This is a genomic window from Streptomyces sp. CB02056, assembly GCF_001905545.1.
GTDB lineage: Bacteria > Actinomycetota > Actinomycetes > Streptomycetales > Streptomycetaceae > Kitasatospora.
The window spans coordinates 114542-172212 of sequence record NZ_LIPD01000001.1 but is presented as its reverse complement, the minus strand read 5'-3'; the positions used below and the strand labels follow the sequence as shown (position 1 = coordinate 172212).

Here is a 57671-nt window from a genome sequence, read left to right as displayed (position 1 = left end):
AGTTCCGCTCACGGCCCGCGGGGCCCCGGCGGTTCGATCCTCCCGGCGCCGGGGTGGTGCCGGGAGGCCGTCCGGGTGGCAGCATCGAAAGCGACGGCGAATGGAGGAGCAAGCGATGTCGAGCTCGGGCCAGCACACCCGTTTCGCGCCGGACCGCGGCCTGACCGGCCGCATGGTCGCGACGATGTTCGTGATCGGGCTGCTGTACGTCGGTTTCACCGGCCTGCTGATCGCGCTGCTGCGCGGCGCCTGGCCACTGATCGTCCTGATCTCCGGCGGGCTGTTCGTGGCCCAGTTCTGGTTCAGCGACAAGATCACCGAACGGGCGATGGGCGCCCGCCAGGTGTCCCCGGAGCAGTTCCCCCAGCTGCACGGCACCATCGACCGGCTCTGCGCCCTGGCCGACATGCCCAAGCCGCGCGTGGCGGTCGCCGACAACGACATGCCGAACGCCTTCGCCACCGGCCGCAACCCGCAGAACGCGGTGGTCTGCGTGACCACCGGGCTGCTGCGCCGACTGGAGCCCGAGGAACTGGAGGGCGTCCTCGCCCACGAGCTGTCGCACGTCGCCCACCGGGACGTCGCGGTGATGACGATCGCCGGCTTCCTCGGCGTCCTCGCCGGGGCGATGACCCGGATCGCGATGTACGGCGGGTTCATGGGCGGCGGGCGCAACAACAACGACCAGAACGCGGCCGTCCTGGCGCTGATCATCCCGCTGGTGTCGGTCGTCGTCTACGCGATCAGCTTCCTGCTCACCCGGCTGCTGTCCCGCTACCGCGAACTCGCCGCCGACCGGGCCGCCGCCCAGCTCACCGGGCACCCCAGCGCCCTCGCCTCGGCGCTCACCAAGGTGACCGGGCAGATCGCGGCCATCCCCAGCAAGGACCTGCGCCAGGCCCAGCCGTACAACGCCTTCTACTTCGCCCCCGCGCTGAGCGCCCGGGAGGCCGCCTCGCAGCTGTTCTCCACCCACCCGAGCCTGGAGAAGCGGCTGGAGCAGCTGGCGAAGATCTCCGAGCAGCTCGGCCGCTGAGCCTCAGTTTTCGACCCGAGAGGACCGCCGTGGGAATCCTGGACGCCCTGTTCGGCCGCACCAAGCCCGTCAAGCCCGACCTCGACCAGCTGTTCGGCGTGCCGTCCGCCGCGCTCACCCTGGAGGCCGGGGCCGGGTTCACCCCCACCGGGCTCGGCTCGGTCTGCTTCGCGGCCGTCGAGGGCGCGGCCTTCGTCCAGGTCCAGCAGCAGGTCCGGGCGCTGCTGGACGCCGACACCGAGCGCGGCGGCGTCCCCGTGGAGGCCTCCAAGGACGGCTACGGCTACTCCTGGCTGCTCGCCCGGCACCGCCCCGAGGAACTGCCCGAACTGGTCAACGACCTGCACGCGGTCAACAGCGAACTGGAGGCGAACGGCTTCGGACCGCAGCTGCTCTGCTCGCTCGTCGGGTTCCGCGACCCGGACGGGCGGTCGCTGGCCCTCGTCTACCTCTACAAGCGGGGGACGTTCTACCCCTTCGCCCCGATGCCCGGCGGCGGGGAGCGGCGCGACAGCCCGCTGGAACTGCAGGTCAACGCGATGCTGGGGAACGACCTGCGGCTGGAGAAGGACCTGAGCCGCTGGTTCCCGGTCTGGGGCGCGCCGGGCCTCTGACGCGCCGTCCGCCCTCCCTATGATCACCCGTATGCGCAGCCGCCAGTACGGACCCGACCTGACCCCGCCGTGGAAGAAGCAGCAGCCCGCCCCGGAGGTGCCCGCCGAGCGGGACCTGGTGGTCGAGGAGGCGGCGACCGGCTACTGCGGGGCCGTGGTGCGCTGCGAGAAGACCGCCGAAGGCTTCACCGTCACCCTGGAGGACCGGTTCGGCAAGCACCGGGTGTTCCCCCTGGTGCCGCGCGGCTTCCTGCTGGAGGGCCGGGTCGTCACCCTGGTCCGCCCGGCCGGCCCGGCCCCCGCCCGCACCCCGGGCCGCACCGCCTCCGGCTCCGTCGCCGTCCCCGGCGCCCGCGCCCGGGTCGCCCGCGAGTCCCGCATCTACGTCGAGGGCCGGCACGACGCGGAGCTGGTCGAACGGGTCTGGGGCGACGACCTGCGGATCGAGGGCGTGGTCGTCGAGTACCTGCGCGGCATCGACGACCTGCCCGCGATCGTCGCCGACTTCGCCCCCGGCCCCGGCCGCCGCCTCGGCGTCCTGGTCGACCACCTGCTCCCGGGCACGAAGGAGCACCGCATCGCCGCCCGGGTCACCGGCGACTCGGTGCTGGTCGTCGGCCACCCCTACATCGACATCTGGCAGGCCGTGAAGCCCTCCTCCGTCGGCATCCCCGCCTGGCCCGCCGTCCCTCGGGGCGAGGACTGGAAGGAGGGCACCTGCCGCCGCCTCGGCTGGCCGGTGGACACCCCCGCGGCCTGGAAGCACATCCTCTCGAAGGTCGACTCCTACAAGGACCTGGAGCCCGAACTCCTGGGCCGGGTCGAGGAACTGATCGACTTCACGGCCCTGCCGGAGTGATCCCGCAAACGCGGATATCCTCTTCAGGAGTTCACCCCACCCCGGAGGTCGCCATGTCCCGGCCGCCGTACGAGCACTGCGACACGGCGATGCGGAACCGCCGCACCGCTGCTCTGGCCCGCATGCGCACGATGGTCACCGAAGGCAGGATCGACTTTGCCGCTATCGGTTACCCGGAGCCGGCCGAGCAGCCGGCTCCGGGAGGTCAGGCCGACCGTCAGGAGTAGGTCTGGAACTCCGTGGTGTCCAGTGTGATGCCGAGCAGGTCCACCGGGATGGGCTCGCCGAACTTGGCGGTTCGCTCGACCCTGTAGTCCGGCAGTCCCGAGGCACTCGCCCGGGTCGGCTCGGCCAGGAGCACGCAGACCGCCTTGATCGGGTCGACGACCAGGTACACGGGAATCCCGCCCTCGGCGTACAGCTCCCGCTTGGTCCGGTAGTCACGGAGAACACTGGTCTTGGAGACGACCTCGACCACCAACGTGAGGACGGGCGCGGGGACCAGGCGGCCGGGGCCCTCGAAGGCGTCCCGCTCGAAGACGACGAGATCCGGTTGGGGCTCGCTCGTCAGCCCGGGAAGATCGATGTCCTGCGTGGTCAAGCGGTACCACCGAGCCCGCGGGATCTGGTCCCGGATGGATTCGACAATGATGTTGTGGACCAGGTCCGGCCCGGCCATCATCACGATTTCCCCCCTGATGAGCTCGGCTTTGAAGCCTTCCGGGACCTCCAGGTTCTCGAAGATCCCCGTCATCCGGTCATCGATGGCGGTCACTGCGCGCTCCCTCCGACGGCTGACACCCACGTTAACGACACTCAGTCCACCAGGTCACGTACGACGGCGTCGGCCAGGAGGCGGCCCTGGAGGGTGAGGGTGGCGCGGCCCCGGGCGTAGGGGCCGGGGGCGAGGAGGCCGTCGGCGAGGTGGCGGTCGGCGGCCTCGCGGCCGGTGTCGGTGAGGAGGTCGAGGGGGATGCCGTCGACCAGGCGGAGCTCCAGCAGGATGCGTTCGACGCGGCGGTCCTCGTCGGCCAGCACCTCGCGGGCCAGGGCCGGGGTGCGGTGCTCGGCGAGGGCTTGGGCGTAGGCGGCGGGGTGCTTGGCGTTCCACCAGCGGACGCCGCCGACGTGGCTGTGGGCGCCGGGGCCGGCGCCCCACCAGTCGCCGCCGGTCCAGTAGAGCTCGTTGTGGCGGCAGCGGCCCTCGGGGGTGGTGGCCCAGTTGGAGACCTCGTACCAGGAGTAGCCGGCGGCGGCGAGCGCCTCCTCGGCGATCAGGTAGCGGTCGGCGTGCACGTCGTCGTCGATCATCGGCAGTTCGCCGCGCTTGACGCGGGCGGCGAGCCGGGTGCCCTCCTCGACGATCAGCGAGTACGCGGAGACGTGGTCGGGCCCGGCGCCGATGGCGGCGTCCAGGGAGGCCCGCCAGTCGTCGTCGGACTCGCCCGGGGTGCCGTAGATGAGGTCGAGGTTGACGTGTTCGAAGCCGGCCGCGCGGGCCTCGGCCACGCAGGCCTCGGGGCGGCCCGGGGTGTGGTGGCGGTCGAGCAGCTTCAGGACGTGCGGGCGGGCGCTCTGCATGCCGAAGGAGAGCCGGTTGTAGCCGCCCTCGCGCAGTTCGGCCAGGTACGCCGGGTCGACGGACTCCGGGTTGGCCTCGGTGGTGATCTCGGCGCCGTCGGCGAGCCCGAACTCCTCGCGGATCGCGGCGAGCATCTTGACCAGGTCGCGGGCGGGCAGCAGGGTCGGGGTGCCGCCGCCCAGGAAGACGGTGTGCACCGGCAGGTCGGCGGAGCCCAGCACCTTCCGGGCGTGGCGGATCTCGGCGACCACGTTGTCCGCGTAGGTCTCCTGGGAGGCGACGGCTCCGGAGGAGCGCAGCTCGGTGGCGGTGTAGGTGTTGAAGTCGCAGTAGCCGCAGCGGCTGGCGCAGTACGGCACGTGCAGGTAGAAGCCGAACGGCCGGTCGCCCAGCCCGTCGAGGGCGTGTGCGGGCAGGGAACCGTCGGACGGCACCGGATCGCCGTCGGGGAGTGCGGAGGGCATGAGCCCATTGTCCCGTACGGCCCGACCGAACCCGGCGGGCCGTACGGGGGCGGGGCCGGTCAGGCCTCGTTGGCGCCCGCGTACATGGCGGTGACCGCGTCGGCGTAGGTCCGCTCGACCACCGGGCGCTTGATCTTCAGGCTCGGGGTGAGCTCGCCGTGCTCGATGTCGAGGTCGCGCGGCAGCAGGTGGAACTTCTTGATCGTCTGCCAGCGCTGGAGGTCGCCGTTGACCCGCTTGACGAAGCCCTCGATCAGCTCGTGGACGGCCGGCTCGACGGCCAGCTCGGCGTAGGACTTCCCGGCCAGGCCGTGCTCGGCGGCCCACGGCAGCAGGACGGCCTCGTCCAGGCCGATCAGCGCGGTGCAGTAGTTGCGGCCGTTGCCGATCACCAGGATGTTGCTGACGAACGGGCAGACCGCCTTGAACTTGCCCTCGACCTCGCTGGGCGCCACGTACTTGCCGCCGGAGGTCTTGAACAGGTCCTTCTTGCGGTCGGTGATCCGCAGGAAGCCGTCCGGGCTGAGCTCGCCGATGTCCTCGGTGTGGAACCAGCCGTCCGGCTCCAGCACCTCGGCGGTCTTCTCCGGCAGGTTGTGGTAGCCGCGCATGACGCCGGGGCCGCGCAGCAGGATCTCGCCGTCCTCGGCGATCCGCACCTCGGTGCCGGGCAGCGGGCGGCCCACGGTGCCGATCCGCACGTCCTCGGCCCGGTTGACGCAGGAGCCGGCGCTGGTCTCGCTCAGGCCGTAGCCCTCCAGGATCGGCACCCCGGCGCCGATGAAGAAGTAGCCGATCTCCGGGGCGAGCGCGGCGCTGCCGGAGACCGCGCCGCGCAGCCGGCCGCCGAAGGCCGCCCGGATCTTCGCGTACACCAGTTTGTCGGCCAGCGCGTGCTGCACCCGCAGGCCGAGCGGGGCGCTCTCGGTGCCGGTGGCGATGCGGCTCTGCTGGACCGCCCGGGCGTGCTCGCGGGCGACCTTGGCCGCCCACAGGAAGATCTTGTACTTGGCGCCGCCCTCGGCCCGGGCCCGGCCCGCGATGCCGTTGTAGACCTTCTCGAAGATGCGCGGCGCGGAGGCCATGATGGTCGGCCGGATCGCCGGCAGGTTGTGGATGATCCGGTCCACCCGGCCGTCCACCGCCATCACGTGCCCGGTGGCGATCTGCCCGGAGATCAGCGTCTTGCCGAACACGTGGGACAGCGGCAGCCACATGAACTGCACGTCGTCGGGGCCCAGCAGGCCGCTGGCCTCCTGCGCCCGGCCCTCGTACGCCCAGCAGTCGTGCACCAGGCGCACGCCCTTGGGGCGGCCGGTGGTGCCGGAGGTGTAGATGAGGGTGGCCAGCTGCTCCTTGCCGAGCCCGTCGACGGCCTTCTCCACCGCGTCCGGGTGCTCCGCCAGGTACCGGGTGCCGCGCTCCTCCAGCTCGGCGAGGGTGAGCAGGTCCAGGCCGCCGGTCTCGGGGGCCTCGGCGGGCGCGTCGAAGAGGATCACGGTGCGCAGTTCGGGCAGCTGGTCGAGCTGCCCGACGGCCTTGGCCAGTTGGGCCTCGTTCTCGGCGAACAGCGCCCGGGAGCCGGAGTCGGAGAGGATGAACGCGGTCTCGTCCGCGTTGGTGCTGGGGTAGACGGTGGTGATCGCGGCGCCCGCGCACATGGCGCCGAGGTCGGCGACGATCCACTCCAGGCGGGTCGAGGAGGCCAGGGCCACCCGGTCCTCGGGCCGGATGCCGAGTGCCATCAGGCCTGCGGCCACCGCCTTGACCCGGACCGCGGTCTGCGCCCAGGTGAGCGAGCGCCACTGCTCGGCGCCGGGCGCGCCGTCGGCGGCCTGCTCGTCCACCGGCGAGGGGTAGCGGTAGGCCTCGGCGTTCGGGGTCAGGGCGACCCGCTCCAGGAACAGGTGGGCGACGGAGGCGGGGCGCCCGGCGACGAGGTCGGGCCTGCCGGAGTCGATCAGGGACTGCGCGGAACTCAACGAGGACCTCCGGTGGCGGGTGGCCGTCTGAGGGATTGTCGCGGCGTCCGTGGGGGCGGTCGCCGGGCCCCCGGTTCACCTGAGCGGTACCGGTCAGTAACAAAGGGGCAATCAGCAGCCTAGGGGGAAACCGGTCATTCCGTAAGGGGGCGGCGCCCGACGGCACGGCCCCGCGCGACCGGTGCCGCACCCCGCCGTTCGGCAAAGGCCCGGCAAACCTCCGGCTCCCGGACGCCGAATGACCTGTACGACGCTACAGAACACCGAGAATTGGGGTGCGAACCCGACCGGCGACGACAAGAGTGTGCTAGTGCTGATCAGACTGCTGAGGGCGTACCTGCGCCCGTACTCCCGACCGATCACCCTGCTGGTGCTGCTCCAGCTGGTGTCCACCCTCGCGGCGCTCTACCTGCCGACGCTCAACGCCGACATCATCGACGACGGCGTGGTCAAGGGCGACACCGGCTACATCCTGCGCGTCGGCGGGGTGATGATCGCGGTCACCGTCCTCCAGGCCCTCTGCTCCATCGGCGCGGTCTACTACGGCGCCCGCACCGCGATGGCCTTCGGCCGGGACGTCCGCGCCGCCGTCTTCGACCGGGTGCAGAGCTTCTCCGCCCGCGAGGTCGGCCAGTTCGGCGCCCCCTCGCTGATCACCCGCACCACCAACGACGTCCAGCAGGTCCAGATGCTCGCCCTGATGAGCTTCACGCTCATGGTCGCCGCGCCGATCATGTGCGTCGGCGGCATCATCATGGCGCTCAACCAGGACGTCCCGCTGTCCGGCCTGCTGCTCGCCGTCATCCCCGTGCTCGGCGTCGTCGTGGTCCTGCTGGTCCGCGCGCTGCGCCCCAGGTTCCGCAGCATGCAGGTACGGATCGACACCGTGAACCGGGTCCTGCGCGAGCAGATCACCGGCATCCGGGTCATCCGCGCCTTCGTCAAGGACGACCAGGAGCAGGCCCGCTTCGCCGACGCCAACGAGGACCTCACCCAGGTCTCCCGCCAGGTCGGCCGGCTGATGTCCATCATGTTCCCCGCCGTCATGCTGGTGGTGAACGTCTCCAGCGTCGCCGTGCTCTGGTTCGGCGCCCACCGCATCGACAGCGGCGCCATGCAGATCGGCGCGCTCACCGCGTTCCTCTCCTACCTGATGCAGATCCTGATGAGCGTCATGATGGCCACCTTCATGTTCATGATGGTGCCGCGCGCCGAGGTCTGCGCCGAGCGCATCCAGGAGGTCCTCGGCACCGACAGCAGCGTCGTCCCGCCCGCCGCCCCCGTCACCGAGGTCCCGCACCGCGGCACCCTGGAACTGCGCGGCGTCGACTTCCGCTACCCCGGCGCCGAGGCCTCGGTGCTGCGCGGCATCGACCTCACCGCCGGCCCCGGCCAGACCACCGCCATCATCGGCTCCACCGGCAGCGGCAAGTCCACCCTGCTCGGCCTCGTCCCCCGGCTCTTCGACGTCACCTCCGGCCGGGTCCTGCTCGACGGCGTCGACGTCCGCGAACTCGCCCCCGCCGCGATCGCCGAGAGCGTCGGCATCGTCCCGCAGAAGCCCTACCTCTTCTCCGGGACCGTCGCCAGCAACCTCCGCTACGGCCGGCCCGACGCCACCGACGAGGAGCTCTGGCACGCCCTGGAGATCGCCCAGGCCAAGGAGTTCGTCGAGAAGCTGCCCGAAGGCCTGGACGCCCCCATCGCCCAGGGCGGCGGCAACGTCTCCGGCGGCCAGCGCCAACGCCTGGCCATCGCCCGGACCCTGGTCCGCCGGCCCTCCGTCTACCTCTTCGACGACTCCTTCTCCGCGCTCGACTACGCCACCGACGCCCGGCTCCGCAAGGCCCTCGCCCGCGAGACCTCCGACGCCACCGTCCTGATCGTCGCCCAGCGGGTGTCCACCATCCGCGACGCCGACCGGATCATCGTCCTCGACGAGGGCGCCGTCGTCGGCAGTGGGACCCACCACGAGCTGATGGCCGACAACCCGACGTACCGGGAGATCGTGCTCTCCCAGCTCACCGAGCAGGAGGCGGCGTGACCACGCCCGGCAACAAGCCCGACCTGACCAAGGGGCCCGCCCCGAGAGGCGCCGCTCCCGAGGACGCCCCGGTGGACGGCGCCCCGGCGAACGGCGCCCCGACGGACGCCGCCAAGGACGCCGAACTGCCCAGCGACTCCCAGGCCGCCGCCGCCCGCCGCGGCCCGGCCGGCCCCGGCCGCTTCATGGGCGGCCAGGGCACCGAGAAGTCCATGGACTTCAAGGGCTCCGGCAAGCGCGTCCTCGGCCTGCTGCGCCCCGAACGCAACACCCTGATCGGCGTCCTGGTCCTCGGCGTGCTCGGCATCGGCTGCGCCGTCATCGGCCCCAAGATCCTCGGCGACGCCACCGACCTGATCTTCGCCGGTGTCGTCGGCGCCCGCTTCCAGGCCGGGATGTCCAAGGACCAGGTCATCGACGGGCTGCGCGCCCACGGCGAGGGCGGCGTCGCCGACCTGCTCTCCGCCGTCCACTTCACCCCCGGCCAGGGCATGGACTTCGGCGCCATCGGCACCGTCCTGCTCTGGGTGCTCGGCATCTACCTCGCCTCCGCCGTCTTCGGCATCTTCCAGGGCCGGCTCGCCACCCGGGCCATCCAGGCCGCGAGCTACCGGCTGCGCCAGGACGTCGAGGCCAAGCTCGCCCGGCTGCCGCTCAGCTACTTCGACAAGCAGCCGCGCGGCGAGGTGCTCAGCCGGGTCACCAACGACATCGACAACATCGGCCAGTCCATGCAGCAGACCATGGGACAGGTCGTCAACTCGCTGCTCACCGTGGTCGGCGTGCTCGCGATGATGTTCTGGATCTCCCCGCTGCTCGCCGTGATCGCCCTGGTCTCGGTGCCCGTCTCGGTCGTCGTCGCCACCAGGGTCGGCAAGCGGGCCCAGCCGCAGTTCGTCCAGCAGTGGAAGTCCACCGGCCAACTGAACGCCCACATCGAGGAGATGTACACCGGCCACACCCTGGTCAAGGTGTTCGGGCGCCAGCACGAGTCCGCGGAGACCTTCCGGGAGCACAACGAGGCGCTCTACCACGCCAGCTTCAAGGCCCAGTTCATCTCCGGCATCATCCAGCCCGCGATGATGCTGATCGGCAACCTCCAGTACGTGCTGGTCGCCGTCGTCGGCGGTCTGCGGGTCGCCAGCGGCGCGCTGTCCATCGGTGACGTCCAGGCGTTCATCCAGTACTCGCGGCAGTTCAGCCAGCCGCTCACCCAGGTCGCCAGCATGGCCAACCTGGTGCAGTCCGGCGTCGCCTCCGCCGAGCGCGTCTTCGAGCTGCTGGACGCCCCCGAGCAGAGCGCCGAACCGGCCATGCCGGAACGGCCCGACGTGGTGCGCGGCCGGGTCGCCTTCCAGGACGTGTCCTTCCGCTACGACCCCGAGAAGCCGCTCATCGACGACCTCTCGCTCAAGGTCGAGCCCGGCCAGACCGTCGCCATCGTCGGCCCCACCGGCGCCGGCAAGACCACCCTGGTCAACCTGCTGATGCGGTTCTACGAGGTCAGCTCCGGACGGATCACCCTCGACGGCGTGGACATCGCCGCGATGTCCCGCGAGGAACTGCGCTCCGGCATCGGCATGGTGCTCCAGGACACCTGGCTGTTCGGCGGCAGCATCGCCGACAACATCGCCTACGGCGCCGAGTCGGCCACCCGCGACCAGGTCGTCGAGGCCGCCAGGGCCGCCCACGTCGACCGCTTCGTGCGCACCCTGCCGGACGGCTACGACACCGTCATCGACGACGAGGGCACCAACGTCAGCGCCGGCGAGAAGCAGCTGATCACCATCGCCCGGGCGTTCCTCGCCCAGCCGTCCATCCTGGTCCTGGACGAGGCGACCAGCTCCGTCGACACCCGCACCGAGGTGCTGATCCAGCGGGCCATGGCCCGGCTGCGCACCGGCCGCACCAGCTTCGTCATCGCCCACCGGCTCTCCACCATCCGGGACGCCGACGTGATCCTGGTGATGGAGAACGGCTCGATCGTCGAGCAGGGCTCGCACGACCACCTGATCGCCGCCGACGGCGCCTACGCCCGGCTCTACCAGGCGCAGTTCGCCGAGGCCGTGGCCGAGGTGGACTGACACTCCCCCGAAGACCGTCGGAGAACGCGGGAAGGGCCCGGGCTGGTGCCCGGGCCCTTCCCGCGTCTCCGAACGCCTGCCGCCGTTACTTCTTCTCCTTCGGCGCCTCGGCGTCGGTGGACAGCGCGGCGATGAAGGCCTCCTGCGGGACCTCCACGCGGCCGACCATCTTCATCCGCTTCTTGCCTTCCTTCTGCTTCTCCAGCAGCTTCCGCTTACGGGAGATGTCACCGCCGTAGCACTTGGCGAGGACGTCCTTGCGGATCGCGCGGACCGTCTCACGGGCGATCACCCGGGAGCCGATGGCCGCCTGGATCGGCACCTCGAACTGCTGGCGGGGGATGAGCTTCTGGAGCTTGCCCGCCATCATCACGCCGTAGCCGTAGGCCTTGTCCTTGTGGACGATCGCGGAGAAGGCGTCCACCGCGTCGCCGTGCAGCAGGATGTCGACCTTCACCAGCTGGGCGGACTGCTCGCCGATGGGCTCGTAGTCCAGCGAGGCGTAGCCGCGGGTCTTGGACTTCAGCTGGTCGAAGAAGTCGAAGACGATCTCCGCGAGCGGCAGGGTGTAGCGCAGCTCGACCCGGTCCTCGGACAGGTAGTCCATGCCCTGGAGGTTGCCGCGGCGGGACTGGCAGAGCTCCATGATCGCGCCGACGAACTCGTTGGGCGCGAGGATGGTGCCGCGCACCACCGGCTCGAACACCTCGGCGATCTTGCCGGTCGGGAACTCGCTCGGGTTGGTGACGGTGTGCTCGGTGCCGTCCTCCATGACCACCCGGTAGACCACGTTCGGGGCGGTGGAGATCAGGTCGAGGTTGAACTCGCGCTCCAGGCGCTCCCGGATGATCTCCAGGTGCAGCAGGCCGAGGAAGCCGCAGCGGTAGCCGAAGCCGAGCGCGACCGAGGTCTCCGGCTCGTACACCAGCGCGGCGTCGTTGAGCCGCAGCTTGTCGAGGGCGTCGCGCAGCAGCGGGTAGTCCGAGCCGTCCAGCGGGTAGAGGCCGGAGAACACCATCGGGCGCGGGTCCTTGTAGCCGCCCAGCGCCTCGGTGGCGCCCTTGTGCATCGAGGTGATCGTGTCACCGACCTTGGACTGCCGGACGTCCTTCACACCGGTGATGATGTAGCCCACCTCGCCGACGCCGAGGCCGTCGGCGACCTTCGGCTCGGGCGAGATGACGCCGATCTCCAGCAGCTCGTGGGTCGCGCCGGTGGACATCATCGAGATCCGCTCGCGCTTGGTGAGCTGCCCGTCCACCACACGGACGTAGGTGACCACGCCGCGGTAGGAGTCGTACACCGAGTCGAAGATCATCGCGCGGGCCGGGGCGTCCTTGACGCCGACCGGGGCCGGGACGGTGTTGACGATGTGGTCCAGCAGGTCCTCGACGCCCAGGCCGGTCTTGGCGCTGACCTGGAGCACGTCGGAGGGGTCGCAGCCGATGATGTGGGCGATCTCGGCCGCGTACTTCTCCGGCTGGGCGGCCGGCAGGTCGATCTTGTTGAGGACCGGGACGATCGTGAGGTCGTTCTCCAGCGCCAGGTACAGGTTGGCGAGGGTCTGCGCCTCGATGCCCTGGGCCGCGTCGACCACCAGGATGGTGCCCTCGCACGCGGCGAGGGAGCGGGACACCTCGTACGTGAAGTCCACGTGGCCGGGGGTGTCGATCATGTTGAGGATGTGCGTCGTCCCGGCGTTCGGACCGGTCTTCGGCGCCCACGGAAGGCGGACCGCCTGCGACTTGATGGTGATGCCGCGCTCACGCTCGATGTCCATGCGGTCGAGGTACTGGGCGCGCATCTGCCGGGGGTCGACGACGCCGGTGATCTGCAGCATCCGGTCTGCGAGCGTCGACTTGCCGTGGTCGATGTGGGCGATGATGCAGAAGTTGCGGATCAGCGCCGGGTCGGTACGGCTGGGCTCTGGCACATTGCTGGGGGTCGCGGGCACCTTGGTCCGATTCTCCGTTGGTCCGGGGCCGGGGGTGTCCGGGTCATCGCTGACCGGTTTCCCGGGGACCGGACGGGCTCGTCCGATCGAAATAGTCCCTGCCATCTTCCCACGACCGCGGGGCGGGCCGCCGTTCGGGCACCCGGGGCCGTCCGGGGCCGCCCTCGCGAGCGGTCGGGGCGGCCCTCGCGGGCGCCCGGGTTTGGGGCGGGCAGCGGGCCCCTGGTAGCGTGGGCTGCTGCACCCGGCCTCGGCATGCCCTCTCAGCTGGTCCGACGGCCACCGGGTGCGAACCCGTTCAAATCCTTAGACAAGACTGAGGCTCCTTCGTGGCGAACATCAAGTCCCAGATCAAGCGCAACAAGACCAACGAGAAGGCGCGCCTGCGCAACAAGGCCGTCAAGTCCTCGCTGAAGACCGCTCTGCGCAAGGCCCGTGAGGCCGCTGCCGCCGGCGAGACCGAGAAGGCCACCGAGCTGGCCCGCGCCGCCTCCAAGGCGCTGGACAAGGCCGTGAGCAAGGGCGTCATCCACGCCAACCAGGCCGCCAACAAGAAGTCGGCCATCACCAAGCGCGTCAACACCGCCGTCCAGGCCTGACGCCCCGGGGTCTTCGACCCCCACCGCTTCGGAGCGACCCGGCCCTCTACCCGGCCCCCCGAGGCGCGCAAGACTCGCACCGCACGCGGCCTGCGTTCGCCACGCGGGTGCGGTGCAACAGAAGCAGTGCGACAGGCGTCGCAGCCGGCCTCTCCCCGAGGCCGCTGCGGCGCCTGTCGCGTTCCGCGGCCCGGCGGCTATCGTCGGTCGGGTCCGACCGGGGTGCGGGGAGCACCTCGGCGCCAGGTCCAGGGGGAAACTTCCATGACGACGCCACCGCCGCCGCAGCCACCGAACAGGCCGGGGTACGGCTTCCCGCAGCCACCGAACGGACCGGGGTACGGCTTCCAGCAGCAGCCGGGCGGGGGCGCGCAGCCCGTACCGGGCGCTCCCGGCCCCGCGGGCGCCGGCGGCTTCGGACCGCCGCCGGGGCTGCCCACCGCGCCCGGCCTGCCCGCCGCCCCCGCCCCCGCCCCCGGGCGGAGCGGGAACCTGCGGCGCAACGCCGTCTGGGCGTTCGTCGGCGCGGTGACCGTCTCGATCGGCTGGGCCGCCGCCGTGACGGCCGTCCCCGGCCTGGTCAGCAGCGACTCCTCGCCGCGCGACCTGCGCGGCTACCACCTCTCCGACGACTTCTGCGCCACCGGGAAGCCCACGAAGCTCCTGCAGACCTACTCCGTCTCGGACACCTCCAAGCCGACCCACCACACCGACCGGCACCCGGCGCTGGACAGCATGAACTGCTCGATGTCGCTCAAGCGCACCGGCGGCACCAGCGACAGCGAGTCCGCCACCCTCTACATGCGCGTCGACCTGCACAAGGCGGTCAACCCGGCGCCCGAGCTGGAGGCCAACAAGGAGCTCTACCGGGCCCGCGGCTACCAGGTCACCGACATCGCGGGGCTCGGCGAGGAGGCGTACTTCCTGTACAAGGACGACGGCTCGGACCAGTACCACAGCGTCTACGCCGAACTGGACATCCGCGACGGCGGGATGACGTACTACGTCACCTACTCGGCCGGCTACACCGAGGGCAAGGGCAAGCCGCCGACCAAGGAGGAGCTGCGCACCGCCCTCCAGTCCGACGGGCAGGACACCGTGCGGGCCATGAAGAAGTAGCGCCGGGGCCCGCGGCGCCGGGCCGTCAGTAGGCGGGCCGGGAGCCGGCCCGGGAGGCCCGGGCGACGGCGACCACCGCGCGCTCCAGGGCGTACGCCGGGTCGTCCGAGCCGCCCTTGACGGCGGCGTCGGCCTGGGCGATCGCGGTCAGCGCGGTGGCCACCCCGTCGCCCGTCCAGCCGCGCATCTGCTGGCGGACCCGGTCGACCTTCCACGGCGGCATGCCCAGCTCGCGGGCCAGGTCGCCCGGGCGCATGTTCCGCCCGGCGCTCGCCAGCCGGCCGATGCTGCGCACGCCGGAGGCCAGCGCGTAGGTGATGCCGGTCGGCGGCTGGCCGACGGCCAGCGCCCAGCGCAGCCGCTCCAGCGCCTCCGCGGCCCGGCCGGTGACCGCCAGGTCGGCGACCTCGAAGCCGGTCGCCTCGGCCCGGCCGCTGTAGTAGCGGGCCACCACCGTCTCGTCGATCGTGCCCTCGACGTCGGAGGTCAGCTGGTTGCAGGCGGCCGCCAGCTCGCGCAGGTCGCTGCCGAGCGCGTCCAGCAGCGCCTGGCAGGCCTCCGGGGTCGCGGAGCGGCCCAGGGTGCGGAACTCGCCCTTGACGAAGGCCAGCCGCTCGCTCGCCTTGGCCAGCTTGGGGCAGGCCACCTCGCGCCCGCCGGCCTTGCGCCCGGCGTCCAGCAGGCCCTTGCCCTTGGCGCCGCCGGCGTGCACCAGCACCACGATCACTTCTTCGGCCGGGGCCTCGATGTACGCCTTGACCTCCTTCACGGAGTCGGCGGAGAGGTCCTGCGCGGCCCGGACCACGATCACCTTGCGCTCGGCGAACAGCGACGGCGTGGTCAGCTCGGCCAGGCTGCCGGGCTGCAGGCCGCCGGGCGGCAGGTCCCGTACGTCGGTGTCCGGGTCCGCCGCCTTCGCCGCCGCCACCACCTGGGCGACCGCGCGGTCCAGCAGCAGCTCCTCCTGGCCGACCGCGAGGGTCAGCGGGGCGAGCAGGTCGTCGGGTGCACTCTTCCTGGCCATCGCCTACCAGCATCCCACGGGCCGCGGACACTCCCGCCCGACGGAGCGGGCGGCCCGACCTGGACAATGTCCGGGTGAGCGAGAACCACACCACCGACCTCCCGGCCGTCGACGACCCGTACGCCCGGCAACTGCTCGTCCTGCCCGACCGCGACACCGCCGAGGAGGCCGCCGAGGAGCTCGGCGCCGCCCAGCCCGACCTCGGCGAGCTCGAAGTCGTCCGCGACGCGCTCGCGGGCGAGGACGACGCCGAGGACGCCCAGTGGCTGGTCGTGGCCGAGGCCCCGGAGAGCGGCTGGACCCCGGCGCTGCTGCACGCCCTCGACCGCCTCGCGGCCGGCTACGAGGGCTGGCGCGAGGAGGCGTGACGGCCTGAGGGCCTGAGGGTCCCTGATCAGAGGTGCGGGGACTCGGGCGCGCCCCCGAGCCGCAGCTCGCCGACACCGTCCAGGACCTTCTCCGCCGAGGCGACGTGGCGGCCCGCCGTGACGATGTCGCGCAGGCAGCGGTCGAGCGGGGTGCGCTCGGTGTAGACCGCGGCCGATCCCACGGCGTCGTACAGGAGTTGGACCGCCTCCCGGCAGGCCCGGTGGGCGAACCGGCGGGCCAGCGCCGCCGTGCCGCGCTCCGGCGCCAGGCCCGCCGCCTGGGCCGCCCAGACCTGCTCCAGCGTGCGGTACACGTAGGCGTCCGCCGCGCCGATCAGCGACTCGGCGTGCGCGAGGTCGGCCCGGACCCCCGGGTAGGGCAGCGCGGTGCGCCGGGGGGACAGCAGCTCCCGGGCGCCGGCCAACGCGGCCCGGCCGATCCCCAGCGGCACGCCCGCCATCTTGAGGGCGAGGTTGTCGGCGCGCAGGTGGAGCGGCTCCGCCCGGGTGCCGGACGGCGCCAGGGCGAAGGTGTGCCGCTCCGGGACGAACAGGTCGGCGACCTCGATGTCGTGCGAACCGGTGCCGCGCAGCCCGGTGGTGTGCCAGGTGTCCAGCACCCGGACCTGCGCGGCGTCCAGGACGGCGACCCTCGGGGTGCCCTCCGGGGTCAGGAACCCGGCCAGCACCCGGTCGGCGTGGGTGATCCCGCTGGCGTGGGTCCAGCGGCCGGTCAGCAGGTGGCCGCCGCCGTGCCGGACCGACCGCCCGGCCGGCGGCAGCACCGTCGCGGTGATCAGGTCCGGGTCCGGGAACAGCTCGGCGAAGACGTCCTCGGGCAGCGAGACCACGGCCAGCGAGGCGTTCAGCGCGACGGACGCGCACCAGGCGACCGAGGCGTCGCCCTCGGCCAGCAGGTCGATCGCCCGGCTGGTCTCCGGCACGGTCAGCTCGACCCCGCCCAGCCGCGGCGGCAGGGCGGCCCGCAGCAGCCCGGTGGCCTTCAGGCCCGCCAGGACGTCACCGGGGATCCGGCCCAGCCGTTCGGTCTCCGGCGCGGTGGCCGGCAGGCCGGCGGCGTAGCTCCGTACCCGGTCCAGGACCGAGGCGGCGGTGCGGGCCGTCCCGGTGCGGGGCGTACCGGTGCGGGCCGTCCCGGTCCGGGGCGGCAGTTCGAGGGTGGTCATCCGGTCCTCCTGGTTCGGCGGGTGCGGTGGGGTTCTCCGGGGCGGCGGGTCACAGGTCGTTCAACGCCTTGTCGAGCTCGGCCGCCAGGGTCTGGAGGTACGGGGCGCGCATGACGCTGTAGTGGTCGCCGGGCACGTCGACGCTCTCCGCCCGGTCGCCGAGCAGCTCCAGCCACCGCCGGGTGGTGGCCGTGCTGGCCCCGTCCATCGCCCGCAGCAGCCGGACCCGGCCCCGGTACGGGACGGGCCGGTGCTCGGCCAGCGCCCGGCTGAGGCGCAGGAACCGGCCCGCGAGCCGCTCCAGGGTGGCGCCGTCGATCTCCTCCGGCAGGACGCCGGCCCGCCGGGCCCGGGTCAGCAGCTCCTCGACCGGGGAGCCGCCGTCGACCGGCTCGAACTCCTCCGGCCCGGGGTTCCAGTCGTGGCCGGCCAGCCCGGCCAGGTCGCGGGCGAAACGGGCCAGCAGCGCCGGCTCGGCGGCGGGCTCGGTGCGGCCGGGCGGTTCGAGCAGGTCCACGGCCGCGACCAGTTCGACCGCCGCGCCCCGGTCGGTGAGCAGCCGGGCGGTCTCCAGGGCGATCACCCCGCCCATCGACCAGCCGCCGAGCCGGTACGGGCCGTCCGGGAACCGCGCGGTGATCGCGTCGGCGTAGTGCGCGGCCAGTTCGGCCACGGTCCGCGGGGCGGTCCGCACCCCGGAGTCCGCCCCGGGGTCCGCTTCGGCGTCCGCTTCGGGGTACTGGAGGGCGTGGACCGGCTGGTCCTCGTCCAGCAGGGCGGCGAGCCCGGCGTAGCAGAGCACGTCGCCGCCGACCGGGTGGACCAGGAACAGCGGCGGCCGGGCCCCGCCGCCCCGGACGGTGACCAGGGCCGCCCGGCCCTCGTCCTCGGCCCGCTCGCGCAGCACCCCGGCGAGCGCCTCGACGGTCGGCCGGGCGAGCAGCGTGGCCACCGGCAGCGAGCGGCCGGTGCACTGCCTGATCCGGGCCATCATCCGCACCGCGAGCATGGAGTCGCCGCCGAGGTCGAAGAAGTTCGCCGTGACGTCGAAACCGGAAGGGTCCGGGGCGGCGTCGGCGGGGTCCGGGGCGGCGTCGGAGGGGTCCGGGGCGGTGTCGGAGGGGTCCGGGGCGGCGTCGGCGGGGTCCGCGGGAGTGCCGAAGAACTCGGCCCAGATCCCGGCGAGCAGCCGCTCGGCCGCGTCGCGCGGGGCGACCGCCCCACCGGAGCGCGGGGCCGCGAGCCCGGGCGAGGGGAGCCGCCGGCGGTCCACCTTGCCGTTGTCGGTCAGCGGCAGCTCCGGCAGCAGGACGATCCGGGCGGGCACCAGGTACCCCGGCAGTTCCCGGCCGAGCGCCGCGCGCAGCTCCTCCTCGGAGGCGTCCGCCACCGCGTAGCCGACGAGCCGCCGCGGGCCGCCGCGCTCGCCCTCGGCCACCACGGCCGCCGCCCGGACGTCCGGCCGGCGCAGCAGCGCCGCCTCGACCTCGCCGAGCTCGATCCGGTGGCCCTGGATCTTCACCTGGAAGTCCGCGCGCCCGAGGAACTCGATGTCGCCGTCCGGCAGGTAGCGGCCGAGGTCGCCGGTGCGGTAGAGCCGCTCCCCCGTCACCGGGTGGCGCGGGAAGGCCGCGCGGGTCTTCTCCTCGTCGCCGAGGTAGCCGCGGGCCAGGCCGGTGCCCGCGATGTACAGGTCGCCGGGGACCCAGGCCGGGCGCGGCCGCAGCGCCTCGTCCAGCACATGGAAGCGCTGGTTCCGCATCGGCCGGCCGTACGGGATGCTCGTCCGCTCCGGGTCCACGTCGGTGATCGGGTGCAGGATCGACCAGATCGAGGCCTCGGTCGCACCGCCCAGGCCGACGACCCGCGCGTCCGGCAGGACCGCGGCGACGGCGCCGGGGAGGGTGACGGGGATCCAGTCGCCGCTCATCATCACCAGCCGCAGCGGGAACGGGCCGCCGAGCGCCCGCACGTGCTCGACGAACATCTCCATCAGCGCGGGGACGCTGTTCCAGACCGTCACCCGGTGCCGGGTCACCAGGTCCAGCCAGGCGGCCGGCTCGCGCTGCGCCGGGGCGTCGGGCAGGACCACGGCGCCGCCGACCGCGAGCAGGCCGAACACGTCGTAGACCGAGAGGTCGAAGTTGAACGCCGACAGCGCCAGCACCCGGTCGTCCCCGGTCACGCCGAACCGGTCGTTGACGTCCCGGATCGTGTTGACCGCGCCGGTGTGCTCGATCATCACGCCCTTCGGCACCCCGGTGGAGCCCGAGGTGAAGATGACGTACGCGAGGTCCTCGGGCCGGGCCGGGGAGGGCGGCAGCGGGCCGTCCGCGCCGGTGTCCTCCGGCTCGGTGTCGACGTGCAGCGCGCGGGTGCCGTCCGGCAGGTCGAGCCCGGCCGCGACCGCCGAGCGGGTCAGCACCAGGCCGATCCCGGCGGCCTCCACGATCATCCGCAGGCGGGGGCCGGGCACGGCGGCGTCGACCGGCACGTAGGCGGCCCCGGTCTTGAGGACGGCCAGCGCCGCGACGACCTGCTCCCAGCCCTTGTCCAGCACGATGCCGACCAGCGCGCCCGGGCCGGCGCCGTCGTCGATCAGCCGACGGGCGATCCGGTCGGACCGGCGGTCCACCTCGCGGTAGCTGAGGGTCCGGGCGGCGGTGATGACGGCGGGCGCGTCCGGCCGGGCCGCGGCCTGCCGCAGGAACGCGTCGTGCAGCAGCTCGGCGGGGACGGGGCCGTCGGTGGCGTTGACGGCCCGGCGGACCGCCAGGTCGGCCTCCGGCGCGAGCACGGCCGGCGGGCGGCGCCACGCGCCCTCCTCGCACAGACCGCGCACCAGGTCCCGGTAGGCCTCCCACATCCCGTCGACGACGCCCTCGGGGAACACCTCCTCCACCACGTCCCAGTTCAGGACCAGCTCCCCGGCCTCCTCCAGGGCCTGGTGGTCGAGCCACACCTGCGGGGTGCGCACCGAACTGGAGGCCAGCTCACCGGCGGTGCCGAGCGCGGTCAGCGCGGTCAGCGCCCCGCGCTGCTCCGGGCCGCCGTCGGCGGTGTTGTCGGTGTTGTCGCCGTCGGCGGTGTTGTCGGCGCCGTCGCTCCGGGCGGAGAAGCCGATCGTGCTGGTGAAGACCACCGGCATGCCCGCCAGGCCCGTCCCGCCGCGGGTGCGGTTGAGTTCGCGCAGCACCTCGACGCCGCTGACGTGGCCGTGTTCGAGGTCGGCCAGCAGCTGGTCCTGGAGGCGCGCGGCGCCCGCGGCGAAGGCCTCGCCGGGGGCGGCGTCGACCTCCAGCAGGGTGGTGGCGCTGAGGTTGCCGACCACCCGGCCGGCGTCCTCGTGCAGCGGCCGCCGGTGGAACGCCAGCAGGTTGAGCGTGAAGCGCGGCGAGGCGCTCCAGGCGCCCAGCACCTGCGCGTACGCGGCGCACAGCGCGGCCGAGGGCGAGAGGCCCGCCGCCGCGGCGTGCTCCTTGAAGCGCCGCCACGCCCCGGCCCCGACCCGGGCCGTGCGGTGGACGAACTCCGGCCGCCGGGGCGCCGGGCCCGGGCGCAGCGGCAGGGCGGGCGCGGGCGGCAGCGAGTCGACGCGGGCCCGCCAGTAGGCGAGCGACCGCTCGCGCCCCTCGGCGTCCGCCCCGGCGGCGGCGAGCACGTAGTCGCGGTAGGTGACGGCCGGGGCGGGGGTCGCGGGCGCCCCGTGGCGGTAGGCCTGCGCCCACTCCCGGAACAGCAGCCCGGAGCTGCGGCCGTCGATGATCAGCGCGTCGAAGTTGAGGTGCAGCCGGGTGGTGCGGGCGTCGAGCAGGGTGGCCCGGACGTCGAACAGCGGCCAGGCCCCGGTGTCGAAGACCTGGTCCCGCATCTCCCGGTGGATCGCGGCCAGCCGGCGCTCCCGTTCGACCGGGTCGCAGGCCCGCAGGTCGACGGTGGCGATCCGGTACTCGGGGACCTCGGCGAGCACCCGCTGGTGCCCGTCCCGGGAGACGACCGCGCGGAGCATGTCGTGCCGGTCGACGAGCTGCCGGAAGGAGGCGGCCAGCCGGTCCGGGTCGGTGTCGGTCAGGTCCACCTCGACCAGGAAGGAGGTGGAGACGTTGCCGAGCTCGAAGGCATCGGTCCGGCCGACCAGGTAGGCCTGCTGGAGGTCGGTGAGCGGGAACGGCTCGTGGCGGGCCGCCGGGTCGGCGACCAGCGCCGTCCCGGGTCGTCGGGCTTCAGCGCCGCTACCGCTGCCGTCGGTGTCGCCGCGTGCGGCCCGGACGGCGTCGGCGATCGCGGTGACGCCGCGGCCGTCCAGCAGGTCGCGCAGCGGCAGGTCCACGCCGAGCCGCCGGGCGAGGGTCTGCCGGATGTCCATCGCGATCAGCGAGTCGACGGCCAGGCGCCGCAGCGGCAGCTCCCGGTCGTCGCCGGTGACGGCCGCGCCGCGCGCCCGGCCGACGATGCCGGCCACCAGCTCGACGACGTCCTCGACGGGTCCCTGCGTCGCGGGCGTCTCCGTCGCGGACTCGATGGGCGGCAGGGCGTCCGGCACCGCCTCCAGGCGCACGCCGTCGGCGAGCGCCACCGGCGTACCGTCGGGGCCGACCAGCCGTACCTGCGCGACCAGCGACCCCTCCGGGGCCGGCGCCCCGGCGCGGCGCGGGGCACCGGTCCAGAGCCAGTAGCGCTCGCGCTGGAACGGGTACCCGGGCAGACGCACCGGCGGCCCGGCGGGCTCGCCGTGCACGCGCGCCCAGTCGATCCGCGCGCCCCGGGTGTAGAGCGCGCCGAGGCTGTCGAGGAGGGTGCGCCGGGCGTCCTCCCCCGGGCGCAGCGACGGCAGGACCACGGTGTGCCCGGCCGCCCGGACCTCGTCGAGCAGCGGCGAGGCGGGCCCGAGCTCGACGAAGGTGCGGTGGCCGTCCCGCAGCAGCGCGGCGAGGCCGGCGGCGAACCGCTCCGACCCGGCGGCGTCCGGCCCGGCCGTCTCCGGCGCAGCCGCGTTCCGGACCGTACGGGCCGCCACCAGCGCGTCCTCCGGGCTCATCGTGCCCGTCACGCACGCGGCCACCAGCTCGCCGGTGCCGTGGCCGAGGACGGCGGCGGGCCGCACACCCCACGAGCGCCACAGCTCGGCGAGCGCGTAGCCGACCGCGAACGGCGAGAGCCGGCCGCCCGGCGCCTCGGCGCACTGGTCCAGGGCGCGGCGGAAGACCGGCTCGGCCTCGGCCAGGACGGCGACCGCCTCGGCGTCCGGCCCGGCCAGGGGGCCGGTGGCGCCGGTGAGGAGGAACACCGGGCCCCGGCCGCCCTCCGGGGTCCGGGTGCCGACCCGGACGCCGGGCGGCGGCTCCTCCTCCCGGCGGGTCCGCAGGAGGAGGTCCCGCAGCTCGGCGGCCGAGGAGGCGACGGCCGTCAGCCGGTGCGGGAAGTGCGCCCGGCCGAGGCCGGTGGCCCGGCAGACCGCCGCCAAGCCGGACCCGCCGGTCGCACCCGGCCCGTCGTCCGCGCCTGGACCGCCGTCCGCGAGCAACTCGGTGTAGCGGTCGGTGAGTTCGGCGAGCGCGGCCGGCGACTTGGCGGACAGGGTCAGCAGCCGCGGCCCGCCCGGACCGGCCTCCCCGTCCCCGGTCTCCCCCGCCTCCAAGGCGGCCGGGGCCTCCTCGATGATCACGTGGGCGTTGGTGCCGCTGATGCCCTGCGAGGACACCCCGGCCCGCCTGGGCCCGGCCGTCCCCGGCCAGGCGGCCCGCTCGGCGACCAGCTCGACCGCGCCCGCCGACCAGTCGACGTGCGGGGTGGGCTCGTCCGCGTACAGGGTGGCGGGGAGCGTGCCGTGACGCATCGACAGCACCGTCTTGATCACCCCGGCGACGCCCGCCGCCGCCTGGGAGTGCCCGATGTTGGGCTTCAGCGAGCCCAGCCGCAGCGGCCGGTCCCGGTCCTGCCCGTAGGCGGCCAGCAGGGCGCGCGCCTCGATCGGGTCGCCGAGCTCCGTGCCGGTGCTGCTCGCCTCCACCACCTGGACGTCGCCGGGCGACAGCCGGGCGTCCGCCAGCGCCTGCCGGATGACCCGCTGCTGCGCCGACCCGCTCGGCGCGGTGAAGCCGTTGCTGGCGCCGTCCTGGTTCACCGCGCTGCCGCGCACCACGGCCAGCACCGGGTGGCCGTGCCGCCGCGCGTCCGACAGCCGTTCCAGCAGCAGCACGCCCACGCCCTCGGAGAGCCCGCTGCCGCCGGCCCCGGCCGAGAACGGGCGGCACCGGCCGTCCGGCGCCACACCCTGCATCCTGGTGAACTCGGTGAACAGCTGCGGGGTGGACATGACCGTCGCCCCGCCCGCCAGCGCCATCGCGCACTCGCCGCCGCGCAGCGACCGGACGGCCAGGTGCAGCGCGACCAGCGAGGACGAACAGGCCGTCTCCACGGTGATCGCCGGACCGCGCAGGCCGAGCGTGTACGAGATCCGGCCGGACGCCGCGCCGCCCACCGCCCCGGTGGTCAGGAAGCCCTCGGCCTCCTCGGGCACCTCGCCGCGCCCCAGCCCGTAATCGAGGTTCGACAGGCCCGCGAACACCCCGGTCTCGGTGTCGCGCACCGACTCCGGGTCGATCCCGGCGTCCTCGAAGGCCCGCCAGGCGGTCTCCAGCAGCAGCCGCTGCTGCGGGTCCATGGCCAGCGCCTCGCGCGGGCTGATCCCGAAGAAGCCGGCGTCGAACTCGGCCGCGTCGTACAGGAATCCGCCGGAACCGGTCAGGCTCCGGCCGCCGCCCTCGGGGTCGTACAGCCCCTCCTCCCAGCCCCGGTCACGGGGGAACGCGCCGACGCTCTCCCCGCCCTCGGCCAGCAGCCGCCACAGCGCGTCGGGCGAGTCGACCCCGCCCGGGTACCGGCACGCCATGCCGACGATCGCGATCGGCTCCCGCTCCCCCTCCTCCAGCTCGCGCAGGCGCCCGCGCGCCTCGTGCAGGTCGAGGGTGAGGCGCTTGAGGTATCCGAGCAGCTTCTCGTCCGATGCTGATGCCATGACGGATCGGTCCTCCGTGGGGATCTGGTGGGCTCGTGGTCGTAGGGGGTGGGGGTGGGGCGGCGGACCGGGGTCAGATGAGCTCGCGGTCGATGAAGTCGAGGAGCTCCTCGGCGGTCGCGGCCTCGACGAGGGCCGCCACGTCCTCGTCGAGGGCCGTCGCGTCCGGGTCGCACTCCCCGGCGGCCGGCTCGGGCCCGGTTCCCTCAGCCGGCCCGGTCTCGTGGACGGGCGGGGCGAGCCCGGCGTCCAGGACGGCGACCAGCTCGGGCAGCGTCGGCGCCTCGAACAGCAGGGTGAGCGGGAGCTTGAGCCCCGTCGCCGTGCCGAGGCGGTTGCGGAACTCGACCGAGGTGAGCGAGTCGAAGCCGAGCTCGCCGAACGGCCGGTCGTCCGGGATCGCCTCGGGCCGGGAGCCCAGGACGGCGGCCATGTGGGTCCGGACCAGGTCGGCCAGGACGTCGGCGCGTTCACCGGCGGTCAGGCCGCCCAGCTCCTCGCGCAGCGGGCGGTGCCGCCGTGGCGTCGGGCCGTTCCCGCCCCGCCCCGCCCCGGCGGCCGCCACGACCTCGCGCAGCACCGGCGGGAGGTCCGGTCCGAGGTCGCGCAGGACCTCGCGGTCGAGCCGGGCGGGCACCAGGACGGCGTGCGGTGACGGCAGCGCCGCGTCCAGCAGGGCCAGGCCGTGCCCGGGGTCGATCTCCACCAGCCCGGCCCGGGCGAAGCGGGCGCGGTCGGCGTCGCCGAGGGCGCCCAGCATGCCGTCCGGGTCGCCCCACAGGCCCCAGGCCAGCGCGAGGGCGGGCAGGCCCTGGGCGCGGCGGTGCCGGGCGAGCCCGTCGAGGAAGGCGTTGGCGGCGGTGTAGCCGCCCTGGCCGGCGCCGCCGAGCGTCCCCATCACCGAGGAGACCAGGACGAAGGCGGTGAGCGGGTGACCGGCGGTCAGCTCGTGCAGGTGCCAGGCGCCGTCGGCCTTGACCCGCATCACCCGGTCGATCCGCGCGGGGGTGAGCGAGGCGACGGGCGCGTCGTCCACCACGCCGGCGGCGTGGATCACGGCGGTCAGCGGGCGCCGGGCGGGGACCGCCGCGATCATCGCGGCGACGGCGGCCCGGTCGGCGACGTCCACGGCCGCGAACGCCACTTCGGCGCCGAGCGCGGTCAGTTCGGCCGCCAGCTCGGCGGCCCCCGGCGCATCGCCTCCCCGGCGGCCGGCCAGCAGGAGCCGCCGGGCGCCGTGCCCGGTGACCAGGTGCCGCGCCACGGCCCGGCCGATGGCGCCCGTTCCGCCGGTGATCAGGACGGTTCCGTCCGGGTCGAGGACCGGCGGGACGGTGAGCACGACCTTGCCGACGTGGGTGCCCTGGCGCAGCAGCCCGAAGGCCTCGGGCGCCCGCCGGACGTCCAGGTCGGTGACGGCGGGCCAGCCGAACGCGCCCCGGGCGAACAGCTCGACCGTCCGCTCCAGCAGGCGGGCGAGGTGCTCGGGCGGCAGCTGGAGCAGGTTGAACGCCCGGTAGCGCACGCCGGGGTGCGCGGCGGCCACCTCGGCGGGGTCGCGCTGTTCGGTCCGGCCGAGCTCGACCAGGAGCCCGCCGGGACGCAGCAGCCGGAGCGACTCGTCGACGAGCTCGCCGGTCAGCGAGTTCAGGACGAGCGCCATCCGCCGGTCGCCCGCGTCGGGGCCGGCACCCGGGCCCGCGCCCGGGCCGGCACTCGGGCCGGCACTGAAGCGGGCGCCGAAGCCGGGCTCGCGGGAGGAGGCGAGGTGGTCGTCGTCGAGGCCGAGGGCGCGCAGCGCGGGCCACTTGGCGGGACTCGCGGTCGCGAAGACCTCCGCGCCCAGGTGCCGGGCCAGCTGGACGGCGGCCAGGCCGACGCCGCCCGCCCCGGCGTGGACCAGCACCCGGTCCCCCGCGCCCACGCCGCCCAGTTCGACCAGGGCGTGCAGGGCGGTCAGGTGGGCGACCGGCACGGCGGCGGCCCGGGTGAAGGACCAGTCGTCCGGGATCCTGACCAGGGTGCGGTGGTCGGCCTGGGCCACCGTGCCGAACGCGGCCGGGAACAGGCCCGTCACCCGGTCGCCGACGGCCAGGCCGGTGACCCCGGGGCCGGTCGCGGTGACCACGCCCGCGCCCTCCAGGCCGAGCGGGCCCGGATCGCCGGGGTGCATGTCGAGCGCGCCCAGGACGTCGTGGAAGTTCAGCCCGGCGGCGCGGACCGCGACCCGGACCCGGCCGGGGCCGGGCTCGGCGGCGGCCTCGGGGCAGGGGCGCAGCTCCAGGCCGGTGAGGGTGCCGCGCTCGGGGATGTCCAGGTGCCAGGCCGCCGCGTCCTCGGGGGGCCGCAGCGCGGGATCGCCCACGGCGGACACCAGCCGGGGCACCAGGACGGCGCCGTCGCGGACGGCCAGCTGGTTCTCCTCCGGGGTCAGTACGGCGGCCGGGACCTCGGAGGCGCCTTCGGTCGTGGGAGTGCCTTCGGGCACGGTGGTGCCGGGGGCCAGGTCGACCAGGGTGAACCGGCCCGGGTGCTCGACCTGGGCGGTGCGCACCAGGCCCCAGACCGCCGCCTGGGCGAGGTCCCGGACGGTCTCGCCGGGCCGCACGGCGACCGCGCCCCGGGTGACCAGCACCAGGCGGGACCCGGCGAGCCGGTCCTCGGCGAGCCACCGGGCGAGCAGGTCCCGGGTGCGGTGGACGGCGGTCCTGGCCGCCGTCGCCGGGTCGGTGGCGTCCTGCTGTCCGTACGGTCCGTGCGGTCCGTGCGCTCCAGTCGGGCAGTCCACCACGGTGGGCGTGTCCGGGTCGGCCGCCGCGAGCAGCGCGTCCGGGTCGAGGGCGTCCCACGGGACGACCGGCACCGGGCCGGCCGGCGACGACACCGGCTCCGACGCCCGCAGCGGTTCCCAGCCGAGGGCGAACAGCGAGTCGCGCGCGGCGGCGGCCGGGTCGGCGGGGCGTCCCGCCGCGACCGGGCGCAGCTCCACCGCCTCGACCAGCCCCACCGGCTCCCCCGAGGCGTCGAGCAGGGCCAGCGGGAGGCCGCCGTCCGAGGCGGGCCCGGCCTGCACCCGCAGGGACGTCCGGCCGCCGGCCGGAGCGGCCGTCAGGGACACGCCGCGCCAGCGCACCGGCTGCACGGGCCGCCCCTCGTGGCCCGGGGCGGCGGCGATCAGACCGTGCAGGGAGGCGTCGAGCAGGGCGGGGTGCAGCCGGTAGGACCCGGCGTCGGCCTCCGCCGGCTCCGGCAGGACGGCCTCGGCGTACTGCCCGCCGTCGGCGCCCCGCCAGGCGGCCCGCAGGCCCTGGAAGGCCGGCCCGGGCTGGTGGCCGCGCAGGGCGAGGTCCTCGTACATCCGGGTCGCCGGCACCGGCGTCGCGCCGGTCGGCGGCCAATCGGTGGCGGCCCGGTTCCGGAGCGGGGCCGGAGCCTGGGCAGGGATGTGGTCGGCGCTCAGGGTGCCGGTGGCGTGCTCGATCCACTCGCCGCCACCGGTCGCCCGGCCCGAGATCCGGCAGGTCCGCAGCCCGTCGCCGTCCGCGCCGGACACCCGTACGCGCAGGTCGACGGCGCCGTCCGCAGGCAGTTCCATCGGGGTGGCGACGGTCAGTTCCTCGATCCGCGCCGTCCCGGCCTTCGCTCCCGCGTGCAGGGCCAGCTCCAGGAACGCGGTGCCCGGCACGACGACCGTCCCGGCGAGGACGTGGTCGGCCAGCCAGGGGTGGCTGCGGGCCGACAGCCGTCCTGTGAACACCGTCTCGCCGTCGCCGAGTTCGACGGCCGCGCCGAGCAGGGGGTGCTCGGCCGGCGCCTGGCCGAGGTCGGCCGTGCCGGTCGGCCCGGCCGCTCCGGTGAGCCAGTAGCGGCGGCCCTGGAAGGGGTAGGTGGGCAGGTCGACGTGGCCGGCCGCCGCACCGGTGAGGCGCTCCCAGGCGACGGGCAGACCGCGGACGTGGGCCTCGGCGGCGGAGGTGAGGAAGCGGCGCAGGCCGCCGTCGTCGCGGCGCAGCGAGCCGGTGACGATCCCGTCGACACCGGCCTCCTCCAGGATCTGGCCGATGCTGCCGCCCAGCACCGGGTGCGGGCCGACCTCGACGAAGGTGGTGTGGCCGGAGGCGACGAGCGCCTGGACGGCCTCCTGGAAGCGCACGGTGTGCCGCAGGTTCCGGTACCAGTAGGCCGCGTCCAGCCCGACGCCGTCCTGCCAGTCGGCGGTGACCGAGGACATCAGCGCGATCCCGCCGCCGCACGGCGTCAGCGGCGCCAGCCCGGCCAGGAGCTCCGCCCGGATCGGTTCGACCGCCGGGCAGTGCGAGGCGAAGGCCGCCGGGATCACCCGGGCGTTGACGCCCTCGGCCCGGTACCTGTCGACCAGGGCGGCGATCGCGTCCGGGGCGCCGGCCACGGCGGTGACGGCCGGTCCGTTGACCGCGGCGATGCTCAGCGCGCCGAGGCGCTCCCGCACCCGCGCGGCGGGCAGCGGGACGACGGCCATCGCCCCCCGGCCCATCAGGTCGACGGCCAGGCGGCTGCGCAGCGCGATGGCGCGGGCGCCGTCCTCCAGGGAGAGCGCCCCGGCCACCACGGCGGCGGCGAGCTCGCCCTGGGAGTGGCCGACCACGGCGTCCGGGACGACCCCGGCCTCCCGCCACAGCTCGGCCAGCGACACCATCACCGCCCACAGCGCGGGCTGCACGACGTCGATCCGGTCGAGCGGGGACGCGCCGGTCGGCGCGCCGGTCCGGGAGTCGGTCCGGGCGTCGGACGCGGCGTCCGTCCGGGCCTCGGCCGGGGCGTCCGTCCGGGTTTCGGCCCGGCCATCGGCCAGGACGTCGGCCAACGACCAGTCGACGTACGGCGCGAGCGCCCGCTCGCACTCGGCCAGGCGGGCCGCGAACACCGGGCTCTCGGCGGCGAGTCGCGCCGCCATCCCGCGCCACTGGCCGCCCTGGCCGGGGAAGACCAGGACGGTCCGGCCGGGCTCGCCGGCCCGGCCGGTGACCAGGCCGGGGGCCTCCTCGGCGCGGGCCAGCGCCGCCAGCGCCCGCTCGGCCTCCGGCCGGTCGGCCGCGACCACCACGGCACGCTCGTCCCAGGAGGTCCGGGCGGTCAGGGCCGGCGCGGCGGCGACCGGGTCGAGCGGCCCGTCGGCCAGCCCGCGGGCCCGCTCCCGCAGCGCCTCCGGGGTGCGGGCCGACAGCACGACCGGCACCACGGGCGGTGCCGCCGGTTCTCCCGCCGCCCCGGGCCCGGTCGGCTGCCCGGCCTGCTGCCCGGCCGGCGGCTCGGTCAGGATCACGTGCGCGTTGGTGCCGCTGATCCCGAACGAGGAGACGCCGCCGCGCCGGGGCTCCCCGGTCTCCGGCCAGGGCCGGGCCCGGTCGAGCAGGGCCACCGAGCCGGCCGTCCAGTCCACGTGCGGGGACGGCTCGTCGGCGTGCAGCGTGGCGGGCAGCGCGCCCCGCCGGAGCGCCTGGACCATCTTGATCACGCCGCCGACGCCCGCCGCGGCCTGGGCGTGCCCGATGTTGGACTTGAGGGACCCGAGCCACAGCGGCCGCTCCCGGCCCTGCCCGTACGCGGCCAGCAGAGCGTTGGCCTCGATCGGGTCGCCCAGGGCGGTGCCGGTCCCGTGCGCCTCCACGGCGTCGACCTGCCGCGGCGCGAGCCCGGCGTCGGCAAGCGCGTCCTCGATCACGCGCTGCTGGGCGACCCCGCTGGGCGCGGACAGCCCGTTGGAGGCGCCGTCGGAGTTGACGGCGCTGCCGGCCACGACCGCCAGCACCGGGTGGCCGTGGCGGCGGGCGTCCGAGAGCCGCTCGACCACGACCATGCCCGCGCCCTCGCCCCAGCCGGTGCCGTCCGCCCCGGCGGAGAACGCCTTGCAGCGGCCGTCGGCGGCCAGCACCCGCTGGCGGGACAGCTCCACGAACATGCCGGGCGTCGCCATGACGGTGACCCCGCCGGCCAGGGCGAGCGAGCACTCCCCGGCCCGGACCGACCGCACCGCCTGGTGCAGCGCGACCAGCGACGCCGAGCACGCGGTGTCCACCGTCAGCGCGGGCCCGTTCAGGCCGAGGACGTACGCGATCCGCCCGGAGACCACGCTCACGCTGGTGCCGGTCAGCAGGTGCCCCGCGACGCCGGGCCCGGCCGTCTCCATGCTCGGCCCGTAGCCGGAGTGCATCGCCCCGGCGAACACGCCGGTCCGGCTGCCCTTCAGCGCGGTGGGGTCGATCCCGGCCCGCTCCAGCGCCTCCCAGGCGACCTCCAGCAGGAGCCGCTGCTGCGGGTCCATGGCGAGGGCCTCGCGCGGGCTGATCCCGAAGAACTCCGCGTCGAAGTCCGGGACGTCCCGGACGAAGCCGCCCCGGCGGACGTAGGAGGTGCCGGCCCGGTCCGGGTCCGGGTGGTGGAGCGCCGCCAGGTCCCAGCCCCGGTCGTCGGGGAAGTCGCCGATGGCGTCGGTGCCGGCCTCGACCAGGTCCCACAGGTCCTCGGGCGAGCGCACCCCGCCGGGGAAGCGGCAGGCCATGCCGACGATGACCACGGGGTCGTCGGCCTCGTCGTCGTTTCCGGCCTTGCCGTCGTTGCCGTCGTTGCCGGCCTCCGGCTCGGCCGAGTTGTCGTTGTCGGCCTCGTCGTTCGCCCTCAGCGCGCCGATCGCGGCGGCGAGGGCGGCCGGGCTCGGGTGGTCGTACAGGACGGTGCTCTCCAGGTTCAGCCCCGTCGCGGCCGCCAGCCGGTCGCGCAGTTCGAGCGTCATGGCCGAGTCCAGGCCCATCTCGCGGAACGTCCGCCCGGGCCGGACGTCGGCGGCCGAGCCCGTGCCCAGCACGACGGCGGTCAGGCTCCGGACCAGCTCCAGGACCGACCGCCCGTCCAGGGCCGGAACCGGCGCCGGGGCCGGAGCCGGCGCCCGCGTCCCCTCGTCCGCCCGCTCGCTCCCGGTGGCCCCCGGCATCCCGGACGGCCAGTAGGAGCGGCGCTGGAACGGGTACGTCGGCAGGTCGGCGAGCGGCGCCGAGGCGGGCAGCAGCGCGGACCAGTCGACCGGGACGCCCCGGACGAAGGCCTCGGCCGCCGCCGTGAGGAACCGCCGGCGGCCGCCGTGGCCGCGCCGGAGCGTGCTCAGCGCGGCGCCGTCCCCGCCGTGCAGGTCGATCGCCTGCCGGACGCCCATCGCCAGCACCGGATGCGGGCTGATCTCCAGGAAGGTCGAGTGGCCCGCGTCCAGCAGGCGTTCGACGACCGGCCCGAACCGGACCGGCTCGCGCAGGTTGCGGAACCAGTACCCGGGGCCCAGCTCGGCGGTGTCGATCGGTCCGGCGGTGACGGTCGAGTGGCACGGCACGCCGCTGGAGCGCGGGGCGATCCCGGCGAACGCGACGAGCAGGCCGTCCCGCAGCTCCTCGACGGCCGCGCTGTGCGAGGCGTAGTCGATCGGGATCCGCCGGGTGCGCACCCGCGGCCCGTAGTGGGCGGCCAGCGCGTCGAGCGCGGCCGCCGGCCCCGCCACCACCGTGTGCGCCGGGCCGTTGACCGCCGCGACCGACAGTCCGGGGCCGCCGGCCGCCGCGCGGTCGACTCCCGCGAGCTCGACCGCCGCGAGGTCCCGCTCCACCCGCTCGGCCGGGAGGTCCACCGACAACAGGCCGCCACCGCCCGCGATCCGGTTCAGCACCCGGCTGCGCAGGGCCACGATCCGCGCACCGTCCCGGAGCGACAGGGCGCCCACGGCGGTGGCGGCGGCGATCTCGCCCTGCGAGTGCCCCACCACGGCGGCCGGCTCCACCCCGGCCGAGCGCCACAACGCGGCCAGCGACACCATCACCGCCCACAGCGCGGGCTGGACCACCTCGTCGCCCTCCAGCGGCGGCGCACCGGAGGCCCCGCGCAGGACATCGGCCAACGACCAGTCCACGTACGGGCGGAGGGCCTCGGCGCACTCGCCGATCCGCTCGGCGAAGAACGGGGAGGTCTCGATCAGCTCCGCCGCCATGCCCGTCCACTGCGAGCCCTGGCCGGGGAAGACGAAGACCGGCCGCACGGGCGGCCCCTCGTGCCGGCCCTCCACCACGGCCGCCGACGGCCGCCCGGCCGCCCGGTCCGCGAGTTCGGCGAGGAAGCCGTCCCGGTCGTCCGCGACGACCACGCAGCGGTGCTCGAACGCGGTGCGGGTGACGGCCAGCGACCGGCCCACCGAGGCCGCCCCGAGCGCCGGACGCGCCGCCACATGGGCGCGCAGCCGTTCGGCCTGGTCGCGCAGTGCGGGCTCGTCCCGCCCGGACAGGATCCAGGGCAGCGCCCCGGCCTCCTCCTTCTCCTCGGATGCTGCTTCCACACCCGGCCAATCCGACAGGATCACATGACAGTTGGTGCCGCCGATCCCGAACGAGCTCACTCCGGCGACCAGTTGACCGTGCGGCGAGGGCCAGGCCCCGGCCTCGGTGTTCACCCGCAGCCGCAGCTCGTCGAGCGGAACCCGCTCGCCGGGCCCGACGTGGTTCAGGCTGGGCACGAGCTCGCGCTCGGCGAGGCACAGGACGGTCTTGATGAACCCGGCGATCCCCGCCGCGCCCTCCAGGTGGCCGATGTTCGTCTTCACCGACCCGACCAGCAGCGGGTCGTCCTCGCCGCGCACCGAGCCCAACGCGGCACCGAGCGCCGCGGCCTCGACCGGGTCGCCGGCCCGCGTCCCCGAACCGTGCAGCTCGACGTACTGGACCTCGCCCGGCTCGACGCCCGCGTCGACGCAGGCCTCCAGGAGCACCCGCTCCTGCGACGCCCGGCCCGGGGTCGGCAGCGTCTGCGTCGCGCCGTCGTTGTTCAGCGCGCTGCCGCGGATGACGGCGTGGATGCGGTCGCCGTCCCGGACGGCGGCCTCCAGCAGCTTGAGCACCACCACCCCGCCGCCCTCGCCCCGGACGTAGCCGTTGGCGCGGGCGTCGAAGGTGAAGCAGCGCCCGTCCGGCGACAGCGTTCCGGCCCGCTCCAGCGCCCGGGTGCTCTCCGGCGCGAGGACCAGGCTCACCCCGCCGGCCAGCGCCAGCTCGGACTCGCCGCTGCGCAGGCTCGCGCACGCCAGGTGCACGGCGGCCAGCGAGGACGACTGGCCGGTGTCCACCACCAGGCTCGGACCGTGCAGGCCCATCGTGTACGAGATCCGGTTGGCGGTCACCCCGCGCTGCAGCCCGGTCAGGGTGTGCCCGGTCACCGCGTCGGGGCCCAGCCCGTGCAGCAGCGTCGCGTAGTCGTCCGCGATCACCCCCAGGAACACGCCCGTCCGACTGCCCTCCAGGGCGCCCGGCAGGGTCCTGGCGTCCTCCAGCGCCTCCCACGCCAGTTCGAGGGCCAGCCGCTGCTGCGGGTCCATCGCCACGGCCTCACGCCGTGAGATGCCGAAGAACTCGGGGTCGAACCCGTCCAACCCGTCCAGGAACCCCCCGCGCGCCGGGCCCCGGCCGCCCCGCCGCCCGACCACCGCGTCACCACCGCCGCGCAGCAGCCGCCAGAACGCCTCCGGCCCGTCCGCCTGCGGGAAGCGGCAGCCGACCCCGACCACCGCGACCGCACGCGCCGGGAGCTCACGCCCGCCACGACAACCAGCACTGTCCATCATCGATGCCCCCCGCAGTGAGAATCAGACGGCCGACCACCGGAAGGCCCCGACGGACCACCGGGTCGTCGCCCCGGGGCCGCCCTTGAACCGGCGAGTTCGGTCGCGGGAGATCCCGGCCGCCACCTCGACGCCGATGCCCGCCCCACGAGGATGCGCCCGCCCGCACACCACCGGAACCCGTCCCGGGGGTTCATGATCGTGCGTTGCTGAACCCCGAAGGGGCCCGCACATACCCGACATACCGGGCACCTCGCGGCGAGCCGCCCGGAGGGCCGCCCGAAGCCTCCGGGCCGCGACCATCCACGGGCGGACACCCGCGGACCACCACTCCGGCGCGCTCCGGGTCGGGCCCGGAGCGCGCCGCAACAGCGCCGGGGGCGGCGGCCCGACGACCGCACAGGACCGGGTCACGGCCTCGGAGGAGGCCACAACGGCCAAGTACCGCACAGGGGTTGAGGAACATCCAGGCCGGATCGCGACTGGTGCGCGGCCGACAGGCCGGCGCCGAGGCGACCGGCCCGCTCGCGCCGGGGGGCCGGTCGGCACACCCGGCGGTTCAGTCCTGGAGGGAGGCGAGCCAGGCGGTCAGCAGACGGTTGACCTCCTCGGGGCGCTCCTGCTGGATCCAGTGCCCGCAGCCGTCCAGGATGTGGGTGGAGTCCAGACCGGGGAGGGTGGTCGGGTAGGCGTCGATCGCGTCGGCCATCCAGGTCGTGGAAGCGTCCAGGGCACCGCCGATGAACAGGGACGGCTGCCTGATCGGGGCTCCGGCGTACCGGGCGAGGTCCTCCCAGTCGCGGTCCATGGTGCGGTAGCGGTTGAGGGCCCCGGTCATGCCGGTGCGCTCGAACTCCCCGGCGTATACGTCGAGGTCGTCCTCGGTCAGCCAGGCGGGCAGCCTGCCGCCGGGGAAGCGGTCGCGCAGCCGGCCGCCGGCGCGGGCCACGAAGTGCGGGTCGGGCTCGCCCCGGGCGGGCATGGTGTCGGCGGACATGGCCGCGTAGAAGCCCGCGAGCCAGCCCCGGAGGTCGGGCTCCATCTCCGCTTCGGCCCGGCCGGGCTCCTGGAAGTACGAGACGTAGAACTCCTGGTCGCCGCCCATCCGCGCGAAGACGTCGGTGGGGCGGGGGCCGCCGGGCGGCGCGTAGGGGACGCTCAGCAGTGCGACGGCGCGGAAGACCTCGGGGTGGAGCAGGGCGGAGGCCGCCGCGATGTTGGAGCCCCAGTCGTGCCCGACGACCACCGCCCTCTCCTCGCCCAGGGCGCGCACCAGGGCGACGTTGTCCTCCACCAGGTCGAGCATCCGGTAGGCGTCCGTCGCGGCCGGCTTGGAGGAGCGGCCGTAGCCGCGTACGTCGAGCGCCACGGCCCGGTACCCCGCCGCCGCGAGGGCCGGGAGTTGGCGGCGCCAGGAGTACCAGGACTCGGGGAAGCCGTGGACGAGCAGGACCAGTGGTCCGGTGCCCTGCTCGACCAGGTGCAGGCGCCCGGCGGGTGCCTCGATGGTGCGGTGGCGCAGGTCGGTGGACGGCGCGGGCTGGTGCATCGTTTCTCCTCGGTTCACGGGCGGCCGCGGGTACCCGCCGATCATGCGGCGCGGCGGCCGCGCGACGCGAAAACCCTTGCCATCGTGGCAAACTGGCAGGACAAGGGCGGTGAAGGCGGCACGGCCGCAGGGAGCGGGGCGACGGTGACGGACGACGGCACAGCCGACACGCTGGCGGCCATGGGCCCCCGGCTGCGGACCGCGCGCGAGCGGCACGGCGCCACACTCACCGGCATCAGCCGCGCGACCGGCATCTCGCTGAGCACGCTGTCGCGGATCGAGACCGGCCGGCGCAAGCCGACCCTGGAGGTGCTGCTGCAACTCGCGAAGGCGTACGGCGTCTCCCTGGACGAGCTGGCCGGCACCGCACCCGCGGCGACCGGACCGCGCGCCCCGGCGCCGCGGCGTTCCGGCAACGACAAGGCGGTGCTACCGCTGACCCGCTACGTCGGGGGCCTGCACGCCCACAAGCACGTCCTCCCCGCCGTCGACGCACCCCCGGCGCGGCCGCGGCAGGTCTCCCACGACGGGTACGAATGGCTGTGCGTCCTGTACGGACGGCTGTGGCTGGCACTCGGCGAGCAGGACCTCGTCCTGAGCGCCGGGGACGTAGCCGAGTTCGACACCCGCACCGCCCACGGAGTCGCGAACGCCGGCCCCGGCGGACCGGTCGAATACCTGATCATGTTCGGACCGCAGGGAGAGCGCCTACGACCGCGCACCCCAACCCCCGACCGCGGCACCCGGTAATCCGGAGCACAGCGCCCGGGCCCCGCAACGGTGCCTGCGGCATCACGCCCCAACGGCGTCCGGACCACGCAGTGGCCGCAGCCCGCCGGGCCGGTCGGAGAGCCGGAAGGAGCACCGGCCGAGCAGGTTGATGCGGTTCCGCACGAACGGTGAGAGGCGAGCCACGTCCTCGTCACGGACGTCGAAGGCAGTCCAATCCGTCATGGCGCTCGTCCGCGAGACCATCGCCTCGCTGACCGACACTCAGGAGAAAAGTCCGTGAAGTACACCGAAGTCGAACAGAAGTTCAAGCTCCTCAGCGACCCCCAGGAGCTGAAGGACCAGCTCACTGCCCGGGGCGGCAGGGTCGGCCGGCCGACCCGCCAGGTCGACCACTACTACAACGCCCCCCACAAGGACTTCCTCTCCGGAGACGTGATCTCCGAGTGGCTCCGGATCCGTATCGAGGACGGCATCTCCTCCCTGAACTTCAAGCGGTGGTACCCGCTGGAGCGGAAGATCAAGACCCACTGCGACGAGTTCGAGAGCACCGTCTCCGATGCCACCGCTGTCCAGCACATCCTGGACTCCCTCGACTTCACCAAGCTCACCACGGTCGACAAGACTCGCGAAGAGTGGTTCATCGACAGCATCGCCGTCGCCTTTGACAGTGTGGGCGACCTCGGAGACTTCATCGAGTTCGAGTACAAGGGTGAGGCCGAAACCGTTGAGGAGGCCACCGAGAAGATCGAATCCTTCATCGCCGGCCTCGACATCAAGCTCGGCGACCGCATCCACGCCGGCTACCCCCATCTCACCCTCGGGCTGGCCTGACGAACGGGCGCACGACCGTACCGATATACCTGCACCGGACCCTTTGGCGCCGTGCGGATGTTGCGGTGTTCTGCTCTTTGCCTCCGCGTGGTGAGGCTTTTTTCGCGGCGTGCTCCAGGCCTGCCTGGAGCACGCCGCAACCGCACTTCCAGGCCTTTGCACGCTCCTGCGAAACCTCTCTGCGGGCCACGTTGCCTCCGTGCTTGCGGCATTTCTCCGGCGCGCTCCGGGCTGGGCCCGGAGCGCGCCGGAACGTTTCTGCTGGCTTTGCGCCGCTCCTCCTCCCACCACCCCCTTCTACTTTCCATGCCCCCACGTTGATTGGTGGAAGGAGGAGAGCGCGGGGGTCAGGTGGGCGGGGCCCGCGGGGCGCCCGGGGTCCGCTCGGGGTGGGCGTGGGGTGCGGGGCCGTGCCCGTCGGCCCCACCGGTTCCGCCGGCGCCGCCGGGCCTGGCGTTGCCGCTGGAGTGGCGGGCCGCGTGGGCGGGCTGGGGGTGGACGGCCGCGCCGAGGGTGGCCGGGGAGTCGCCCGTCACCGCGATGTCCCCCTCCCGGTCGGTGCGCAGAACGGTGGCGCCGAGTGCGCGCAGGTGGTCGACCGTCTTCGGGGACGGGTGACCGTACGGGTTGCCCTCGCCGCAGGAGACGAGGGCCAGCCGGGGCCGCATCGCACCGGCCAAGTCCCAGTCCTGGTGGGCCGATCCGTGGTGCGCCACCTTCACGACGTCGACCTTCCCCAGCCGACCCAGCAGGGCCGACTGGGCCTGCGGTTCGAGATCTCCGAGCAGTGCCATCCGTAGTCCTCCTGTCAGTGACACCATCAGTGCGACGCTTGCGTTGTTCGGTCCGGGCGCCTCGGCAGCCGCACCGGGGACGGGCCACACCACGTCCCAGGCCAACTCCGCTCCGACGGAGCGCCGTTCACCCCGACCCGCTCTCAGCAACGGGAGGCCGGCCCCTACGGCCCAGCCCGTCACCCGGGCCGCCTCGCCCGGCGGGTCGTCCAGCGTGGTGCCCTCGACGGCGCCGACCCGGCGGCCCCGCAACACCCCCGGCACGCCCTCGACGTGGTCGGCATGGAAATGCGTCAGCAGGAGTAAGGGGACGGTCGTCACGCCGAGGTCGCGCAGGCATCGGTCGGCGGCGTTCGGGTCCGGCCCGGCGTCGATCACCACCGCGCTGTCCGGCTCCCCCGTCGCCAGGGCCAGCATGTCCCCCTGCCCGATGTCGCACATCACCAGTCGCCACCCCGGCGGCGGCCAGCCAGTGGCGATCCGGATGAGCTGCGGCGGGCGGAGCAGCACGGCCAGCAGGACCATCATCAGCACTGCCGTCACCAGCGCCCGCGCCCAGCGCCGCCGAGCGGGCACCGGCACCGGACTGCCCGGCTCCCGCCGTCGGGGCAACAGGAGCGGCGCCGCCCAGCAGGCCGCCAGGACGGCCAGCGCGACCGTCGCCGTCCCGAACCAACCTCCGGGCCAGGTCAGTTGGCCACCTGGCACCTCGGCGCCGCGCCGTGCGACCAGGGCCAGCCAGCCGGCCGGCAGCCCGGCCGGTTCCGCGAGCAGGCGGGCCAGGGCCGGAAGGAGCGGCTGAAGGGCGAGCACCCCGAAGCCGAGCAACGTCGTCGGAGCCACCGCCAGCTCGGCCAGCAGGTTGCAGGGGATGCCGACCAGGCTGATGTGCCCGGACAGCACCACCGTCACCGGCGCGCACAGCGCCTGGGCGGCCGCCGCCGCCGCGAACGCGCCCGCCAGGTGGTGCGGCCAGCGGCGGGCCCGCAGGGCTTCGGCCCAGTGCGGCCCGAGGACGAGCAGCCCGGCGGTGGCGAGCACGGAGAGCAGGAAGCCGAACGAGCGCGCCAGGAACGGGTCCAGCAGGACCAGCACCAGGACGGCCCCGGCGAGCGCGGGCACGGCCTTGCGGGGACGGCCGGTGGCCAGGGCCAGCATGCCGATCAGTCCCGTCCCGGCCGCCCGAAGCACGCTGGGCTCGGGCCGGCAGACGGTGACGAAGGCCAGCGTCAGAGCCGTGCCGAGCAGCGCGCCGGTGCGCAGTGACAGCCCCAGCACCGCGGCCAGCCCGCGCCGTTCCGGGGTGCCGGCCTGCCCGGGCGCTCCCAGCAGCGCACCGAGGACGATCGCCAGGTTGGCCCCGCTGACCGCCACCAGGTGGACCAGGTCAGTGGCCCGGAAGGCGTCGTCGAGGTCGTCGGGCAGTCGCGAGGTGTCGCCGACGACCAGCCCCGGGAGCAGCCCGCGCGCATCCGCGGGCAGTCCGTCGGTGGCCGTGCGGAGGCCTTCACGGAGGCGCCCGGCGATCCGCTGCGGCAGGCTCGGCGGCGCCAGCTGCCGGGGCGCCCCGTGGACCACCAGCAGCGCGGCGGACTCGGTGTCGTGCCCCTCCCCCGCCGGCCGTACCTCGGCCTCCACGGCCAGCCGCTGGGACGGGAGCAGCCGCTGCCAGGGCTCGCCCTCCGCCCCTCGGGCCATGACGGTCACCGGCGTACGCGTGCGGGTGCTCCGCCCGTCCGGGAGCGGGGTGACACGGTCGGCCACCGCGTCCACGGTGAGGAGCGCCTGCCCGCCGACGGTGCCGCCCCGGGAGGTGTGGACCTTCGGATCCCCCGCGACGGTCAGCTCCACCTCCACCACCGGGGCGGGCTCGCCCGGCGCTCGCGGACCGGCGGCCGCGGACGCACGGGCGAGCTCCGGCACCGGCCCCCGGTGGAGGGCGGCGGTGTGCAGCGGGGTGGCGATCGCGGCCGCCGCACCGGTGAGCAGGACGGCGGCCAGCGTCGCCGAGGCCCCGCGCCGGCGCAGGCCCCCCGGCCGGGTGAGCAGCAGGACGGCCGCGAGCGCGGCGACGCCCGCCGCGGTGAGGACGAGGGCCGCGTACCCCGGCTCCAGACGCAGGAGTGCCGCAGTGACCGCCCAGGCCGAGACGGCGGGCAGCAGCAGCCGGAAGTCGGCGCCCGGAGAACGGGACGCAACGGCCGGACCGACCGGCACGGTGGCGACGGACATGGCGGTACCTCCCTTCGAAGGCCGGGCACGCGGGCGGGGGAAGCGGACAAGGGGGACGGGCAGGGACAGCGGCAGGACAGGGCGTCAGAGGGTGAGCAGCGGACGGAGCTCCGCGTACGTACGGGCGCCGATGCCGCTGACCTGCCGGAGTTGGTCGAGGGAGCGGAAGGATCCGTGCGAGGTGCGGTAGGCGAGGATGCGCTGGGCGAGGGTGGGGCCGACACCGGGAAGGCTGTCGAGCTGTTCGAGCGTCGCGCGGTTGAGGCTGACGGGCGGCCGGGGCACGACGGCGCCCGGAGGGCCGCTCCCGCTTCCGACCACCGGGCCGGGGGCGGGCGCCTGCTCGCCGACCAGGATCTGCTCACCGTCCGTCAGGATGCGGGCCAGGTTGAGGTTCCTGGTGTCCGTCTCCGGCAACGGACCGCCCGCCGCCCGCAGGGCGTCGGCTACCCGGGAGCCGCCGGGCAGGGTGTGCAGGCCCGGGAGGTGGACCCGGCCGCCGATGTCCACCACGACAGCCGGCCCGGTGCCGGGCACGGCCTCGGCACCGGCGCCGGGCCCGGCCCTGGAAGGAGCGGAGTCGGCGGGGACGGACGGCTCCGCCCCCGACGGTGCCGCGACCGCCGCGAGCGCGGGTACGGCGACCGCCTCCGGCCGGGCCAGCCAGAAGTGCTGCACGGCGTAACCGACCGCGAACAGCAGCAGGATGGCCAATCCGGCCACCGCGCGCCGATCGAGTGCCAGCACCGAGGCGAACGAGGGGATTGAGGAGGATGCGGAGAACCGCGAACGCGCCCCGGCCTCCGGCGGACCCATGTCGGCGTCGCCCGGATCCGACAGCACCGGCACCGGCATCGCAACCGGCGACGGCGGCGGGACCGGGCCCGAGGGACCCCCTCCGACACCGCCCTCCGGCTCGTCATCCATCGGCAGCAGCGCGGCCATCCGCAGCCGCACCGTCTCGTTGATCGCATGGCGCTTCGCCGCGCCCAGGCCCATGGTCGTCATGCCGAGGACGGTAGGAGTCCTCCGGCGAACGTGCGGAAATTAACGAAACCCTGTGGATAACCCGGGGGTTGTGGATAAAAAGCGTCACTCACAAGAGTGGGTAGGACCGCCTGAGGTTGACCGAGCGGCCAGCGAACCACCCACCGGACCACCCACCCAGCGAACCGCCCAACGAACCACCCACCGGACCGCCACCCCGCCACCCCCTCAGCGCGGCGCGACCACCACCGCCAGCAGCCCCGGCCCGACGTGCGCCCCGATCACCGCCCCCACCTCGCCGACGTACAGCTCCCGCAGCCCCGGCACCCGGGCCCGCAGCCGCTCCGCGAGCGGTTCGGCCCGCTCCTCGGCCGCCAGGTGGTGCACGGTGATGTCGACGTCCAGCTCCCCCGACCGCTCGACCGCGATCTCCTCCAGCCGCGCGATCGCCCGCGACGCCGTCCGCACCTTCTCCAGCGGCTCGATCCGCCCGCCGTCCAGGTGCAGCAGCGGCTTGACCGCCAGGGCCGAGCCGAGCAGCGCCCGCGCCGCCCCGATCCGTCCGCCCCGGCGCAGGTGTTCCAGGGTGTCGACGTAGAAGAACCCGCTGGTCCCGGCCGCCCGCCGGCCGGCCGCCTCGGCCGCCTCGGCCAGGCCCTGCCCGGCCGCGATCGCCTCGGCCGCCGCCAGCACCCCGTACCCGAGCGCCATCCCGACCAGTCGGCTGTCCACCACCCGCACCGGTACGGGCGCCTCGGCGGCGGCCAGCCGGGCGGCCTCGACGGTGCCGGACAGTTCGCCGGAGATGTGCACCGAGACGATGCCCTTCGCCCCGGCCTCGGCGGCCGCCCGGTAGGCGGCGGCGAAGGTCTCCGGGTTCGGCCGGGAGGTGGTCACCCGCTGCTTGCCGCGCAGCGCCTCGGCGACGTCCTTCGGGGAGATCTCGACGCCCTCGCTCAGCACCGAGTCGCCGACCGCGACGCTCAGCGGGACCACCGTGATCCCGTACCGGTCGAGGGCGTCCTGCGGCAGATAGGCCGTGGAATCGGTGACAAGTGCGAGGTCGGAGGGCATGAGCCGGAGGTTACCCCCCGTCGCTCCGGGAGGACAGCGCCCGGTCCGGGCCCCTCGGGAGGTCCCGTGACGCGCGACCGGCTCAGCCCGTCGGAGCGCCCGTGACGCCCGACCGGCTCAGCCCGCCGAGGGCCCCGTCGAGGGCTTGCGCAGCCGCTGCGCCAGCTTGGCCAGCGGATCGGCGAGCCCGAGCAGCTCCTCCGCGCTCGGCCGTCCCTTCCCGTCGGTCAGCCCGGCCCGAGCCGCACCCCCGGACCGCGCCGCACCCCCGGTCGCCCCCGCGGAACCACCAGACCCCGCAGCAGCACCACCGACCCCCGCGGAACCACCGGACCCCGGGGCTCCACCCGCCCCCGCGGAACCGGCAGCCCCCGAAGCACCCCCCGCGACGTCCCAGTGCCGCAGCGCCCCCGCCTCGCTCTCGCACTCCTGGCTCAGCCGGCTCAGCTCGTCGTCCGCGAACCGGTGCATCCGGTCCTGCGCCGCCCAGCGCATGGTCTCCGCCGAGTGCGTGATCCGCTCCGCCCGCTCGCGCAGCTCCGGCAGCTTGGCGGCGATCCGCGCGGTGTCCGGCTCGCGCTCCAGCATCCGCAGCTCGCCGTCGAGCTCGGCGGCGTGCGTGTCGAGCCGGTCGAGCAGGGCGAGCGACTCGCCGAGCTGGCTGTCCTGCGCGAGGCCGCCCTCCAGTACCTGCCGGGTGCCGTCGAGCGAGGTCCGCAGGCCCAGCCGGACGGTGGCGATCTGCGCGGGCGGGCCGACCCTGGTGTACGTCTTCGCCTTGAGGGTGGCGGTCTCCACGGCGCGCCGGGCGTTGGCCTCGTGCTTCTCGATCTTCGCGCCGACGGCCTTGGCGGCCTTGACCGTGCCGATCACGGCCAGGACCATCGCCGCGACCCCGAAGAGCAGGACCAGCCCGATCATCACGCCGAACACGTCCATCGCGCGCCACCTTCCGCCGTCGTTCCGGCCCCCACCGGGCCCAACGCGGGCCGCATTGCCGAGGGTTCCACGGTAGCCGCCGGAACCCGCCCGGGGGCAGCCGAGAGGGCCCTGGCGGACGGAGATCAGGGTCAGATCCGGGATCTCCCCGAGGGCCCCCGACCACCCTGGAAGCCCCCCGCAAGCGCCCCGCAAGACGCCCAGCCGGCACCGAACCCGAAAACGCCGACTCCCCGAAAGCACCGAACCCCGAAACGCCCCGAAAACGCCGGCCCCCCGAAAGCACCGGACCCCGAGAACGCCGACTCCCCGAAGCGCCGACCCCCGAAAGACCCCGAAAACGCCGGACGGGCGCCCCGAAGGACGCCCGCCCGACCGCTCACGCGACCGCTCCCGCGATCACCCCGCGGTCACTTCCGCACCAAGAACACTCAGCCGGTGACGATGTTCACCAGCTTCGGCGCCCGCGCGATCACCTTCCGCACCTCGGCCCCGCCGATCGCCGCGACGACCGCCGGCTCCGCCAGCGCCAGCGCCTCCAGCTCGGCGTCCGAGATGCCCGGCGCGACCTCCAGCCGCGCCTTGACCTTGCCCTTGATCTGGACCACGCAGGTCACCGTCTCGTCCACCACGTACGCCGGGTCGGCGACCGGGTAGTCGGTGTGCGCCAGCGACTCGCCGTGGCCCAGTCGGCGCCACAGCTCCTCGGCGACGTGCGGGGCCAGCGGCGCGACCATCAGCACCAGCTGCTCGGCCACCGCCCGCGGCGTGGAGCCGCGCTTGACCAGGTAGTTGTTCAGCTCGATGGCCTTGGCGACGGCCGTGTTGAAGCGCAGCCCGGCCATGTCCCCGCGGATGCCGTCGATGGCCTTGTGCAGGGCGCGCAGCGTCGCCTCGTCCGGCTCCTCCTCGGTGACGACCAGTTCGCCGGTGGTCTCCGAGACGACGTTGCGCCACAGGCGCTGCAGGAAGCGGTACGAGCCGACGACGGCGCGGGTGTCCCACGGGCGGGAGACGTCCAGCGGGCCCATCGACATCTCGTACAGGCGCAGCGTGTCGGCGCCGTACTCGTCGGCGATGTCGTCCGGGGCGACGGCGTTCTTCAGGGACTTGCCCATCTTCCCGGCCTCGCGCTTGACCGGCTCGCCGTCCCAGAAGTACTGGCCGTCGCGCTCCTCGACCTCGGCGGCGGGCACCGGGAAGCCGCGCTCGTCGCGGTAGACGTCGGCGGTGATCATGCCCTGGTTGAACAGCTTGTGGAACGGCTCGACGGACGAGACGTGGCCCAGGTCGTGCAGCACCTTGTGCCAGAAGCGCGCGTACAGCAGGTGCAGCACGGCGTGCTCGGCGCCGCCGACGTACAGGTCGGCGCCGCCGGCGGGCTTGGTCTCCGTCGGGCCCAGCCAGTACTTCTCGTTGGCCGGGTCGACGACGGCCTCGGAGTTGGCCGGGTCGACGTAGCGCAGCTCGTACCAGCAGGAGCCGGCCCAGTTGGGCATGGTGTTGGTCTCGCGGCGGTACTTCCTGACGCCGTCGCCCAGGTCCAGTTCGACGTTGACCCAGGCCTCGTTGCGCGACAGCGGGGTCTCCGGCGAGGAGGCGGCGTCGTACGCGTCGTAGGTGCGCGGCGAGTAGTCGTCGACCTCGGGGACCTCGACCGGCAGCATCGACTCGGGCAGCGCGTGCATCACGCCGTCCTCGTCGTAGACGATCGGGAAGGGCTCGCCCCAGTACCGCTGGCGGCTGAACAGCCAGTCGCGCAGGCGGTAGTTGACGGTGCCCTCGCCGATGCCGCGCTCGGCCAGCCAGGCGGTGACGGCGGCCTTGGCCTCGACGACGCTCAGCCCGTCCAGGGACAGCGACACGTCGCCCTCGGTGCGGGCGGAGTTGACGATGACGGAGTCGTAGGTGTCGAACGCGTCGTCCCACTCGGCCGGGTCCTGGCCCCGCCCGTCGGTGGGCTCGACGACGCAGCGCATCGGCAGCGCGAAGGCGCGGGCGAAGGCGAAGTCGCGGTGGTCGTGGGCGGGGACGGCCATGATGGCGCCGGTGCCGTAGCCCATCAGCACGTAGTCGGCGATGAACACCGGGACGGACTCGCCGCTGACCGGGTTGACGGCGTGGGCGCCGGTGAAGACACCGGTCTTGACCTTGGCCTCGACCTGCCGCTCGACGTCCGACTTGGCGGCGGCCGTGGCGCGGTAGGCGGCGACGGCCTCGGCGGGGGTGGCGGCACCGCCGGTCCACTCGGCGGGCACGCCCTCGGGCCAGGCGGCGGGGACGATCGAGTCGACCAGGGCGTGCTCGGGGGCCAGCACCATGTAGGTGGCGCCGAACAGGGTGTCGGGCCGGGTGGTGAAGACGGTGATCTTCTGGTCGCCGGGGGCCGCGAAGTCGACCCGGGCGCCCTCGGAGCGCCCGATCCAGTTGCGCTGCTGCAGCTTGATGGCCTCGGGCCAGTCCAGCAGGTCCAGGTCCTCGATCAGCCGGTCCGAGTACGCGGTGATGCGCATCATCCACTGGCGCAGGTTGGACTTGAACACCGGGAAGTTGCCGCGCTCGGAGCGGCCGTCCGCGGTGACCTCCTCGTTGGCCAGGACGGTGCCCAGGCCCGGGCACCAGTTGACCGGCACCTCCTTGGCGTAGGCCAGTCGGTACTCGCCCAGCACCTCGTCGCGCTCGGCGACGGTCAGCCCGGCCCAGGCGCGCCCGTCCGGCAGCTCACGCGCGCCGGACTCGAAGTCGGCGACCAGCTCGGCGATCGGGCGGGCCTTGCGGGCGTCCGCGTCGTACCAGGAGTTGAAGATCTGCAGGAAGATCCACTGGGTCCAGCGGTAGTAGTCCGGGTCGATCGTGGAGATCGAGCGGCGCGGGTCGTGGCCCAGGCCCAGCCGGCGCAGCTGCTGGCGCATGTTGGCGATGTTGGCCTCGGTGGAGACCCGCGGGTGGGTGCCGGTCTGCACCGCGTACTGCTCGGCGGGCAGGCCGAAGGCGTCGTAGCCCAGCGTGTGCAGCACGTTGTGGCCGGTCATCCGCTGGTAGCGGGCGAAGACGTCGGTGGCGATGTAGCCCAGCGGGTGGCCGACGTGCAGGCCCGCGCCCGAGGGGTACGGGAACATGTCCATGATGAAGCTGTGCGGCTTCGCGGCGACGTCGCCGGCCGCCGGGTCGGCCAGCGCACCGGTGGGGTTGGGGGCGTGGAAGGTGCCCTCCTTCTCCCAGATGTCCTGCCAGCGGGACTCGATCTCGGCCGCCAGCGCAGCGCTGTACCGGAACGGCTCGGTCGCGGTCTCGGCCGCGCCGGACGCAGGGGTCGTCTCGCTCATGGTCCTTCAAGCTCCATCGGTGTCGGTTGGCGAACCGCGCGGGCGGCCGGCCCGTGGACCCGGCCCGGGACGGGATCGGGGGGCGGAAAACAAAAAATCCCCTCGCAGGAGGGGACGCCACGCCGACTCCGGCACCGCCCGAAGGCTCAGCCGGTCCTGGTCAGCGCGGCCGGCTAAGGAGCAGGCGCACGGTTCGCATGGGCTCAGGGTACCGCAAGCGGGTCGACGGGCTGCGGGGTATACCGCCGGGACGGCGGCACGGAGCCGCCCAGGGCCGCACGGAGCCGCATGAGGCCCCGCGGAGCCACCCGGGAGCCGCAGCGAGCCACGCAGGACCGCACGAGGCCGCACGGAACCGCGCGGGGCCGAGCCGCAACCCGCCCTACCGCGCCGCCACCCGCCCCGCCGCGTCGAACTCCCGCAGCGCCTTCGCCACCCGCTCGGACTGCATCCCCGCCGCGAGCGAGCGCGCCAGCGAGGCGGTGCGGGCCGCCTCCCGCTGGTCGCCGAGCCGGCGGTGGGCCTCGGCGAGGCGCACCATCAGCAGCGTCTTGGTGCGGGCCCGTCCCGGTCCGAGACCGGCCACCGCCTCGGCGAGCAGCACCTTGGCGAGCCGGTGCTGGCCGAGCGCCAGCCGCCCCTCCCCCACCATCCCGGAGAGGGCGGCCCGGACCTCCTCGGTGCCGGGCAGGCCGTCCAGTTCGGCGAAGGCCCGGGCGGCGGCTGCCTCGGCCCGTTCGGCCTCGCCCCGGCGGCCGTACGCGCCGGCGAGCCGGCCGTACTGGCGGGCCCGGGCGACGGGGCTGAGCGCGGCGCCGTGGGTGTCCAGGGCGGTCACCAGCGCGGAGACGGCGTCCAGCCCGCGCCCGCCGGTGCCCTGGGTGGCGAGCACGACCAGCGCGCCGAGCACCGCGACGCCGAGCCGGGGGTCGCCGCTGACGTGGGCGGCGCGCAGCGCGGCGACGAAGGCGCGCTGGGCGGCGGCGTCGTGGCCGAGGTCGTACGCGGCCCAGCCGGCCAGCCGGGCGAGTCTGCTGGCCGTGCCGTAGAGCTCGCGGCCGAGCCGTTCGTCGTACGCGCCGAGTTCCAGCAGCTTGGCCAGCATGGCGAGTTCGGCCCGGACGGGGCCGAGGACGAGGCCGCCGCCGCAGGCCCGTTCGAGCTTCTGCTTGCTGCGGTAGGACAGGCCGAGTTCGCCGGCCAGTCCGGGTTCGACGCGCAGCGCGCCCTCGCCGCCGCCGACGGGGGGCGGCGGGGAGTCCAGGCGGGCGGCGGCCTGGTCGAGGTCGGCGCCGCGGAACAGGTCGGTGAGGCGCACCGGGCCGGCGTCGGTGGCGGCCTCGCGCAGCGCGGTCTGGGCGGTGTCGGCGGTCCACGGGTCGGTGAGCAGCCGGGGCGAGAGGATCTTGGCGCCGCGGTGGCCGCCCATCCGGCCCCAGAGCTGTTCGTAGGTGACGGCGATGCCGAGGGTGCGGCTGAGCACCTCGCAGACCGCCTGGTCGTGCGGGCTGCGCGGGACCATGCCGCGGTCGCGCCACTTGTACGGGGCGGTGGAGCTGATGGCGAGGCCCGGCGGCAGGGCGAGGCTCACCTCGCGGGCGAGCCGTTCCGGACTCCATCCGAGCTGGTGGAGTATCCGGGCCAGTTCCTCGTTCCGCCTTCGCTCCAGATCGGCCATGGCACGACGGTAGCGGGATTCCGGCCGCCGGGACCGGCGGCGCGGGCAGAACGGCGAAGAGCCGCCCCCCGTTTCCGGGAGGCGGCTCTCGACTGCTGTGGAGCTATGGGGAATTGAACCCCAGACCTCTTGCATGCCATGCAAGCGCTCTACCAACTGAGCTATAGCCCCTTGACCTGCGTTGTCACCGTGGTTCCCGGTTGTTTCCGGCCGTTTCCCTCGGCGACATCGACTACTTTACACGCTCCGGGGCGTGCTCCTGAAATCCGTTTCCCGAGGTCCGCACCACGCGCCCCGGAGGCCCCGTCTCTCACGCTCCGGGCGTACGGCGCCCGCCCCCGGCGCCCGCGCCTGACGCACGCTCCCAGCGCGCACTCCCGACGCACGCGCCCCGCCAACGCCCCGCCACCGCACCACCCGCCGACCGCACGCCCCCCCGGAGAACCGCGAAGCCGCACCACCCGCCGACCGCGCGCCCACCAGGAGAACCGCGAGGCCGGGCCCGAAACGCCGGAAGGCCGCCACCCCTTGGGTGACGGCCTTCCGAACTACTGTGGAGCTATGGGGAATTGAACCCCAGACCTCTTGCATGCCATGCAAGCGCTCTACCAACTGAGCTATAGCCCCGCGACACGGGCGACCCTGGCTGACCACGACCGCCGATGCGGAGTGGAGCTATGGGGAATTGAACCCCAGACCTCTTGCATGCCATGCAAGCGCTCTACCAACTGAGCTATAGCCCCGCACTCACCGGATCTCCCGCTTCCCTTCCGGGCCGCGTTCCTTCCCTGCGAACGAGGAAGACTCTAGCTGGTCAGGGCCGGAACTGCGAAATCCGCTCCCTCCGGACCCCCGCCGAGGGCCCCGTGAGGGCCCCCGGCACCCGGTGCCGCCCGAGCCGGTACGGCTCGGCTCAGGTGTCGTCGCCGATGACCGGCTGCGGGAGGGTGCCCGCGTTGTGCTCCAGCAGGCGCCAGCCGCGCGTGCCCTGGCCGAGCACCGACCAGCAGCAGTTGGACAGTCCGCCGAAGCGCTCCCACTGGTCCGGCTCCATGTCGAGCAGCCGCCCGAGCATGGTGCGGATCGTCCCGCCGTGGCTGACCACCACCAGCGTGCCGTCCTCGGGGAGCTTGCCGACGGCGTCCAGGACCACCGGCACCGAGCGGTCGGCGACCTCGGTGGCCAGCTCGCCGTCACCGCCCCGCCGCACCGGCTCACCGGCCGCCCAGGCCTCGTACTCCTCCGGGAAGCGCTCGCGGATCTCGGCGTTGGTCAGGCCCTGCCAGGAGCCCGCGAAGGTCTCCCGCAGGCCCTCGTGGTGCTGCACGTCGAGCCCGGTGACCTCGGCCAGCTCCGCGGCGGTGCGCCGGGCCCGCTGGAGGTCCGAGGAGATCAGCAGGTCGGGACGGAGCCCGGAGAGCAGCCGGGCCGCCCGCTGGGCCTGCTGGACGCCCTGGCCGGTCAGCTCGATGTCCGTGGTGCCCTGGAAGCGCGATTCGAGGTTCCAGGAGGTCTGGCCGTGCCGCCAGAAGACGATGCGCGGGCCGCGCGGGCCCCGGCTCAGTGCAGGTCCTCGGGCTTGCCGAAGTCGTCGGCGGGGGCGACGACGTTGCCGGCCTCGTCGGTGAACGCGTCCGGACGGTTGCGCGAGGCCAGGGCGTCCTCGGGCAGCGGGAGCTCGGGGCAGTCCTTCCAGAGCCGGTCCAGCGAGTAGAAGGAGCGCTCCTCGGCGTGCTGGACGTGCACGACGATGTCCAGGTAGTCGAGCAGGATCCAGCGGCCGTCGCGCTCGCCCTCGCGGCGCACCGGCTTGATGTCCAGCTGCTCGCGCAGCTGGTCCTCGATCTCCTCGGCGATCGAGCGGACCTGGCGGTCGTTGTTCGCGGAGGCGATCAGGAAGGCGTCGGTGATCGACAGCACCTCGCTGACGTCGAAGGCGATGATGTTGTGCGCGAGCTTGTCGGCCGCCGCCTGCGCGGCGACGGTGATGAGCTGCTGGCTGTGGTCGGTAACGGTCACGGTGTTCTTCCGGCTCGGCGGCTTGGGGGGCGCCCCGGCGCTCGGCCGGGGTCGCCTTCCAGGATCTCACGCCGCCCGGGCGGGCCCGGAACCGTTTTTCCAGGCCCCCGAGCCCCGGGCCCCCAAGCCAATACCGGGCCACCGCCCCCGCCGCCACCACGCCCGGACCCCCGCCGGGCCCGGGCCACCGCCCCCGCCGCCACCACGCCCGGACCCCCGCCGGGCCCGGGCCACCGCCCTACTGGGTCTTCGGCGGCTGGTAGTCCTTGCCGAGCACCACCAGCAGGTCCGCGTTCTGGGTGTCGCCGGTCACCTTCTTCACCGCCGTGTCCGGCAGGCCGAGGCTGGTCGCCAGCGACTTCGCCGCGCCCTGCCGGGCGTCGTCGGTGTAGCGGATCTCACTGGTGGCCTGCGGGGCGCCCTTGGCCCCGCCCGGGATGAAGGTCAGACCGGAGTTGACGATCTGGACCTGTACGGCGGCCGCCGCCGCGTCGTTGCCGCTGGAGTCCTGGACCGCGACCCGGACCGGGGCGTCGCCGGCGGCCGCAGACTTCACGGTGCCGCCCAGCACGTCCTTGACCTGCTTGCCCGCGGTCGCCTCGTCCAGGCTGCCGTCCGGCTTGACGGTCAGCGCGGTGGTGCCGAAGTGGCCGTCCTTCGCCTGCTGGGAGAGCTGGACGAGCACCCCGGCGAGGGCGTCCTCGGGCAGCGAGGGGTCGAGCACCGCGTTCATCCGGTGCACGTCGTCCTTGGCGTCCTTGAACTCGGTCGGCATCGCGCGCACCAGCGCGTCCATGACCTGCCCGAACCGGGCCAGCTGGGCGTCCCGGTTCTCGCCGGGGTTCTGCAGCGTGGCGTAGGCGACCGCGGCCTTCCCGCTGAGCATGGTGTTCTTGCCCGCCGCGGACAGCAGCTTGCCGTCCGGCTTGCCGCCCTCGTGGGTCTCGGCGTTGGTGTCCACCCGGACGCCGCCGAGCTGGGAGACCAGCAGTTCCAGGTACGGGGTGTCCAGCCGCCAGGTGCCGGCCACCGGGGCGCCGAGCACGGTGGACAGGCCGTCGCGGGTCGCCGAGGCGCCGATGCCGTCCATGGACTGGCCGACCGTGGTGACCGGCGGGTCGCCCGGGCCGGGCAGCCGCAGGGTGTCGGGCAGCAGCAGCACCGTGCCCTTCTTCCCGGAGGCGTCGTTGACCAGCAGCGCGCTGGACACCTTGCCCTGGAGGTCGCGCAGGTGGACGACGTTGACCTGGCGGCCGCCGGCGGCGGCGGCCGCGGTCGGCTTGCCGCCGGTGAGGAAGAGGTACCCGCCGACGCCGGCGGCGGCCAGCGCCACCACCGCACCGAGGCCGATCAGCCGGTTGCGCAGCTTGCGGCGGCGCTCGGCGCGCACCTCGCTGCGGGACTCGGCGAACTTCAGCCAGTCGATGACGTCCTCGGTCTCCTCCGCCTCCTCGTCGACGAAGGTGAACTCCCCCGTGGTGTAGCTGTCGTCGGGCGCCTTGCCGCCGCCCTTCCCGCCCTTCCCGCCCTTCCCCGCCTTCCCGGCCCGCGCCCCGGCGACCTGCTCGGACGGCGGCTCGGCCTTGGCCGGCACCGGCTCGGCGGCCGGCCGGGGCACCCGCGGACGCGCCGGTGCGACCGCCGCGGCCGCGGCCGGCTCGGCCTGCACCGGTTCCTGCGCCTGCGACGGCGCCTGCGGTTCGGTCACGACCGGGGCGGCCGCCTGGTACGGCTGCTCCTGGTACCCCTGGTAGCCCTGCTGCTGGTAGACGTACGTGCCCTGCCCGTACACCGGCTGCCCGTACTGGTCGTACTGCTGGTCGTACTGCTGCTGCTCGTACGGCTGTTGCTGCGGGAACTGCCCGCCCTGCTGGTACCCGTCGTACCCCTGGTAGCCCTGCTGCTGGTAGCCGTACGCGCCCTGCCCGTACACCGGCTGCCCGTACTGGTCGTACTGCTGCTCGTACTGCTGCTGCTCGTACGACTGCGCCTGCGGCTGCTGCTGTGGCTGCGGCTGCGGCTGCGGGTCCTGCGGCTGCTGGTAGCCCTGGTACGGCTGCTGGTACTGCCCGGTGGACCAGTCCTCCGGCCGCCGGCCGTCGCTGCGATCAGTCATGCACCGCTCCCGGATCAGTCCCCGCGCGGCGCGTACAGCGCCCGCTTGTCGATGTAGCGGACCACGCCGTCCGGGACGAGGTACCAGACCGGTTCGCCCTTGGCGACCCGGTTGCGGCAGTCCGTGGAGGAGATGGCCAGCGCCGGGACCTCCACCAGGGAGACCCCGCCCACCGGAAGCCCGGCGTCCGACAGAGTGTGCCCCGGGCGGGTGCATCCGATGAAGTGGGCCAGCGAGAAGAGCTCGTCGGAGTCGCGCCAGGACAGGATCTGGGCGAGCGCGTCGGCGCCGGTGATGAAGAAGAGGTCGGCGTCCGGGTGCAGGGCGTGCAGGTCGCGCAGGGTGTCGACGGTGTACGTCGGGCCCTCGCGGTCGATGTCGATCCGGCTGACCGAGAACTGCGGGTTCTCGGCGGTGGCGATGACCGTCATCAGGTAGCGGTCCTCGGCCGGGGTGACGTGCCGGTCGCTCTTCTGCCACGGCTGCCCGGTCGGCACGAAGATCACTTCGTCCAGGTGGAACGCGCTCGCGACCTCACTGGCGGCGACGAGGTGGCCGTGGTGGATCGGGTCGAAGGTGCCGCCCATCACGCCGAGGCGCTTCTTCACCGGTTCCGGTCCGCCGGGATTCCCGGCCTGCTCTCCCATGCCGCCACACCTTACGCGACACGCGTTACGGTGCGGGAACGGCCGGGTGGGGGTTCTCCGCAGACGCGTGAGGGAGCGTCCGGCCGGTGGCCGGACGCTCCCCGAGCGGCCCCAGGCCCCGGCTCAGCGGTCCCGGTTGAAGCGGGTGGTGATGAAGAGCAGGACGAGCAGGATGACCAGTGCGGCGCCACCGGTCAGGGCCGGGTTCAGACTGTCGTGGTTGCCCCCCTCGCCCTCGGCGAGCAGGTTCAGAACGGGGAGTGCGGCAGCAGTGCTCATGGTCGGCGGGACCTTCTCGGCTCGGTGAACGGACCTGGGGGTTGTTCCGGGCCGGGTGAGGGCCCACCCGTCATCGTACGGGGGGTTACACGGCAACCGCTCGGCGGCCCACCGCCGCTGACCGGGCGTGAGCGCGGGCCGAGGGAGCGACCGGCGAACGGGCCCGGGCCCCGGCGAACGGACCGGAACGGCCCCGGCGAACGGACCGGGGACGGCCCCGGGGAACGGACCGGGGACGGCCCCGGGGAACGACCGGCCCTAGTTGTTCTTGAAGGCGCGGGCCATGATCCAGATCAGCAGGCCGATGCCCACGAAGGACGCGACCACGATGATCCGCAGGAACAGGCCGGGGCCGGACTCGTCGGAGATGGGCGCGGCCAGGCTGACAAGCGTGTCGGTGGACATCTGCGGGGGCTCCTCGTACTGCTCGGTACCGCGGCCGGGTCCGGTCTCGGTCGTCCAGGCCTCAGGGTAAACCGGCCTCACACCGGCGGAGCCCCCCGGCCCCGCGGACGCGCCCCGCAGGCCCCGCGGGCGCGCCCCGGCGGCCCGCCGAGCCGCCCACGGCCCCGGCGCCCACCGCGCGGACCGCGCGTACGCTGACCCCGGGGACGAGTACGCAACCGCGCACGTTGCACAGACAGTCGTTGCAGGCGAAGACCAGCGGGGGGCGGGCCAGCGGGCCGCGGCCGCCGTCGACCAGGAGGTACTCACACCATGACCGACACGACCTCGAAGACGCCGAGCCGCCGCCGCGAGCGCTTCCCCGGGATCTCCACCCGGGCCTGGGAGCACCCGGCGGACCGCTCGGCCCTGGTCGCACTGCGCAGGCTGACCGGCTTCGACGACATCCTGAAGAAGCTCGCCGGCCTGGTCTCCGAGCGGGCGATCCGGCTGATGTTCCTGGCCACCGCGGTGAAGACCTCCGAGCGCCAGTTCCCGGAGCTGCACGACATGGTGCGCGACGCCGCCTACGTGCTCGACCTGGAGCAGGTCCCCGACCTGTACGTCTCCCAGGACCCGACGGTCAACGCGTACTGCATCGGCATCGACACCCCGGTCATCGTGATCACCAGCGGCCTGGTCGAGCTGCTGGACGAGGAGGAGCTGCGCTCCGTCATCGGCCACGAGGTCGGCCACGCGATGTCCGGCCACGCCGTCTACCGGACGATGCTGATGATCCTCACCAACATCGCCACCCGGATCGCCTGGGTGCCGCTCGGCAACCTGGCGATCACCGCGATCATCACCGCGCTCAAGGAGTGGTTCCGCAAGGCGGAGCTGTCCAGCGACCGGGCCGGCCTGCTCGCCGGGCAGGACCTCCAGGCGTCCATGCGGGCCCTGATGAAGCTGGCCGGCGGCCACAACCTGGCCGAGATGAACGTCGACGCCTTCCTGGAGCAGGCCGAGGAGTACGAGAAGGCCGGCGACCTGCGCGACGGCGTGCTCAAGGTGCTCCAGCTGCTGCCGCAGACCCACCCCTTCGCGGTGGTCCGGGTCGCCCAGCTGAAGAAGTGGGCGGAGAGCGACGACTACCGCTCGATCATGGCCGGCGCCTACCCGCGCCGCTCGGACGACCCGGACACCTCGGTCACCGAGCAGTGGAAGGCCGCCGCCGAGCACTACACGACCTCGGTCAAGGAGAGCAAGGACCCGCTGATGGGCCTGCTCCGGGACGTGGCCGGCGGCGCCGCGACGGTCGGCGGCAAGCTCCGCGACACCTTCACCGGAGGCGGCGGCAGCAGCAACGGCAACGGCAGCCGCGGCGGCTCCGCGGACCGCGACGGCAGCTGACCCACCGCGACCGACCACGACCGCGAGCCGCGACGGCGGCCGGCGTCCCGCCCGGGGCACCGGCCGCCGTCGCGTTCCACGGCCCGGGCGCCTCAGCCGCCCGCCAGCACCTCGCACACCTGCCAGCCCGGCCGGGCGTGGTTGCCGGGGTCGACCGGCGTCGGCGGCGTGACCGCCGTGCCCTGCGCGGTGGCCAGCACCGGCTGCAGGAAGCCCGCCATCGAGGCGCCGCAGGGCTCCGGCCCGGCCTGCACCACCGAGTCCACCAGCCGCAGCTGCCCCGAGGCCAGGTCCACCCGGTCGAACTCGAAGGTCAGCTGCCGCCGCACGGTCTCCAGGGTGACCGGCGCCCCGGCCGGGGCGCCGGCCGGCTTGAGCGCGTAGACGAAGGTGTGGTCGGTGGTGATCTGCAGCGTCCCGCTGTCCGCCTCGTCGATCCGCATCGCGCCGACCACCTTCACGGTGTTCGAGGCCAACGCGACCTGTGCCGGGTCGAAGCGGACCATCCAGCCGGTCACCGCGTGGTGGCGGTCGTCCACCGGCTGCGCCACGCTCGCGTCGAACTCCGCCTGCTCACCCGGCGTGACGAAGACCCGTACGTCGGCGGTGGCGCCCTGGACCAGCGTCGCCGGGGAGAGCGAGGAGGCGACCAGGTAGCGCTGGACGGTGTCGAGCGCCTTGGCCACCTCGACCCGGCCGAAGTTCCCGGTGGCGGCGCCGGTCGGGGTGTTCAGCCCGATCGTGCCGTCCCCGTACCCGAGCGGCAGCGCGGCGAACGGGTCCGCCGGGTCGGCGACCGGGTGGACGGCCGACGCCGGGCTCAACGCGACCAGGCTGACGGTCAGTTGGCTGCCCTCGGGCCGCACCGCGGTGCCCTTCGGCGAGCTCACCCCGAAGTACACCGCGGCCCCGAAGGCGAGCAGGATGAGCAGCAGCAGGATGAGTGCCTGGCGCGGGACGGTGCCCAGCGGGCCGAACCGCACCCGCGACCGGGTGGCCTTGCCGAAGGAGCCCGCCAGCCGCTCCCGGGCGGAGAGTTCCTGGATGCGGGCAGCCCGCACGAACGATTCGTCGAACACGACGGACCGGAATTCGTCCTCGTTGCCGGAACCGCCCTCGGGCGTCCCCTCAGGAGGCTCTCGCGGGTCACCCACACCACCAGGGTAGGCGGACACCAGCGCCGCCACGAGGGTCCGGGCGCACATTCCCGGGAACGCTCCGTGACCACTGCCCCGGGGCGTGCGCCCCCGGGCGCTCGGGCTAGCCCGCGGGCGCCGTGACCACCAGCGGGGGCTCCGCCGGGGCCTGCCCGGGGGCCACCCCGGTGCTGCTGCTGCCGGACTGGGGGCGCCGGGGCGTGCCCGAGGGGCCGCCCACCCCCTGGTAGATCGCCGCGACGGCGACCGCCACCAGGCTCACCCCCATGATCACGGCGAGCACCCAGGCCACCGGCCGGTGCCACCGCTGCTGGGCCACGTACCGCCCGGGAACGCGCACCGGGTCGTCACCGCGCCGCCACCGCCGGACCCGGCGGTCGGCCGCCCGGCCCGGCCCCGACCAGGGGTCGGGGTAGAGGTGGTCCGCGTCGAGTCCGCTCGGGTACGGGCGCAGCTCCAGCGGCAGCCCGTCCCCGGCCGGAACGTCACGGCCCCAGCCCGGCCCCGCGGCGTCCGGCTCGAACCGGGCCTCGGCGGCGGCGAGTTGCCGCTCCTTGGCGGTCGGCTCGTGCACGGCGGCGGACCGGACGAAGGCCTCGTCGAAGACCACGGTGGCGAACTCGTCGTCCGCACCACCGTGGTCGGAGCCGTCGGGGTACGGGAAGCCCCCCACATCCTCAGCCACGGATTCAGCGTATTACCGGCCGGACGATTTGTCTGTGGCTCCCGGCAGTTGGTCCGTCGCACGTGTGACGGACGCCCCGCGCGCGCCGCCCGGCGGCCGTCCGCGCCCCCGCCCGCGGCCTGCGGCCTGCGCGCCTACTCGACCCCGCCGCCCACGGTCTGCGCGGCCTCGCCCCGCACGTGCCCGTCACCAGTGACGATGTACTTGGTGCTGGTCAGCTCGGGCAGGCCCATCGGGCCGCGGGCGTGCAGCTTCTGGGTGGAGATGCCGATCTCCGCGCCGAAGCCGAACTCGCCGCCGTCGGTGAAGCGGGTGGAGGCGTTGACGGCCACCGTGGTGGAGTCCACCAACCGGGTGAAGCGGCGGGCGGCGGCCTGCGAAGTGGTGACGATCGCCTCGGTGTGGCCGGAGGACCAGCGGCGGATGTGCTCGACGGCGGCGTCCAGCGAGGGCACCACGGCGGCGGCCAGGTCCAGCGAGAGGTACTCGGTGCCCCAGTCCTCGTCGGTGGCCGGCACCACGGTGGCCGGTCCGCCCTCGGCGGCCTTCAGCACCGCCTCGTCGCCGTGCACGGTGACCCCGGCCCCGGCGAGCGCCGCCAGCGCGAGCGGCAGGAAGGCGTCCGCGACGTCCTGGTGGACCAGCAGCGTCTCGGCGGAGTTGCAGACGCTGACCCGCTGCGCCTTGGAGTTCAGCAGGATGCCGACGGCCATCGCCAGGTCGGTCTCGGCGTCCACGTAGACGTGGCAGTTGCCGGTGCCGGTCTCGATCACCGGGACGGTGGAGCCCTCGACCACGGTGCGGATCAGCGAGGCGCCGCCGCGCGGGATCAGCACGTCCACGTAGCCGCGGGCGCGCATCAGCTCCCGCACCGACTCCCGGCTCTCCCCCGGCACCAGCTGGACCGCGTCGGCGGGCAGCCCGGCCGCGGCGACGGCGTCGCGCACCACGGCGACCAGCGCGCTGTTGGAGCGGTAGGCCGAGGCGGAGCCGCGCAGCAGCACCGCGTTGCCGGACTTGAGGCAGAGCGCGGCGGCGTCCGCGGTGACGTTCGGGCGGGCCTCGTAGATGATGCCGACCACGCCGAGCGGCACCCGGACCTGCCGCACGTCCAGGCCGTTGGGCAGGGTGTAGCCGCGCACCACCTCGCCGACCGGGTCGGGCAGGCCGGCCACGTCGCGCACGTCCGAGGCGATCGCGGCGATCCGCTCGTCGGTCAGGGTCAGCCGGTCGATCACCGACTCGGCCGTGCCGGCCGCCCGGGCCCGCTCCACGT

34 protein-coding genes, 3 tRNA genes and 1 pseudogene (1 of these 38 cut by a window edge) are annotated in these 57671 nt (G+C 74.4%); 11 read left to right on the top strand and 27 right to left on the bottom strand.

Annotation, left to right across the window (positions count from 1 at the left end):
• Positions 1-115 precede the first annotated feature (115 nt).
• Genes htpX through AMK13_RS00670 form a run of 3 tightly spaced genes read left to right on the top strand, consistent with a single transcriptional unit; the run spans position 116 to position 2509 of the window.
• On the top strand, positions 116-1036 hold the full coding sequence (gene htpX, locus AMK13_RS00680) for a zinc metalloprotease HtpX (RefSeq protein ID WP_049651913.1): 921 nt from the start codon (positions 116-118) through the stop codon (positions 1034-1036).
• A 29-nt stretch (positions 1037-1065) separates the two neighbouring features.
• Entirely contained in the window at positions 1066-1650 is a 585-nt protein-coding gene (pspAB, locus tag AMK13_RS00675) for a PspA-associated protein PspAB (protein WP_049651914.1), read from the top strand.
• Positions 1651-1681: 31 nt separating this feature from the next.
• Complete coding sequence (locus AMK13_RS00670; RefSeq protein WP_049651915.1) at positions 1682-2509, top strand: DUF3097 domain-containing protein; 828 nt, start codon at positions 1682-1684, stop codon at positions 2507-2509.
• 217 nt (positions 2510-2726) lie between these two features.
• Here the strand turns inward: AMK13_RS00670 and AMK13_RS00665 are convergent, their stop codons facing one another.
• From AMK13_RS00665 to AMK13_RS00655, 3 genes are read right to left on the bottom strand one after another with little or no spacing between them, the layout of a single operon-like run.
• A complete protein-coding gene (locus tag AMK13_RS00665) occupies positions 2727-3284 on the bottom strand; it encodes a Uma2 family endonuclease (RefSeq protein ID WP_074000724.1) in 558 nt (185 codons plus the stop codon).
• 41 nt (positions 3285-3325) lie between these two features.
• Positions 3326-4555, bottom strand: coding sequence for a radical SAM family heme chaperone HemW (gene hemW / locus AMK13_RS00660; protein WP_074000723.1), 1230 nt, complete (start codon positions 4553-4555; stop codon positions 3326-3328).
• A 59-nt stretch (positions 4556-4614) separates the two neighbouring features.
• Positions 4615-6537 carry an AMP-dependent synthetase/ligase gene (locus tag AMK13_RS00655; RefSeq protein ID WP_049651918.1) on the bottom strand — a complete coding sequence of 641 codons (1923 nt, stop codon included), beginning with the start codon at positions 6535-6537 and terminating at the stop codon, positions 4615-4617.
• Positions 6538-6847: 310 nt separating this feature from the next.
• Between AMK13_RS00655 and AMK13_RS00650 the strand changes: the two genes are divergently transcribed.
• Positions 6848-8581: an ABC transporter ATP-binding protein gene (locus AMK13_RS00650; RefSeq protein WP_049651919.1), complete on the top strand. Its 1734-nt coding sequence runs from the start codon at positions 6848-6850 to the stop codon at positions 8579-8581.
• Positions 8582-8766: 185 nt separating this feature from the next.
• Positions 8767-10665 carry an ABC transporter ATP-binding protein gene (locus AMK13_RS00645; RefSeq protein ID WP_074001145.1) on the top strand — a complete coding sequence of 633 codons (1899 nt, stop codon included), beginning with the start codon at positions 8767-8769 and terminating at the stop codon, positions 10663-10665.
• 85 nt (positions 10666-10750) lie between these two features.
• Here AMK13_RS00645 and lepA read toward each other — a convergent pair whose 3' ends face one another.
• Positions 10751-12619: a translation elongation factor 4 gene (gene lepA / locus AMK13_RS00640; protein WP_063780165.1), complete on the bottom strand. Its 1869-nt coding sequence runs from the start codon at positions 12617-12619 to the stop codon at positions 10751-10753.
• A 329-nt stretch (positions 12620-12948) separates the two neighbouring features.
• Here lepA and rpsT point away from each other — a divergent pair, with 329 nt between their 5' ends.
• Entirely contained in the window at positions 12949-13218 is a 270-nt protein-coding gene (rpsT, locus tag AMK13_RS00635) for a 30S ribosomal protein S20 (protein ID WP_030309778.1), read from the top strand.
• A 264-nt stretch (positions 13219-13482) separates the two neighbouring features.
• Positions 13483-14337 (top strand): hypothetical protein, encoded by an 855-nt coding sequence (locus tag AMK13_RS00630; protein ID WP_074000722.1) that lies wholly within the window; start codon positions 13483-13485, stop codon positions 14335-14337.
• A gap of 25 nt (positions 14338-14362) precedes the next feature.
• On the opposite strand, the gene holA is transcribed toward AMK13_RS00630, so the two are convergent.
• Positions 14363-15361: a DNA polymerase III subunit delta gene (gene holA / locus AMK13_RS00625; RefSeq protein WP_074000721.1), complete on the bottom strand. Its 999-nt coding sequence runs from the start codon at positions 15359-15361 to the stop codon at positions 14363-14365.
• Positions 15362-15435: 74 nt separating this feature from the next.
• On the opposite strand from holA, the gene AMK13_RS00620 reads away from it, so the two are divergent.
• Positions 15436-15729: a hypothetical protein gene (locus AMK13_RS00620; protein WP_049657893.1), complete on the top strand. Its 294-nt coding sequence runs from the start codon at positions 15436-15438 to the stop codon at positions 15727-15729.
• 26 nt (positions 15730-15755) lie between these two features.
• Here the strand turns inward: AMK13_RS00620 and AMK13_RS00615 are convergent, their stop codons facing one another.
• The 4 genes and pseudogenes from AMK13_RS00615 to AMK13_RS00600 form a co-directional block, all read right to left on the bottom strand.
• Positions 15756-16916 (bottom strand): acyl-CoA dehydrogenase family protein, encoded by a 1161-nt coding sequence (locus AMK13_RS00615; RefSeq protein ID WP_074000720.1) that lies wholly within the window; start codon positions 16914-16916, stop codon positions 15756-15758.
• Positions 16917-16965: 49 nt separating this feature from the next.
• Positions 16966-23922, bottom strand: a pseudogene (locus AMK13_RS00610) (hybrid non-ribosomal peptide synthetase/type I polyketide synthase); the annotation flags it as partial.
• 85 nt (positions 23923-24007) lie between these two features.
• Positions 24008-33559, bottom strand: a complete 9552-nt coding sequence (locus AMK13_RS00605; RefSeq protein WP_241852701.1) for a type I polyketide synthase — start codon at positions 33557-33559, stop codon at positions 24008-24010.
• A 556-nt stretch (positions 33560-34115) separates the two neighbouring features.
• Positions 34116-35105 (bottom strand): alpha/beta fold hydrolase, encoded by a 990-nt coding sequence (locus AMK13_RS00600; RefSeq protein ID WP_074000717.1) that lies wholly within the window; start codon positions 35103-35105, stop codon positions 34116-34118.
• Between the two features lie 180 nt (positions 35106-35285).
• On the opposite strand from AMK13_RS00600, the gene AMK13_RS00595 reads away from it, so the two are divergent.
• Positions 35286-35855, top strand: coding sequence for a helix-turn-helix domain-containing protein (locus tag AMK13_RS00595; protein WP_074001144.1), 570 nt, complete (start codon positions 35286-35288; stop codon positions 35853-35855).
• A gap of 258 nt (positions 35856-36113) precedes the next feature.
• Positions 36114-36668 carry a class IV adenylate cyclase gene (gene cyaB / locus AMK13_RS00585; RefSeq protein WP_074000716.1) on the top strand — a complete coding sequence of 185 codons (555 nt, stop codon included), beginning with the start codon at positions 36114-36116 and terminating at the stop codon, positions 36666-36668.
• Between the two features lie 347 nt (positions 36669-37015).
• On the opposite strand, the gene AMK13_RS00580 is transcribed toward cyaB, so the two are convergent.
• From AMK13_RS00580 to AMK13_RS43275, 15 genes are all read right to left on the bottom strand, one after another.
• Complete coding sequence (locus AMK13_RS00580; protein ID WP_074000715.1) at positions 37016-39694, bottom strand: ComEC/Rec2 family competence protein; 2679 nt, start codon at positions 39692-39694, stop codon at positions 37016-37018.
• Between the two features lie 84 nt (positions 39695-39778).
• A complete protein-coding gene (locus tag AMK13_RS00575) occupies positions 39779-40702 on the bottom strand; it encodes a ComEA family DNA-binding protein (protein WP_241852700.1) in 924 nt (307 codons plus the stop codon).
• Between the two features lie 207 nt (positions 40703-40909).
• Positions 40910-41755, bottom strand: a complete 846-nt coding sequence (locus AMK13_RS00570) for a DegV family protein (protein WP_049657405.1) — start codon at positions 41753-41755, stop codon at positions 40910-40912.
• A gap of 117 nt (positions 41756-41872) precedes the next feature.
• Positions 41873-42694, bottom strand: a complete 822-nt coding sequence (locus tag AMK13_RS00565; protein WP_074000714.1) for a hypothetical protein — start codon at positions 42692-42694, stop codon at positions 41873-41875.
• A 431-nt stretch (positions 42695-43125) separates the two neighbouring features.
• Positions 43126-46020, bottom strand: a complete 2895-nt coding sequence (leuS, locus tag AMK13_RS00560; protein ID WP_074000713.1) for a leucine--tRNA ligase — start codon at positions 46018-46020, stop codon at positions 43126-43128.
• A 382-nt stretch (positions 46021-46402) separates the two neighbouring features.
• Positions 46403-47698: a hypothetical protein gene (locus AMK13_RS42715; RefSeq protein WP_074000712.1), complete on the bottom strand. Its 1296-nt coding sequence runs from the start codon at positions 47696-47698 to the stop codon at positions 46403-46405.
• 98 nt (positions 47699-47796) lie between these two features.
• Positions 47797-47869: transfer RNA gene (locus AMK13_RS00550), tRNA-Ala, on the bottom strand.
• Between the two features lie 383 nt (positions 47870-48252).
• Positions 48253-48325, bottom strand: a tRNA-Ala gene (locus AMK13_RS00545).
• 43 nt (positions 48326-48368) lie between these two features.
• Positions 48369-48441 (bottom strand) — tRNA-Ala (locus AMK13_RS00540).
• A 170-nt stretch (positions 48442-48611) separates the two neighbouring features.
• Positions 48612-49262 (bottom strand): histidine phosphatase family protein, encoded by a 651-nt coding sequence (locus AMK13_RS00535; RefSeq protein WP_074001141.1) that lies wholly within the window; start codon positions 49260-49262, stop codon positions 48612-48614.
• Positions 49259-49717 (bottom strand): ribosome silencing factor, encoded by a 459-nt coding sequence (gene rsfS / locus AMK13_RS00530; RefSeq protein ID WP_049658573.1) that lies wholly within the window; start codon positions 49715-49717, stop codon positions 49259-49261. The genes AMK13_RS00535 and rsfS overlap by 4 nt, the downstream gene beginning before the upstream one ends.
• Positions 49718-49955: 238 nt before the next feature.
• Entirely contained in the window at positions 49956-51833 is a 1878-nt protein-coding gene (locus tag AMK13_RS00525) for a LytR C-terminal domain-containing protein (RefSeq protein ID WP_074000711.1), read from the bottom strand.
• A 14-nt stretch (positions 51834-51847) separates the two neighbouring features.
• Entirely contained in the window at positions 51848-52480 is a 633-nt protein-coding gene (nadD, locus tag AMK13_RS00520) for a nicotinate-nucleotide adenylyltransferase (protein ID WP_049658574.1), read from the bottom strand.
• A gap of 123 nt (positions 52481-52603) precedes the next feature.
• Positions 52604-52759, bottom strand: a complete 156-nt coding sequence (locus AMK13_RS43945; protein ID WP_181970583.1) for a hypothetical protein — start codon at positions 52757-52759, stop codon at positions 52604-52606.
• A 258-nt stretch (positions 52760-53017) separates the two neighbouring features.
• Positions 53018-53164, bottom strand: coding sequence for a hypothetical protein (locus AMK13_RS43275; RefSeq protein WP_158077652.1), 147 nt, complete (start codon positions 53162-53164; stop codon positions 53018-53020).
• Positions 53165-53476: 312 nt separating this feature from the next.
• Between AMK13_RS43275 and AMK13_RS00515 the strand changes: the two genes are divergently transcribed.
• Complete coding sequence (locus tag AMK13_RS00515; RefSeq protein ID WP_049661182.1) at positions 53477-54553, top strand: M48 family metallopeptidase; 1077 nt, start codon at positions 53477-53479, stop codon at positions 54551-54553.
• A 92-nt stretch (positions 54554-54645) separates the two neighbouring features.
• Here the strand turns inward: AMK13_RS00515 and AMK13_RS00510 are convergent, their stop codons facing one another.
• From AMK13_RS00510 to AMK13_RS00500, 3 genes are all read right to left on the bottom strand, one after another.
• Positions 54646-55707 (bottom strand): SCO2583 family membrane protein, encoded by a 1062-nt coding sequence (locus AMK13_RS00510; RefSeq protein WP_143204456.1) that lies wholly within the window; start codon positions 55705-55707, stop codon positions 54646-54648.
• A gap of 106 nt (positions 55708-55813) precedes the next feature.
• The gene (locus AMK13_RS00505; protein ID WP_074000709.1) at positions 55814-56395 is read right to left on the bottom strand and encodes an SCO2584 family spore wall biosynthesis protein; all 582 of its coding nucleotides are present in this window, start codon (positions 56393-56395) and stop codon (positions 55814-55816) included.
• A gap of 134 nt (positions 56396-56529) precedes the next feature.
• Positions 56530-57671 carry the 3' portion of a glutamate-5-semialdehyde dehydrogenase gene (locus AMK13_RS00500; RefSeq protein WP_074000708.1) on the bottom strand. It continues 175 nt past the right edge of the window, so the window shows 1142 of its 1317 coding nt (coding positions 176-1317); its start codon lies off the right edge, out of view; its stop codon occupies positions 56530-56532.

Excerpts from the sequence above, each read along its gene's own strand:
- AMK13_RS00630 (WP_074000722.1), top strand. The coding sequence starts at position 13,483 with ATGACGACGCCACCGCCGCCGCAGCCACCGAACAGGCCGGGGTACGGC.
- AMK13_RS00605 (WP_241852701.1), bottom strand. The coding sequence starts at position 33,559 with ATGATGGACAGTGCTGGTTGTCGTGGCGGGCGTGAGCTCCCGGCGCGT.
- AMK13_RS00565 (WP_074000714.1), bottom strand. The coding sequence starts at position 42,694 with ATGGACGTGTTCGGCGTGATGATCGGGCTGGTCCTGCTCTTCGGGGTC.
- AMK13_RS00515 (WP_049661182.1), top strand. The coding sequence starts at position 53,477 with ATGACCGACACGACCTCGAAGACGCCGAGCCGCCGCCGCGAGCGCTTC.
- nadD (WP_049658574.1), bottom strand. The coding sequence starts at position 52,480 with ATGGGAGAGCAGGCCGGGAATCCCGGCGGACCGGAACCGGTGAAGAAG.
- AMK13_RS00645 (WP_074001145.1), top strand. The coding sequence starts at position 8,767 with ATGGGCGGCCAGGGCACCGAGAAGTCCATGGACTTCAAGGGCTCCGGC.
- hemW (WP_074000723.1), bottom strand. The coding sequence starts at position 4,555 with ATGCCCTCCGCACTCCCCGACGGCGATCCGGTGCCGTCCGACGGTTCC.
- AMK13_RS42715 (WP_074000712.1), bottom strand. The coding sequence starts at position 47,698 with ATGGCCGATCTGGAGCGAAGGCGGAACGAGGAACTGGCCCGGATACTC.
- AMK13_RS00570 (WP_049657405.1), bottom strand. The coding sequence starts at position 41,755 with ATGCCCTCCGACCTCGCACTTGTCACCGATTCCACGGCCTATCTGCCG.
- AMK13_RS00580 (WP_074000715.1), bottom strand. The coding sequence starts at position 39,694 with ATGTCCGTCGCCACCGTGCCGGTCGGTCCGGCCGTTGCGTCCCGTTCT.
- AMK13_RS00595 (WP_074001144.1), top strand. The coding sequence starts at position 35,286 with ATGGGCCCCCGGCTGCGGACCGCGCGCGAGCGGCACGGCGCCACACTC.
- AMK13_RS00525 (WP_074000711.1), bottom strand. The coding sequence starts at position 51,833 with ATGACTGATCGCAGCGACGGCCGGCGGCCGGAGGACTGGTCCACCGGG.
- AMK13_RS43945 (WP_181970583.1), bottom strand. The coding sequence starts at position 52,759 with ATGAGCACTGCTGCCGCACTCCCCGTTCTGAACCTGCTCGCCGAGGGC.
- AMK13_RS00615 (WP_074000720.1), bottom strand. The coding sequence starts at position 16,916 with ATGACCACCCTCGAACTGCCGCCCCGGACCGGGACGGCCCGCACCGGT.
- AMK13_RS00670 (WP_049651915.1), top strand. The coding sequence starts at position 1,682 with ATGCGCAGCCGCCAGTACGGACCCGACCTGACCCCGCCGTGGAAGAAG.
- AMK13_RS00600 (WP_074000717.1), bottom strand. The coding sequence starts at position 35,105 with ATGCACCAGCCCGCGCCGTCCACCGACCTGCGCCACCGCACCATCGAG.
- leuS (WP_074000713.1), bottom strand. The coding sequence starts at position 46,020 with ATGAGCGAGACGACCCCTGCGTCCGGCGCGGCCGAGACCGCGACCGAG.
- holA (WP_074000721.1), bottom strand. The coding sequence starts at position 15,361 with ATGGCCAGGAAGAGTGCACCCGACGACCTGCTCGCCCCGCTGACCCTC.
- AMK13_RS00575 (WP_241852700.1), bottom strand. The coding sequence starts at position 40,702 with ATGACGACCATGGGCCTGGGCGCGGCGAAGCGCCATGCGATCAACGAG.
- AMK13_RS43275 (WP_158077652.1), bottom strand. The coding sequence starts at position 53,164 with ATGTCCACCGACACGCTTGTCAGCCTGGCCGCGCCCATCTCCGACGAG.
- htpX (WP_049651913.1), top strand. The coding sequence starts at position 116 with ATGTCGAGCTCGGGCCAGCACACCCGTTTCGCGCCGGACCGCGGCCTG.